Genomic DNA, 53,589 nt, shown 5'->3' with positions numbered 1-53,589 from the left:
GTGGAGACCGTGTTCGTGGGTGGGGGGACGCCGTCGTTGCTCTGTGGGGACGGGCTGGCGGGGGTGCTCGATGCGGTTCGGGAGAATTTCACCCTCGCGCCGGGGGCCGAGGTGACGACGGAGTCGAATCCGGAATCCACCTCGCCTGAGTTCTTCGAGCGGATTCGGGCGGCCGGATATACCCGGGTCTCGCTCGGCATGCAGTCGGCGGCGCAGCATGTGCTGAAGATCTTGGACCGCACCCACACTCCCGGGCGGGCTGTGGCTGCGGCTCGCGAGGCGCGGGGTGCCGGATTCGAGCATGTGAATCTCGACCTCATCTACGGCACGCCCGGTGAGACCGACGCCGATCTCGATGCCAGCCTCGATGCCGTGCTCTCCGCGGGCGTCGACCACGTCTCCGCCTACTCCCTGATCGTCGAGGACGGTACGGCGCTGGCCCGCCGGGTTCGCCGCGGCGAACTGCCCGCCCCCGACGACGACGTCCTCGCCGCCCGCTACGAACGCATCGATTCCCGCCTCGAAGCCGCGGGCCTGCACTGGTACGAGGTCTCCAACTGGGCCGCCTCCGACGCGGGCCGCTGCCGCCACAACCTCGGCTACTGGGACGGCGGCGACTGGCTCGGCGCAGGTCCCGGCGCCCACAGCCACGTCGGCGGCACCCGCTGGTGGAACGTGAAACACCCCGCGCGCTACGCGGACCGGGTCGCCACCGGCATCCTCCCCGCCGCAGGCTGGGAGTCCCTCACCGCCGAAGAGCGCTACACCGAACGAGTCATGCTCACCGTCCGCCTCCGCACCGGCCTCCCCCTCGAAGACCTCGACCCCGCCGGCCGCCGCGCCGCCGACCGCGTCATCGCCGACGGCCTCGCCGAACTCACCGACGATCGCCTCACCCTCACCGCCCGCGGCCGCCTACTCGCCGACGGCGTAGTCCGCACCCTCCTGAGCTGAGCGCGTATGGAGATTCCGAACGCGCTTTCACCGCCGAATCTCCGCGCTTCCTGAAGAATTGACCACCATGTTCCGGTTGGTGCGTGCCGCCGTCGTGGCGGTCATCCTCGCTATTGGACCGTTCTCGGCTGCCGTGCCAGCGACGGCCGCGCCGCTGCCCACAATCGTGCTGGTGCACGGCGCATTTGCCGACACCTCGAGCTGGGACGGCGTGGCCGCACGGCTGCGGGAGGACGGGTATCGGGTTGTGACGCCGGAGAATCCGTTGCGTGGGCCCGCGAACGACGCGGCCGCGGTGCAGCGGGCGATCGATGGGATTTCCGGGCCGATCGTGCTGGTCGGGCACTCGTATGGTGGCACCGTGATCAGCAACGTGCACGATGCCAAGGTTGAATCGCTGGTCTACATCGCTGCTTTCGCGCCCACGCAGGGCGAGGTCGCGCTGCTGGAACTGAATCCGCTGCAATATCCGGGTTCGCAGCTCACTCTGGCGTTGCGGCCCAAGATCGTTGACGACCCGTCGGGCATCGCCGGAAAGAATCTGGACGCCTATATCGATCCGGCGAGTTTCCGCGATGTCTTCGCCCAGGACGTCGATCCGGCCACCGCCGCGGTCATGGTCGCTCGCCAGCACTCCCTGGCGCTCACCGCCAACCTCGAGCCGTCCGGGGCTCCGGCCTGGTCCACTACCCCGAGTTGGTATCTCGTCTCCACCGCCGATCGCGTGATTCCCCCTGCTTCGCAATGGGATATGGCCAAGCGGATGGGTGCGCACGTCTCCTCGATCGACGCCTCGCACGCCGGGCTGGTCTCGCACCCGGCCGACGTCGCCGCGGTGGTGGAGGCGGCCGCCGGTCGGTGACAATGGGCGGATGGCGCTCGCATCGTTCATGGTGCCGATCGGCACGCCCGCACCGGAATTCACGTTGCCCGCGGTGGATGGCACCGAGGTTTCGCTGGACTCGTTCAAGGAGCCCGCGTTGTTGGTGGTGTTCCTGTCGAATCACTGTCCGTACGTTCGCAAGATCGAGACGGAGCTCGGGGCGGTGGCCGCGGAGCTCGCCGAGCGGGGGTTGGCGACGGTCGCGATCTGCAGCAACGACACCGACAACTATCCGGATGACGACGCCGCGCATTTGCGAGATCAAGTGCGGCGGGCCGGGTTTCGGTTTCCGTACCTGATCGACGAGTCGCAGGAGGTGGCGCGGGCGTATCAGGCGGCGTGCACGCCGGACCTGTTCTTGTACGACGGCGAGCGGCGGCTGGCCTATCGCGGGCGGTTCGACGCGGCCACGCCCGGAAACGACGAGCCCGTCGATGGCTCGTCGCTGCGGGACGCTGTCGAGCATGTACTCGCCGGGCAACCCGTCCCCGAACCGCACACTCCGAGCGTCGGATGCGGCATCAAGTGGAAGCACGGTCGCACACCGGGCGGTTGGGTGACTCCGCGCAGCTGACGGGCGGTCGCACAGCAACTTGACAAGGGGTCACTAAACTAGGGTGGGTAATCCCTGGAATTTTCGCGCGAGGAGGTGGGGCCATGTCGAGCACAGAGCAGCGCCGGCTCGAGGTCCTGCGGGCCATCGTGGCGGACTACATCGCGACCAAGGAGCCGATCGGGTCCAAGACCCTGGTCGAGCGGCACAACCTTGGCGTATCGAGTGCGACGGTCCGCAATGACATGGCCGTGCTGGAGGCCGAAGGCTATATCGCCCAGCCGCATACGTCGTCGGGTCGCATCCCGACCGACAAGGGCTACCGGCAGTTCGTCGATCACATCGCCGAGGTCAAGCCGCTGTCGAATGCCGAGCGCCGGGCCATCATGGAATTCCTGGAGAGCGGTGTCGATCTCGACGATGTGCTGCGCCGCGGCGTCCGGCTGCTGGCCCAGCTGACCCGGCAGGTCGCCATGGTCCAGTACCCGACGGTGTCGGCGTCGACCGTGCGCCACATCGAGGTCGTGGCCCTCAACCCCGCCCGACTATTGCTGGTCGTGATCACCGACACCGGCCGCGTCGATCAACGCCTGGTCGACCTCGGCAATCTGATCAGCGAGGAAGACCTGGCCGCCCTGCGCGGCATGCTCGGCAAGGCCATGGAGGGCAAGCGCCTCGCGGCCGCTTCCGCCTCGGTCGCCGAGCTCCCCGAACATTCCCCGCCGAAGCTGCGCGACGTACTCATCAGGGTCTCGACGGTCATGGTCGAGACCCTCGTCGAGCATCCCGAGGAACGTCTCGTCCTCGGCGGCACCGCCAACCTCACCCGCAATGCCTCCGACTTCGCCGGGAACGGATTCCCGGGTTCCCTGCGTTCTGTCCTCGAGGCCCTCGAGGAGCAGGTGATCGTGTTGAAGCTGCTGGCCGCGGCGCAGGTGCCGGGTACGGTGACGGTGCAGATCGGCGAGGAGACCAAGCTCGAGCAGATGCGTGGGACGGCCGTGGTGTCCACCGGTTACGGGATGCCCGGTACGGTGCTCGGAGGTATGGGGGTATTGGGGCCGACCCGCATGGACTACCCGGGAACCATCGCCTCGGTAGCGGCTGTCGCCCGATACATCGGTGAAGTGCTCGCCGAACGGTGAGCAGGCTGAAGACGAAACAGGACTAGAGAGCGCACGTGGCACGGGACTATTACGCACTGCTCGGCGTCGCACGCAACGCGACCGACCAGGAGATCAAGCGCGCCTATCGCAAGTTGGCGCGTGAACTGCATCCCGACGTGAATCCGGAGCCGGAGGCCCAGGAGAAGTTCCGCGAGGTCTCCAGCGCCTACGAGGTGCTGTCGGATCCGGAGAAGCGACGCATTGTCGACCTCGGCGGCGACCCGCTGGAATCCGGCGGCGGCATGGGCGGCGGTTTCTCGGGTGCCGGGTTCGGCGGCCTCGGTGATGTGTTCGAGGCGTTCTTCGGCGGCATGAACGCCTCCGGCGGCGGCTCCCGCAAGCCGCGCGGACGCGTGCAGCCCGGTGCGGATTCGCTGCTGCGCACGCGACTGTCGTTGCAGGAGTGCGCGGTCGGCGTCACCAAGCATCTGACCGTCGACACCGCCATCCTGTGTGATCTGTGCCAGGGCGCGGGCACCAACGGCAACTCCAAGCCGGTGCGCTGCGAAACCTGTGGCGGCGCGGGCGAAGTGCAGACCGTGCAGCGGTCCTTCCTCGGCCAGGTCATGACCTCCCGGCCGTGCCCCACCTGCCGTGGTGCGGGCGAGACGATTCCCGATCCCTGCCGCAAGTGTGGCGGCGACGGCCGCGTGCGCTCGCGCCGTGAGATCGCCGCGCCGATTCCGGCCGGTGTCGCGAACGGCATGCGCGTGCGTCTCGCCGCCCAGGGTGAGGTCGGCCCGGGTGGCGGTCCCGCCGGTGACCTCTATGTCGAGATCGTCGAGCAGCCGCACGACACCTTCGTGCGCGACGGCGACGACCTGCACTGCACTATTCGCGTTCCCATGGTCGACGCCGCGCTCGGCACCACCGTGGTCATCGACACCATCCTCGACGGCCCCGTCGAGCTGACCATCCCCGCCGGCACCCAGCCCGGCGAGGCGTCGGTGCTGCGCGGCCACGGCATGCCCAAGCTGCGCGCCAGCTCCCGCGGCGACCTGATCGCGCACCTCGACATCGTGGTGCCGACCAAGCTCGACGCCAAGCAGTCCGACCTGCTGCGCAAGTACAAGGGCCTGCGCGCGGGCGAGCACACCGAGGTGATGACCGCCCAATCCGAGCACAACTCGGGCCTGTTCGCGCGCCTGCGCGCATCCTTCAGCGGACGCTGATCCCTTGGCCGCCACCGTCTTCTACCTCGACGACATCCCCGACCCGGGTGCGACCGCGGTCCTGGACGGCCCCGAGGGCCGCCACGCCGCCACCGTCCGCCGCACCCGGGTAGGAGAGGCCATCACCCTCTCCGACGGCCACGGCACCCTCGCCGACTCGGAAGTGGTTGCGGCCCACAAGGACCGCCTCGAACTGAAGGTCCTGAACAAACGTCTGGCGGAGCCCTGGACCCCGCAGGTAACCGTGGTCCAGGCCCTCCCCAAATCCGACCGCTCCGAACTAGCGGTCGAACTCATGACCGAGGCCGGTGCCGACGCGATCGTCCCCTGGCAGGCCCTCCGCTGCGTCTCCAACTGGGAATCCAAGGCCCGCAAGGGCGTCGAAAAATGGCGCGCCGCCGCCAAACAAGCCGCCCGCCAATCCCGCCGCGCCTACATCCCGGATGTGGCGGACTTGCACACCACTCGCGAGCTTCTCGAATTGGTCCGCACCGCAAAGTCTTCCGGCGCCCTCGTAGCCGCCCTCCACGAGTCCGGCGAATCCCGCCTCACCGACCTGTCTTTCACCGACGTCCCCGAAATCATCCTCATCGTCGGCCCCGAAGGCGGCCTCGACGACTCCGAACTGAAGTCCCTCGCCGAGGCCGGCGCCGACATCGTCCTGCTCGGCCCCACCGTCCTGCGCACCTCCACCGCCGCCGCGGTCGCCCTCGGCGCGCTGGGCGCGCTCACCCCGCGCTGGTAGATCGGGCGGCCTCCGATATCGCCTGGTTGCGGCACGGAATGGAGTCGGGGGTGCGGCGGTTGCGTGACGGTGGGTTGTTTCGCCTGTTGGTAGCGGCTTATTCACTGGGCCGTGTCGGTGGGCGGCGGTAAACTTCTGTCAACGAATACGGGATCGAGACCGGGAAGCAGGCTATAGCCACTTTTGAGAAACCCAGGCGAAATCGGCGATCAGAGCACTCCCATTGCCGGCATCGGGGCCAGCGTCAACGGGTCCGGGCCGGCGGGGCGGACCGTTCGTTCCAGCATCGAATTGGCACCGGAGTCGGTGTTCGGTTTCCTGGGTTCGGCTGATGAGAACCTGCGGGAACTCGAGCGGCTGCTGGTCGCCGACATTCATGTGCGCGGGAATTCGGTCACGTTGACCGGCAAACCCGCGGATGTCGCGCTCGCGGAGCGGGTCGTCGCCCAGCTGGTCGCGCTCACCGCGCGCAATCGGGTGGTCACGCCCGAGGCGGTGCGGCACACCTACTCGATGCTCACCGAGGGTTCCTCGGATTCCCCGGCGGAGGTGCTGAGCCTGGACATCCTGTCCCGGCGCGGCAAGACCATCCGCCCCAAGACGCTGAACCAGAAGCGCTATGTCGACGCCATCGACGCGCACACCATCGTCTTCGGTGTGGGCCCGGCCGGTACCGGCAAGACGTATCTGGCCATGGCCAAGGCCGTGCAGGCGTTGCAGACCAAGCAGGTCAATCGCATCATCCTGACCCGGCCGGCGGTCGAGGCGGGTGAGCGGCTGGGCTTCCTGCCGGGCACGCTGAACGACAAGATCGACCCGTACCTACGTCCGCTCTACGACGCCCTGCACGACATGATGGATCCCGAGGCGATCCCGAAGCTCATGCAGGCCGGTGTCATCGAGGTCGCGCCGCTGGCCTACATGCGCGGTCGCACGCTGAACGATTCGTTCATCATTCTGGACGAGGCGCAGAACACCACGGCCGAGCAGATGAAGATGTTCCTCACCCGCCTGGGCTTCGGCTCCAAGATCGTGGTGACCGGTGACATCACCCAGGTCGACCTGCCGAACAACTCGCGTTCGGGTCTGCGGGCGGCGACGGAGATCCTGCACGGCATCGATGACATCCACATCGCGGAGCTCACCAGCGCCGATGTGGTCCGGCACCGGCTGGTCGGGGCGATCGTCGATGCCTATGACCGCTACGAGTCGGAGACCCGGCCTCCGGCCGCGGTCCACTACCCGGGCAATCGGGCGCAGCGACGTGCCGCGAGCCGGGGAGAGCGACACTGACCTCGCCATCTAGGCTGTTCGGGTGAGCATCGAGATCGCCAACGAATCGGGTATCGAGGTATCCGAAGAAGAACTGGTCAGCGTCGCGCGCTTCGTGATCGGGCAGATGGACGTCCATCCGGCGGCCGAACTGTCGATGGTGCTGGTCGATCTCGACACCATGGCGGATCTGCACATGCGCTGGATGGACCTGCCGGGTCCGACCGACGTCATGAGCTTCCCCATGGACGAGCTGGAGCCGGGCGGGCGGCCCGATGCCGCCGAACCCGGCCCCTCCATGCTCGGCGATATCGTGCTCTGCCCCGAGTTCGCGGCCCAGCAGGCCGAGAAGGCCGGGCATTCCATGGATCACGAGCTCGCGCTGCTGACCGTGCACGGCGTCCTGCACCTCCTCGGCTACGACCATGCCGAGCCGGAGGAGGAGAAGGAGATGTTCGCGCTACAGGCCTCCCTGCTGGAGGGCTGGTACGAGCATGTCCGCCAGGAGATGCGCCGCGCCGAACTGGCCGACCGCGATCAGCGGCTGCTGGGCAAGACCGGATTCACCGACACCACCGGTGATCCGCTGGGCCCGGCGTGAATTCATTCGTTCTGCTCCTGCTGGCGATCGTGCTGGTCCCGGCGGGTGGTGTCTTCGCGGCGCTGGATTCGGCGCTGAACACCATTTCCCCCGCGCGCGTGGAGGATCTGGTGCGCGCCGATCGCACCGGCGCCGCGCGGCTGGCCCGCATCATCGCGGACCGGCCGCGGTACGTGAATCTCATGGTGCTGCTGCGCCTCACGTGCGAGATCACCGCGACCGTGCTGCTGGCCGCGGCGCTCATGGACTGGCTGGGCGAGGCCAGCGCGCTGCTGATCACCGCGGCGGTCATGGTGCTGGTCGACTATCTGGTGATCGGTGTCGGCCCGCGCACCCTCGGCCGCCAGCACGCGTATTCGCTGGCGCTGGGCGCGTCGCTGCCGCTGCAGGCCATAGGCTCGCTGCTGGGCCCGATCAGCCGCCTGCTGATCCTGATCGGTAATGCGATCACCCCCGGTAAGGGATTCCGCAACGGCCCCTTCGCTTCCGAGATCGAGCTGCGCGAGGTGGTGGATCTGGCCGGCGAGCGCGGTGTCGTGGACGCCGACGAGCGCCGCATGATCCAGTCGGTGTTCGAACTCGACACCACCCCCGCGCGCGAGGTGATGGTGCCGCGCACCGAGATGGTGTGGATCGAGGCGGACAAGACCGCGGCGCAGGCGATGTCGCTGGCCGTGCGGTCCGGGCATTCCCGGGTGCCGGTGATCGGCGAGAACGTCGACGACATTCTCGGCGTCGTCTATCTCAAAGACCTTGTCCCGTACGCGGATCGGAGCCGCAAGGTGAAGGTGCGGCAGGTCATGCGGCCCGCCGTGTTCATGCCCGACTCCAAGCCGCTGGACGCCCTGCTCGACGAGATGCAGCGCCGCCGCAACCATATGGCGCTGCTGGTCGACGAGTACGGCGGCATCGCCGGGCTGGTCACCATCGAGGACATCCTCGAGGAGATCGTGGGCGAGATCGCCGACGAATACGACAAGGACGAGATCGCGCCGATCGAGCAGATCGGCCACGGCCGCTACCGGGTCTCGGCCCGGCTGCCGGTCGACGACCTGGGCGAGCTGTTCGGCATGCAGATCGAGGAGGAGGACGTCGACACCGTCGGCGGTCTGCTCGCGCACGCGCTGGGCCGGGTGCCGCTGCCCGGTTCCAAGGCCGTCGTGCACGGCCTGCAATTGAAGGGGGAGGGCGGGGCCGACGCGCGGGGCCGCATGCGCATCCACACGGTGGTGGTGCGCAAGGCCCCCGAGAAGACGAAAAGCGAACCCGCCGACGGTGTTTTTCGAGAGAGCGAGCCGGGCGGCGGCGCACACGAGGACGGAGAGGCCGATGATTGAACTGGACGCCGAGGACAACAAGCTGGCGGTCCTCGCCCGCGGCGCCATGGGGCGGACCGGCGGCACCGGCGGTGCGGCCGTGCGCGATACCGACGGACGCACCTACGCGGCCGGGACCGTGGAGCTGTCGACGCTGCGGCTGACGGCTCTGCAGGCGGCGGTGGCGGCCGCGATCTCCAGTGGCGCCGAGGGTTTCGAGGCGGCCGTGGTGGTCGCGGGTAAGTTCTCCGATCTCGGCGTGTCCGCGGTGCGTGAGGTATCGCCTTCCGCGCGAATCATTTTCGGCGATGCCAAGGGCGCGGTGTTCGACGTGCTGGACGCGAACGACGCCTACGGCGTCGAGAACCCCATTTCCGCGCAGCGGCCCGAGGCGGGCGAAGTGCCGGCGGCGCTCGATATCGACACCGAATCGGAGGTCTTCGAATGAGCGGCAAGAACAAGGACGAATTCCGTTCCGGCTTCGTCTGTTTCGTCGGACGCCCGAACACCGGCAAGTCCACGCTGACCAATGCCATGGTGGGGCAGAAGATCGCCATCACCTCCTCGCGGCCGCAGACCACCCGGCACACGATTCGCGGCATCGTGCACCGCGAGCACGCGCAGCTGATCCTGGTCGACACCCCCGGCCTGCACCGCCCGCGCACGCTGCTCGGCCAGCGGCTCAACGACCTGGTGCGCGACACCTATTCGGAAGTCGACGTGATCGCGGTCTGCATCCCGGCCGACGAGAAGATCGGCCCCGGCGACCGCTGGATCGTCGAGCAGATCAAGACCATGGCGCCCAAGACCACCCTGCTCGGCGTGGTCACCAAGATCGACAAGGTGAGCCGGGACCAGGTCGCCCATCAGCTCATGGCCGTCTCCCAGTTGCTGGGCCCCGAGGCCGAGGTGGTTCCGGTCTCCGCGGTCAAGGGTGAGCAGGTCGAGGTGCTCATCGACGTCATCGCCTCCCAGATGCCCGAAGGCCCCGCCTTCTACCCCGACGGCGAGCTCACCGACGAGCCCGAGGAAGTCCTGATGGCCGAGCTCATTCGCGAGGCGGCCCTGGAGGGTGTGCGCGACGAGCTCCCGCACTCGCTGGCCGTGGTGATCGAGGAGGTCCTCGAACGCGACGAGAACGACGATCCCGAGACCGAGGGCCGCCGCTCCCACGAGGGCATGCTCGACGTCCACGCCCTGCTGTACGTGGAACGCCCCAGCCAGAAGGCCATCATCATAGGCAAGGGCGGCGCGCGCTTGAAAGAGGTGGGCACCAACGCCCGCAAGCAGATCGAGCACATCCTCGGCACCCGCATCTACCTGCACCTGCACGTGAAGGTCGCCAAGGACTGGCAGCGCGACCCGAAGCAGCTCGGCAAACTCGGCTTCTAGCCGGGGGATTCAGCGTTTCAGGGCTGGGGCCACCACGCGGCGGGCCGGGTCTTCTGCCACTGGAGTTCCGACTCGAGCTGGGCGGCAACCGAAACCAGCAGGGGTTCGGAATTGGCCGGGCCCATCAGCTGGGCGCCGACCGGCAGCCCGGTGGCGGTGAAGCCCGACGGGACGTTGACGGCGGGCCAGCCCAGGACGTTCCACGGCCAGGTGTAAGGGCAAGCGGCGGTGATGAGTTCGTCGGTCGCCCAGTTGCTGATGCCGTCGATCTCATGGACACCCGGCGGCGGGGTCGCCGTGGTCGGGGCCAGGATCAGGTCGAAGTCGTTGAACATGCGGCCGATTCGCATGCGCAGCAATGGTTCCGCCTGCCGCGCCGCGAACAGCAGCGGGGACAGCAGGCGTCCGACGAGGGCGTTGTGGGTGGTGCGGGGGTCCACCTGCGCCTTGGGGAGTCGCTCGAGGGCCTGGTTGACGCCGGTCAGCGAGCGGGGCAGGAAGGTCGCGCCCATCAGCACGCCGTAGTGGATATCGGCGATGGTGACCTGGTGGCCGAGGCGGCGCAGCGTGTTCGCGGTGGCGTGCACCCGTGCCTCCACCTCGCGATCGAGCGCGGTCCTGGTGGCGGTGAACGGGATTCGCAGCGACAGCGCGATGCGCAGGCGGCCCGGATCGCGGCCGACGGCATCGGAGACGCGCAGCGCGGGCGGGGTGTGCAGGTCGCCCGGATGGGGTCCGGCGGCGGCATCCAGCAAGAGCGCGGCATCGGCGACGGTCCGGGCGAGCGGCCCGTTCACGGTGAGCCCGTAGAACGCCTCCGGCAGCGGCCAGGTCGAGATGCGCCCGCGCTGCGGCTTGATCCCGACCAGGTTGTTCCAGGCGGCCGGAATGCGCACCGAGCCCGCCCCGTCGGAACCCAGTGCGGCGGGCACCAATCCGGCCGCCACGGCCGCACCGGACCCGCCCGAGGACCCGCCGGGCGTATGCTCGGCGCTCCACGGATTCCTGGTGTGCCCGAAGGCATCTCCGCTCGTGAACGGCAACTGCCCGAGCTCGCAGGTATTGGTCTTGCCGACGATCACCGCACCGGCCGCACGCAGCCGCCGAACCGCCTCCGCGTCTTCGGTTTTCGCCGGGAAGTCACCGCCGCAGCCGAAAGCCGTTGGGGTACCGGCCAGATCGGTGTCGTCCTTGATGGCCACCGGCACCCCGAGCAGCGGGGCCCGTTCCCCCGCGGCGAGCTTGCGATCGGCCGCCGCGGCCTCGGCCAGCGCCTCGGCCCGGCGCACGATCCGGAAGGCATTGAGCGCACCCTGACTCGCGTCGATCCGATCCAGAACGGCGGTGGTCGCCGCCACCGAGGTGAGCGTCCCGTCCGCCAGTGCCGCCGCGAGTTCGACCAGTCCGAGCTCGCCAACCGACGCCAGTGTCATGTGAATCCCGTCTCTTCCGTACCCGTGGGTAACGTAGCGCGATTCTGGTCACACGTCCAATGTTGGTGCGCGGCAAGATCGGCCCGAATTGCGCGGGAGGTTCGGACCGATCCCACCTCCTCGGCGGCGCTGAGGTGAAGGCGCTCCGCCGATGTCTCGAGGCCACCGCGAGGGGCGGCCGCCTAGCGATCCCGCCGCCGGTCCTCGTGCGAACCGTCGTCCGGCCCACCCCGCCGGGGCCGGACGACAGTGCACACGACGGGCCCCTCGGCACGCAGGGACCGCGGAGCGGAGGCTCTGTGGAAGCGCACTGCGGGTGTCTTTCGCATGGTCCGAGCATCGGGGCTCCCGCCAATCGCCCACCAACGAACCACTAATCGGCACACGCCCGCCCACTCGTCGCCATCCGGTCGGTCCCGCGTGCAAGACTGTTGCGGTGCGGTTGTATCGGGATCATGCGGTGGTGCTGCGCCAGCACAAGCTGGGCGAGGCGGATCGCATTGTCACGTTGCTGACGCGGCAGCACGGGCTGGTTCGGGCGGTGGCCAAGGGGGTGCGGCGGACTCGGTCGAAGTTCGGGGCTCGGTTGGAGCCGTTCGCGTATGTGGATGTGCAGTTGCATCCGGGGCGGAATCTGGACACCGTCACCCAGGTGCATACCGTCGAGACCTTCGCGGCGGATATCGTCGCCGATTACGGCCGGTACACCACCGCGTGCGCGGTGCTCGAGACCGCGGAGCGGCTGGCGGGTGAGGAGGGGGCGCCGGCCCCGCGCCTGCACACGCTCACCGCGGGTGCGCTGCGGGCCATCGCGCAGGGGCACCGGCCCCACGAACTGATCCTCGACGCGTTCCTGTTGCGCGCCATGGGTTTCGCCGGATGGGCCCCGGCCCTCGACGATTGCGCCCGCTGCGCCACCCCCGGCCCGCACCGCGCCTTCCACGTGGCGGCCGGCGGCGCGGTCTGCGTGCACTGCCGCCCGCCGGGCGCGGCCACCCCGATGCTCGGCGTCCTCGACCTCATGAGCGCCCTCAATCGCGGCGACTGGTCCGGCGTCAACGCCATCCCCGACACCATGCGCCGCCAGGCCAGCGGCCTCATCGCCGCGCACCTGCAATGGCATCTCGAACGCCAGTTGCGCACCCTGCCGCTGATCGAGCGCACCCGCCCGCACGAGGCCGTGGAGCGCGCGGGGGCCGCGATCGGCTGATCCTGGGAGTCCCGGTGAGCGGGACTCGAACCGTGGTCAGGATCAGTGAGATTCGATACGGGGGCAGCTGAAGGTTAGGGAGCCTAAAGTTCTCGGCGTGTTCCTCGCCTCCTCTCGAAAATTCGCCCGCGCGTCCGTGGCGCTGACCGCCGCCGTCCTCGCTGTCTCCGGCTCCGCCACCGCGGCCGCCGAGCCGGTGACGCCGAGCTCGCCGTTCGGCGGGTTCGCGTACACGGTGAAGGTCGAAAAGCCCGGGGAGGCAGACGGATTCATCTACTACACCAGCGGCGTGAGCGCGGCCGCGCTGGTGCCGGGGCTGGGGACCGTGGCGCAGGTGCTGCCCGGCGGGCGGCCCGCGAACATCGTCGCCGACCGCTCCGGCAAGGAGATCAAGCGGTTCGAACCGCCTGCGGGACAGGATGTCTCGAACTTCCGGACCCAGACCTATCAGGGGCGCACCGTGCTCACCTGGTGGCAGGGCAGCACGGTGGCCGGGCACGGCTCGGGCGTGGGAATCATCGCCGACGAGAACTTCAACGTGCTGGCGACCGTGGACCCGGGCGGCGCGGGCGCGGATGTGCACGAATTCCGGCTCACCCCGGACGGTCGCGCGCTGCTCACCTCGTATCCGCAGGTGGATGCCGATCTCACCGCCATCGGCGGCCCGGCGAACGGGAAGATGTTCGACACCGTCGCCGTCGTCATCGATGTGGCATCGGGCAGACAGCTGTTCCGCTGGAGCGCGGCCGAGCATGTCCCGCTCAGCGATTCGGAGACCTCCGGCAAGCTCACCGGGGACGTCTACGACCCGTACCACATGAACTCGATCAGCTTGGATCCGTCCGGGAATCTGGTTGTGTCCCTGCGCAATACGGCGGCTGTATACGACATCGACCCCAATACCGGCGAGATCCTGTGGCAGCTGGGCGGCAAGAATCCGACGCTGACCGCTGATCCCGGCGTCGAATTCGCCTTCCAGCACGATGCCGAATTCACCGACTCCTCGACGCTGCGGCTGTTCAACAACAACTCGTCAGGCCTGGAATCCCGGGGCAGGTCGAGCGTCGAGTGGATCCACATCGACCTGGCCGCCAAGCGCGCCACCCTGATCCGCAACCAGCAGCACCCCGACGGCATCGTCACCCCCGCCATGGGCAATGCGGAATCGCTACCCAACGGCAACACCCTGGTCAGCTGGGGCATGACCCCGCGCATCTCCGAGTTCACCCCGGGCGGCGAGCTCGTCTACGACGCCGTCCTGCCGTTCGGCACCTACCGCGCTTACCTCGCCCCGCGCTGATTCGCCGGTGGCGGACGCTGACCGGTCGGTGGAGGAAATGTAGGGGTTCCGGGGCAATCGTGTGGGTCCCGTTCGGCCGTCGGGGCCGTCGGGCAGGATGGTGGGCGTGATCGGTACTCGGAAATCATCGAACGAGCAGCGTGTCGTGCGGCCGCCGTCGCCGCATCCGTCGGGAGCGAAGCCGCCCGCCATTCCGGCGGAGTTCGTGCCCAGGCATGTGGCGCTGGTGATGGACGGGAACGGCCGCTGGGCGCAGGACCGCGGGCTGCCGCGCACCGCCGGGCACGAGCGCGGCGAGGCGGTGCTCATGGACACCGTCGAGGGCTGCATCGAGATCGGCGTGAAGTGGCTGTCGGCGTATGCCTTCTCCACCGAGAACTGGAAGCGCAGCCCGGACGAGGTCCGCTTCCTGATGGGCTTCAACCGCGATGTGATCCGCCGCCGCCGCGACGAGATGCACGAGATGGGTGTGCGCGTCCGCTGGGCCGGTCGCCGACCGCGCCTGTGGCGCAGCGTGATCAAGGAATTGGAGATCGCCGAGGAGCTGACGCAGGACAATACGGTGATGACCCTCACCATGTGCGTCAACTACGGCGGCCGCGCCGAGATCGCCGACGCCGCACGGGAAATCGCGCGCCGGGTGGCGGCGGGGGAGATCGATCCGGAGAAGATCACCGAGGCCACCGTCGCCCGCTACCTCGACGAACCCGATATGCCGGACGTGGACCTGTTCCTGCGTCCCTCGGGCGAGCTGCGCAGCTCCAACTTCCTGATCTGGCAGGCCGCCTACGCCGAATTCGTCTTCCAGGAAACGCTTTTCCCCGATTTCGACCGCCGCAACCTGTGGGACGCCTGCCTCGAATACGCCAAGCGCGACCGCCGCTTCGGAGGAGTGAAATGACCGATCAGCTGACTCCCGCCGAGGAACTGCAGCTGCGCGCCAAGGCCGTGCTGATGCGCTTCGGCGTGGACGTGCACGATCAGGAGGGGGGCCTCGGCTTCGAATACGAGGGCGCGCTCTGCTCGCTGCGCGGGGTGAACCTGTCGCCGGGCCTGGATGTGCTGGCGCTCATGTGCATTCTGGCCTGGGACCGCCCGGTCAAACCGCAGCTGCACAAGCGGGTCGCCGAGCGCAATGCCGGGCTGCAGTTCGGCACGCTCACCGTGGTGTCCCGCGACAAGCTCGCCGACGTGATCATGCGCTACACCTTCCCCGCCGCCGGACTCGAGGACGAGCCGCTGGCCACCATCCTGCTGCTGAGCCTGTCCGGTGCGGGCCGTGCCCGGCAAGGCCTGCTGCCCTGACGGTCAGGTATGGGCGACGGCCGGGGCGCTGCTCCGCATGTTCGGCGTGAGCAGTTCGACGCCGCGGTACAGCGTCTCGGGATCCACGTCGCCCATGATCAGGTGCTGCAGGATGAAGCCGGGCAGGATGCCGAGCATGGTCTTGGCGACCGCGTCGGTATCGGAATCCGGTGGCAACCAGCCGATGTCGCGCATGCGCAGCGCGTAGTCCTGCCAGAGGCGGCGGATGCCGCCCAGCGTGGTGCGCACATAGTCGCCGATATTGGGGTCGGTGAGGGCCAGCGACCAGGCCTGGGGGATGAGGTGCACCGGGCCGCCGGGCGCGCTGAGCTGGACGATCGCCTCGGCGACGGTGCGGATCAGTTCGGCGGGGGTGGGTAGGGGATCGGAGTGCACGGCCTCGAAGAGGGTGGCGTGTAGCTCGGTGCTCGCCTCGGTGGTGAGGGCGGCGATGATGTCGTCCTTGGACTTGAAGTAGCGGTAGACCGCGCCCGCGGACAGGCCCGATTCGGCGAAGACGTCCTGCATGGTGGTGGCGTGTAGGCCCTTGCGGGCGAAGCAGGTCTGGGCGGCGTCGAGGATCTGCTGCCTGCGGCGTTCCAGGTGCTCCTCGCTGACTCTGGGCATGCGCCCAAAGTAAAACGAATATCCGTTCTTGACAAGGTGACAGCCGGATGTCAGCCTTGTCCCAACAAAAAGAACGGACCTTCGCTTTCTTTGGAAGAGTGTCATGAACACAGCGCAGCGCACACCGGAGAACACCCGGCCCGCCTCGGCAACCAACCCCCTTCCCAAGGCCTTCCGCCTCGCGCTGGCGCTGGGCCTCGCCGCGGCCGTCATCCAGGCCGTCATGCTCATCGCCTTCGCCTGGCCCGCCGCCCGGGTGGCGCCCCGCGATCTGCCCATCGCCATCACCGGACCGCAGGCCGCCGCGGTCACCCAGCAGCTCAATGCCCGCGAGCCCGGCGGCTTCGACATCCGCACCGTCGCGGACGAATCCGCGGCCCGCGACGCCATCGAGAGCCGGGATGTCTACGGCGCCATCCTGACCGACGGGCAACCCCGCGTGCTGATCGCCTCGGCCGCGAGTCCGATTGTGGCGCAACAGCTTTCCGGCTTGGCCCAGCAGCTGAACGGTATCGCCCCCGCCCCCGTGCAAGATGTGGTCGCCGCCGACCCGCACGATCCACGCGGGGCCGGTTTCGGCGCCATGGTGCTCCCGCTGGTCATGTCCGGCCTGGCCGGTGGCGTACTGATGAGCCTGCTGGTCAAGTCGGTGCCCGCCCGCGCCGTCGGTCTGCTCACCTTCGCGATCGCCGGTGGGCTGCTGAGCATGACGATCGTGCAGGGCTGGCTGCACCTGCTGCCCGGCGCGTACCTGACCATGGCCGCGATCGCCGGACTGGTGTCCTTCGCCGTCGCCGGAACGGTAGCCGGTCTGGCTTCCGTCATCGGCCCCGCGGGCATCGGCATCGCCGCCCTCACCATGCTGCTGATCGGAAACCCGTTCTCCGGAGCCACTTCCGCGCCGGAGCTGCTGCCCAAGCCGTGGGGCACCATCGGCCAGCTGCTCCCGCCCGGCGCCGCCGCCACGCTGCTCCGCTCGGCCGCCTTCTTCGGTGACGCCTCCATCGCGGGTCCGCTGACGGTTCTGTTGTGCTGGGCCGCAGCCGCTCTGGTCCTGCTGGGCATCGGCGTCCTGCGCACCCCGGCTGCCGAGCCGGTCGCCGAGCCGGTTCCCGCCGTCTGAGCCGTACCCGACGAAAAACAGCGCGCCCCTGCGTATTACGCAGGGGCGCGCTTGCTTTTGTGGCGGTTGCCGTGCTGTCAGCCCTTGGCCTCGGCGCAGTCCTTGCAGGTGCCGAAGATCTCCATGGTGTGCGAGATATCGGTGAACCCGTGTTCGGCCGCGATGGAATCGGCCCAGGCCTCGACGGTCGGTCCCTCGACCTCAACGGTGCTGCCGCACTGGCGGCAGACCAGGTGATGGTGATGCCCGGTGGAGCACTGCCGGTACACCGATTCCCCGGTGTCGGTGCGCAACACATCGACCATCCCGGCGTCGGCCAGCGACTGCAGGGTCCGGTAGACGGTGGTCAGCCCGATGCCCTCACCGCGCTTGCGGAGTTCATCGTGCAGCTCCTGCGCGGAGCGGAATTCGTCGATATCGGCGAGCAGGGCGGCGATGGCGCTGCGCTGCCGGGTGCTGCGGACCCCGACGGTCTTCTCGGTCGTTCCCACGGCTCACCCTTCCTCGGCGTGCGCGACCGCGTCGATCACGATGTGCGCGAGATGTTCGTCGACCAGTTCGTAGATGACCTCGCGCCCGGTGCGCTCACCGCGCACCACGCCCGCGGACTTGAGGATCCGCAGGTGCTGGCTGATCAGCGGCTGGGTCACCCCGAGGGTGTCGACCAGTTCGTGCACGCAGCGCGGCGATTCGCGCAGCTGCAGCACGATGGCGATGCGCACCGGCGCGGCCAGGGCGCGTAGCAGTTCGCCCGCAGAGTCGAGAATGGTGCGCGACGGTACCGCCGGTGGCTGTGGCGACCGGTACGGGTACGGGTCGTGCGGGATCGCGGCCGGAGCCTCGGTCGCGACGTGCGAGCGCCGGATGGGCGCGCCGCTGTCGGTGGTCATCGAACCAACTCCTTATTGGAAACCGATGCCATTCTTATATGCAAGGTTGCGCATGTCAAACACGACACGGTGTTAAACCCGTAGCACGCGGCAGATAGTCTTGACTCAATCCTTTGCAATCTTCCGGACACGGATGGAGAAACGTTCAAGTGGCACCCAAGTCGAAGGTGGACACCGTCGCCAATCTCGCCAAGCGTCGGGGTCTCGTGTACCCGAGCGGTGAGATTTACGGCGGAACGAGGTCGGCCTGGGATTACGGTCCGCTGGGCGTGGAGCTCAAGGAGAACATCAAGCGGCAGTGGTGGCGGTCCATGGTGACCAGCCGCGACGACGTGGTCGGCCTCGACTCGTCGATCATCCTGCCGCGTCAGGTGTGGGTGGCCTCGGGCCACGTCGCGGTGTTCAATGACCCGCTGGTGGAATGCCTCAACTGCCACAAGCGGCACCGGCAGGACCACCTGCAGGAGGCGTACGCCGAGAAGAACAAGATCGACGACCCGGATTCGGTCCCGATGGACAAGATCGTGTGCCCGGACTGCGGCACCGTCGGCCAGTGGACCGAGCCCAAGGACTTCAACATGATGCTGAAGACCTATCTGGGCCCGGTCGAGTCCGAAGAGGGCATGCACTACCTGCGCCCGGAGACCGCGCAGGGCATCTTCGTCAACTACAAGAACATCGAGACCACCGCGCGCAAGAAGCCGCCCTTCGGCATCGCGCAGATCGGCAAGTCGTTCCGCAACGAGATCACGCCGGGCAACTTCATCTTCCGCACCCGTGAGTTCGAGCAGATGGAGATGGAGTTCTTCGTCAAGCCGGGCGAGGACGAGCAGTGGCACCAGTACTGGATCGACACCCGGCTGGCCTGGTACACCGATCTGGGCATCGATCCGGAGAACCTGCGGCTCTACGAGCACCCGAAGGAGAAGCTCTCGCACTACTCCACCCGCACGGTGGACATCGAGTACCGCTTCCGCTTCCAGGGCAGCGAGTGGGGTGAGCTCGAGGGCGTGGCCAACCGCACCGACTTCGACCTGAAGACCCACTCCGAGCATTCCGGCACGGATCTGGTGCACATCGACCAGAACTCGGGCGAGCGCTACACCCCGTACGTGATCGAGCCGGCGGCCGGTCTGACCCGTTCGCTGATGGCCTTCCTGGTGGACGCGTACCACGAGGAGGAGGTGCCGACGGCCAAGGGCACCATGGAGACTCGCACCACCTTGCGCCTGGATCCCCGGCTCGCCCCCGTCAAGGCGGCTGTCCTGCCGTTGTCGCGCAATGCGGACCTCTCGCCCAAGGCGAAGGACCTCGCGGCGAAGCTGCGCAAGAACTGGAACGTGGACTTCGACGACGCCGGGGCGATCGGCCGCCGCTACCGTCGCCAGGACGAGATCGGCACCCCGTTCTGCATCACCGTCGACTTCGACACGCTGGAGGACCAGGCGGTCACCGTGCGCGAACGGGACTCGATGGCCCAGGAGCGGGTGGCGCTGGATCAGGTCGAGGGCTACCTGGCGGCGCGGCTCATCGGAGCCTGATACATAGCTCGTAGGAAAGACCGGTCAATGCCTGACCGGTCTTTTCTTTTATTCCATTGCCCCCGAAATTCGGGGCGGCGTAGACAAATTGGGTACGGCACTACTCGTGTTAACGGCCCATGACCGGCGCACTATTTAGGGTGTATGGATATCGGCACCCTCTTGTGCCGTATCTCGATCATCCGAGGTGAGTCATGAGCGAGCGTGTTATCGGCCCCCGCTCGGGGCTGCAATGGGTTCCTTTGGGGGACACCGTTTTGGGGGAGACCGGATCATCGTGCCCAGCCGCCAAGTCCACGGTGGCGGCTTTTCGATCTTGGGCTGATTCCTTTCTGACCCAACCCAGTGACGAGCTGGGCAGGGACGGACCGGTATGCCCGTACGTGAAGCCGTCGATGCGGCGGGACCTGCTCTGGATGGCCCAGGTCCCGGCCGAGCGGCCGCGGCCGATGTGGGTACGGGCCATCATCCGGGACGCAATGGAGCTTTATCCCGAACTGCCTACGGGGAACGGCAGTTCCAGCTCCGTGTTGCGTTCGATGATCACCGTATTTCCGAATATGACGGATTATACGCTGATCGATGAAATCCACTCCGAATTCAAGAGCAAGTTCGTCGAGCGCGGGACGATGCTCGGGCAGTTTTATCCGGGCTGTGACCAACCGGGCTTGTGGAACAAGGATTTTCGGCCATTGGACGCGCCGCTGCCGATGCTGGTGGTGCGGTCCATGATGACGACCGATTTCCCATTCCTGCTCGACAAACCGGAATGGGCGGACGCATATGTGCGCAAGTTCGCACCGACGCTGCCCGCGCATGTGCGGTCGGTCATGGTGGGACGCTTGACATCTCGCCCCTCGTCGTGGGTTCCGGCCTACGAGGAGCGGCCGGAGGAGGAATCCTGCGCGACCAGCGGTTAGGTCCGGCGTGACGACGGTGATCAGGGTCGGGGTGTCCCATCACCGCACAAACGCCAGAACACACCGCGGCGTCGGTTTATACGCAATCGGGTAACGATCACCACGAGGACCCGAAGCGCGCGAGAGACCCGGGTACAGAATCGGAGAAGTCCGAGGACGGTCTACACCGGGGGCGGATCATGAGCGAGAACCTGCCGCGACGGGGGTTCCTGAAGGGGGCCCTGGCCCTGCTGGGCCTGGGGGTCGCCGCGACCGCACATGCCGATCCGTCCCCGGTGCCGCCGCCACCGCTGCCGATGCCACGGCTGCCGTCCATGCCGCTGACTCCGCTGAACTACCACTCACCGCCGTTGCAGCCCTTCGTCGATGAGCTGCCTATACCTGAAACGGTCCCGGCGGCAGGGGAATTGGCGGCGAGCTCCGCGATCCACCGCTATCACCGGGATCTGCCGGAGACCCGCAGCTGGGGCTACTCCCGGCCGATCCTGGGTCCGTGCCTGGAGGCGCGCCGGGATCGCCAGGCGCACATCGTCTTCCGCAACGACCTCGGCACGCACGTGATGGCCGAGCACGTCGATCTGACCATGCACGGCGTGACCGAGCAGGACCGCACCGATCCGCGCTTCACCGTCCACCTGCACGGCGGGGTGAACTCCCCGGACTCGGACGGGCATCCGCTGATCGGCTGGCGCAATGGCGGGCGGCCCAGCTACACGTACTCGAATCGGCAAGAGGCGACGGCACTCTGGTACCACGACCACGCGATGGGCATCACCCGCCTCAATATTCAGGCCGGGCTGGCCGGAATGTATTACATCCGGGACGAATTCGACACCGGCGAGGCCGACAACCCGCTCGGCCTGCCCAGCGGTGAGTTCGAGATCCCGCTGATCGTGCAGGACCGCACCTTCAATGCCGACGGCACGGTGCAGCCCATGGTCGGGCTCTATCTTCCGCAGGGCTACAACCAGTCCGGGCAGCTGGGCGACGTGGCCTGCGTCAACGGGGTGGTGTGGCCGCGCCTCGAGGTGCGCCGCACGCTCTACCGCTTCCGGCTGCTCAACGGCTCCAATTCGCGGCCCTACGTGTTCACCTTCACCAACGGCATGCCGATCTGGGCGATCGGGGGCGATCTCGGGCTGCTGGACGCACCCGTTCCCACGCCGACCATCCGGGTCAGCCCCGGCGAGCGGGTGGATCTGCTGGTGGACTTCAGCGGGCTGCACGACGGGGACGTGGTGGATCTGATCAATGTCGCGCTGAACGACATCGGCAACACCTTCTTCATGGTCCCGGAGCTGCGCGACATCATGCGCTTCACGGTGGCCGGGGACGGCCCGCCCGCGGTCATCCCCACCGTGCTACGCGGCGGACCCGGGCTGCCCGAGCCGCTGGGGGAGCTGCCCGCGCCGGATTCGGTGCGCACCGTGACCCTGATGGGCTACAACGACGATGCCCGGCTGGCGGCCGTCTTCCCGGGCATGGGGGTGCTCGACAATCTGCCGTTCCTGGGCACCGACATCGATATGGCGCAGGCCGGGGCCGTCGAGCAGTGGGACATCGTCAACACCACCTCCTTCGACCATCCGATCCACATCCACCTGGCCCGGCTGCGCATCCTCGGCCGCCAGCCCATCGCGCCCTACGACTACTGGTATTCCGACCCGCCGCCGGCCTTCGGCACCCGCTGGGCCCCGCCCGTCGACAACTTCACCGCGGGTCCGCTGCAGCCGCCCCCGGATTGGGAGACGGGCTGGAAGGACACCGTCGAATGCCCGACCGAGGCCGTCACCCGGGTGCTGGTGCGCTGGCCCACGGTCGCGGAGCTCGGCTTCGATCCGGACAGCCCCGTGCGGGTGCCGCCGGGCGCCGAGGCCATGTCCCCGACCGGGGATATGGCCATGTCCGGGATGGGGGAGCACGATGCCGGTGACGAGGAGATCCGCGGCTATGTCTGGCACTGCCACAATCTCGATCACGCCGACCACGACATGATGCAGCAGATACGGGTGTTGCGTTGATCGCTCCGGGTAATGCTCGAACGGTTGCTTCTTAATGGCCTGCCCCCGAAATAGGGGGCGGTGGAGAGAAATTGGGTAGTGCACTACTCGTGTTAACGGCCCATGACCGGAGCACCATTTATCTATGTGGGCAACGGCGCCTTGTTCTGCCGTAGCTCGATCATCCGAGGTGAGTCATGAGCGAGCGTGTTATCGGCCCCCGCTCGGGGCTGCAATGGGTTCCTTTGGGGGACACCGCTTTGGGGGATTCCGCATCGTGCCCGGCCGCCCGGCCGACGGTCGCGGATTTTCGATCTTGGGCCGATTCCTTTTTGACCCGGCCCAGCGACGATCTGGGCCGCGACGGGCCGGTCTGCCCGTACGTGAAGCCGTCGCTGCGGCGCGGTCTGCTGTGGTTGGCGCAGGTCCCGGCGGTGCGGCCACGGCCGGAATGGGTGCGCGCGATCCTGTCCGACGCGTTGGAGCTCTATCCCGAACTGCCCACGGGGAATGGCAGTTCCACATCGGTACTGCGCGGATTGATCATGGTATTCCCGAATTTGAACGATTATACGCTCATCGATGAGATGCACGCGGAATTCAAGAGCAAGTTCGTCGAACGCGGCATCATGCTGGGGCAATTTTATCCGGGTTGTGACCAACCGGGATTGTGGAACAAGGATTTTCGCCCCTTGGACGCACCGCTGCCCATGCTGGTGGTGCGCTCGATGATGACGACCGATTTACCGTTCCTGCTGGATCGACCGGAATGGACCGACGCGTACGTACGCAAGTTCGCGCCGTCGGTGCCCGCACACGTGCGCGCGGTCATGGTGGGGCGCTTGACATCCGGACTTTCCGTTACCAGCAGGTAGGCATTCATGACGCGTGAACTCGCGGCGGATCGCTCCGCCACCGTCTTTCCGTTGTCCCCCGCCCAGCGGGGCATGTGGTATGCGCAGCAACTGGATCCGACGGTGCCGCTGTCGGAGGCCCAGTACATCGAGATGCGCGGACCGCTGGATCTGGACGCGCTGCGCCGGGCCTCGGTGACCGCGGCGCGCGAATTCGGTTCCGGCGTACTGCGACTCGTCGAGATCGAGGGGCAGCCGTATCAGCTGGTCGACCCGGCGATCACGCCGGAGGTGGGGTTCCTGGACTTGCGCGACCGGCCCGATCCGGTGGCCGCGGCGCTGGCCTGGATGCGGGCGGAGGTGGCCGAGCCCATCGACCTGCTCGGTGAGAATGCCGGAGTAACAACGGTGATCCGGGTCGGGGAGTCCCATCACTTGTGGTACACCAGAGCACACCACATCCTCATCGATGGATTCGGTTCGGTGACCATGCTGTATCGGGTCGCCGAGCTGTACAACGCCGCGGTGCACGGGCAAACGGCGCCTCCCGGCACCGCGGCCTCCCTTGCGGAGGTGCACGAGGCGGAGATGGCGTACCGGGAATCGACCCGGTTCGCCACCGACGCCGCGTACTGGCGCGAGGTGACCGCCGCGATGCCCGAGCGGTGCAGCCTGGTGGCCGCCACCGCGCCCGCCGCCACCCTGGCGCGCGAGGCCCGCGAGCAGCTGCCCGAGGCCACCTCGGCGCGCCTGCAGGCCGCCGCGCGCCGGTTCGACAGCAGTGCGGCCGGTGTGGTGATGGCGGCCGTCGCGTTGTACTACGGGCGGATCACCGCCACCGAGGACGTGGTGCTGAGCCTGCCGGTCTCCGGCCGGACCACGGCGGTGCTGCGGCGTTCGGGCGGCATGATCGCCAATGTGGTGCCGCTGCGGGTGCGGGTGCCGCGGGCCGGACGGGTGGGCGAGGTGCTGACGGCGCTGGGCGTCGCGGCCTCGGGTGCGTTGCGGCATCAGCGATTCCGGCACGAGGACATGCGCGAGGGCGACGGTGCGGGGCAGCCGGAGCTCAGCCGCGGGATCGTCGGGCCGGTCATCAACATCATGATGTTCTCGGCCGGAATCGATTTCGCGGGACTGGAATCCAGCCTGCACGTGCTCACCTCGGGTCCTATCGAGGACCTGTTCGTGAACTTCTACCAGCACGGTGCGGACGCGCCGATTCATGTGGATTTCGCCGCGAATCCCCGGCTCTACGAAGAGGATTCGCTGCGCACCCATCACCGGCGATTCCTCGGATTGCTCGACTCGCTGCTGGACGCGGAGGTCGACACCCCGATCGAGGCATTGAGCTACAGCACGGCCGTGGATGAGCCCGTGCTTGCCGGGGCGCACGGCGGGCCCGCGCCGGAACCGCGGCTGCTGCCGGAGATTCTGGAATCCGGGCTGCGCACCGCCGGGCCCGAGGCCGTGGCGGTCATGGCGGGGGAGCGACGGCTGACCTACGGCGAGCTGGATGGGCTCTCGAATCGGCTGGCGCGCAGGATAATCGCTGAGTCTTCCGGTGCTGTGGGTCCGGAATCCGCGGTGCTGCTGCGGCTTCCGCGCTCGATCGAGGCCATGGTGGCGTTGTGGGCGGTCGCGAAGACCGGCGCGGCGTTCGTGCCCTTGGGCACCGGGATGCCCGGAGACCGGATCGCGCGGATCGCGGCCGAATGCGATGCCGCCATCGGGCTCACGCTGTCCACGGAGTCCGGTGACCTGCCGGATTCGGTGCGGTGGATCGCCCTCGACGGCCTGGTGGACGGGGCGGGGAGCGAATCCGCGGCTCCGTTGACACCCGCCGAGCTGCCGGTCCGTCCGCGCCTGGCGAATCCGGCCTACATCGTCTTCACCTCCGGTTCGACCGGTGTGCCCAAAGGCGTGGTGGTGACCCATGCCGGGCTCGCGGGTCTGGCCGCGGCCATTGTGGATTCGTACCGGGTGACCCCCGGAGCGCGGGTGCTGCAATGCCTGAATCCGAGCTTCGACGCCGCCGTCCTCGAATGGCTGATGGCCTTCGCCTCCGGCACGACACTCGTTGTCGCCGAGCCCGATCCGGTGCTGGGTTCCGAGTTGGCCGCGCTGGTCCGGGAATACGGCATCACCCAGGTGTGCTCGACGCCCGCGGTGCTGTCGACCCTGGATCCGCACGCGCTCGACGGCGTGCGCGCGGTGTCCTCGGGCGGTGAGCCGACGCCGCCGGAGATCGTGGCGCGCTTCGGAATCGGGCGTGACCTGCTGAATTCGTACGGTCCCAGCGAGACCACCGTGGCCGTCACCTACACCAAAGGCCTGGTGCCGGGGGAGAACGCCGGTCTCGGCGATCCCATTCGCGGCGCGGGCATGCTGGTGCTGGATCGCTGGCTGCGCCCGGTGCCGATCGGTGTCGCCGGTGAGCTGTACGTGACCGGTCCCGGCGTGGCGCGCGGCTATGTCGGCCGCCCCGCGCTGACCGCTGAACGCTTCGTGCCCGCTCTTTCGGGACCGGCCGGGACCCGCATGTATCGGACCGGGGATCTGGTGCGCTGGACCCGGGTCGCGGGTGCGGAATCGTGTGTCCTCGAGTACGTCGGGCGCAGTGACTTCCAGGTGAAGCTGCGCGGGATGCGGATCGAGCTGGGCGAGATCGATGCCGCACTGAACACGCATCCGGCGGTGGAGATCGCGGTGACCGTCGCGCGGCCGACTCCCAGCGGCGGGGCCATGCTCGCGGCCTACGTGGTGCCGCGCGCCGAGACGTCGATAACCGAATCCGAACTGCTCGAGCACGCCTCGCATCGCCTGCCGCCCTACATGGTGCCCGCGACCGTCACGGTGCTCGGCGCGCTGCCGCTCACCGCCAATGGCAAGGTGGACCGGCGGGCGTTACCGGAACCGATTGTGGCGCAGCCGGTTCGCCGCGCCGTGGCCAGTGAGTCCGAGCGGCTGCTCTGCGACCTCTACGCCGAGATCCTCGCCAGCGATGCCGTCACGCCCGATACATCGTTCTTCGCGCTCGGCGGCGATTCGATCATGGCGATCACCCTGGTCTCGCGCGCCCGGGCCGCCGGGCTGGTGTTCTCCGCCGGCGAAGTGTTCGAACACCGCACCCCGGCCGCGCTGGCCGCAGTGGCGGCCCGCCTGGAGGACCGCCCGGCCCGCCTGGCCGAGCTCCCGGGCGGCGGCATCGGCCGCCTGCCGCTCACTCCGGTCGCCGCGTGGCTGCTGAACCGGCCCGGCTGGGAGCACTTCGCGCAATCCATGGTCGTGCGGCTGCCCGGCGGAATCGACCCCGAGGCCCTCACCCGCAGCGTGCAGGCCCTGCTGGACCGGCACGACATGCTGCGCACCCGGATCGTCGACTCCGACGATGGACCGCAGCTGGAGATCCCCGAGGCTACCGACGCGAACGGCCTGCTGACCCGAATCGAGTGCACCGCAGCCGATATCGATGACGCGGCCGTCACCCGGGAGCTCACCGCGGCGGTCGACCGGCTGGATCCTCGCGCGGGGGTCATGCTCGCGTTCACCTGGCTGGATGCCGGGCCGACGGACTCCGGGCGGCTGCTGATCGCGGTGCACCACCTCGCCTGCGATGCGGTCTCGTGGCGAATCCTGTTGCCCGATCTGCTGTCTGCCTGGACGCAGGTCTCGGCCGGGACGACGCCGGAACTCCAGGAGACCGGCACCTCCATGCGCACCTGGGCGCACGCGCTGACCTCGCTCGCCGAATCGGACGGGTGGCCGTCGGATGAATTGGATTACTGGCGAACGACTCTGGCTCCGGATGCGGTGCTCGGCACACGCCGGCTCGATCCGGCGGTGGATACGCACGGGACGGCCGGGCGGCTCGAGGTCGAGGTGCCCGGCGAGGCCTCGGCCACGCTGATCGGCCGGATCACCTCGGCCTATCACTGCGGTGTCGAAGACGCGCTGCTGGCCGCGCTGGCCCTGGCCATGGCCCGATGGCGCAGCGGGCGTGGGGAATCGGCGAGCGCCACCGTCGTGGGCGTCGAACGGCACGGGCGCGAGGAAGCGGTGGTGCCGGGCGCGGATCTGTCCCGCACCGTCGGATGGTTCACGGCGCAGGTCCCGGTACGGGTCGGACCTGTTGAGCCGGAGTCTGTTTCGGCCGCCATCAAGACTGTCAAGGAGCAACTGCGCGCGGTGCCGCGGGGCGGCATGGGTTTCGGCCTGCTGCGCTATTCGAATCCCGCCACGGCACGTGAGCTGGCCGAGCTGCCCGAACCGCAAGTCGGGTTCAACTACCTCGGGCAGATTCCTGACGGCGTCGGCGAAGGCGATTGGCTACCGGTGTCCATGGTGGACCGTATGGGCGGCCACGCCGATCCGAACATGCCGCTGGCCGCCGTGCTCGCCGTAGACGCGGTGACGCTGGAATCGTCCGACAGTCAACGGATCCGGGCCATCTGGCAGTACGCGTCCGGCGCGATCGACGCCGCCGACGTGGAAGCGCTGGCACGGGAGTGGGTTTCGGCGGTGACCGAAGTCGCGACGCTGGTCGGCGATCCGGAGTCCGGCGGATTCACCCCGAGCGACCTGGACCTGCTGTCGGTGACGCAGGCCGATATCGATGCCTGGGAACAGCATTACGGCCGCCTCGACGATGTCTGGCCGTTGACCCCGCTGCAGCGCGGCCTGCTCTTCCAGTCCCAGCTGGCCGAGGGCGGCCCGGACGGGTACTCGGTGCAGGCCGTCATCGATGTGGAGGCCGACCTCGACTTCGGCCGTCTGACCTCCGCCGCCGAGGCGCTGGTCCGGCGGCACGATGTGCTGCGCGCGGGCTTCGTGCAAACCGGTGACGGTGCCGTGCAGGTGATCTCTGCCCACGTCGAGGTGCCGTGCGAGTATCGCGAGGCATTGAACGCGACCCCCGCCGAGCTCGACGAGCTGGCCGCGGAGCAACTGCGCATCCCCTTCTCCGTCGATACACCTCCGCTGCTCCGCTTCCTGTGTATCGCATTGGGGGAGCGGCGATTCCGGCTCGTCATCACCAATCACCACCTGATCCTCGACGGCTGGTCCATGCCGCTGCTGTTCGCGGAACTGATCGCCCTGTACGAAAACTCCGGGGACACAGGCGGATTCGAGCCCGCGGTGCCGTTCCGCCGCTACCTGGAGTGGATCGCCGACCGTGACGCCGAGCGAGCCCGCACCGCCTGGTCGGAGGCGCTGGCCGGACTCGACGGCCCGACCCTGGTGGCCCCCGGCGCGCCCCGCGCCGACGCCGCCACCGGCCCCGTCGCCCACGATGTCCCGCTGCCCGAGGGCCTGATCGACCGCCTGCGGGCCACCGCCGCGGACTGCCAGGTCACCGTGAACACCCTGGTCCAGGCCGCCTGGGCGCTGACCCTGGCCGGGCTCACCGGCTCCGCCGATATCGTCTTCGGCGCGACCGTCTCGGGCCGCCCGCCCGAACTCGCCGACGCCGAACGCATGGTCGGCATGCTGGTGAACACCGTCCCGGTCCGCATCCGCCTGAACCCCGCCGAACCGGTCGCCGACCTCCTGTCCCGGGTCCAACACGAGCAGGCCGCCCTGGCCGAACACCAATTCCTGGGCCTGGACGAAATCCACGCCCGCACCGGCCTCGGCCCCCTCTTCGACACCGCCACCGTCTTCGAGTCCTACCCCGTAGACGCCGCCTCCCTCACCGCCGCCACCCGCCAGGCCCAACTGTCGGTCACCGGCATCGAAGGCCACGACGGCACCCACTACCCCCTGTCCCTCGCCGCCTACGCCGACACCGGCCTCCGGCTGGAACTGACCCGCTCACCCCGCTACTTCGACGCCCCCCAAGCGGATTCGATCGCCCGCTCCCTGGCACGCCTGCTCGCCGAGATCGCCGCTGACCCGCACCGTCGCACCGCGGCCCTGTCCGATGCGGACCCGCTGGACACGCCCGCCATCCAGCACGGCGGCCCGGCGCATCCGGTCCGATTGCTGCCGGAGTTGTTGACCGGCACCGGATTCCCGCAGGACGTCGCTGTTCGCGCGGTTGCAACCCCCGAAACGATGGCGGCAGCGGCGCCCGCCCGCTACCCCTTCCACGCCACCGACCTCACCTACGACGAACTTGACGCGCTCTCGAATCGGCTGGCGCGCCTGCTGATCGACGCGGGCGCGGGGCCGGAGCGGGCCGTGCTGGTGGTCCTGCCACGGTCGGTCGAAGCCATGGTGGCGATCTGGGCGGTCGCCAAGACCGGCGCGGCGTTCGTCCCGGTCGACAGCACACAACCCGCCGCACGCACCGCCGCCACGGCGGTGGAATGTGGTGCCACACTGGGGATTACCAGTACCTCGCCCGACATCGACCTGCCGTCCGAACTGAGGTGGTTGGCGCTGGACGACCTGGAGGTCGAGGACGAGCTGGAGGTCGAAGAGGCTGGCGGACAGGTAGACGGAACTTCCGACCGACGTCCGGCCGCGACCTCGTCGTCGGCCCCGGTCACCGACGCCGATCGCCCTGCGCCGCTGCGCCCCGAGCACGCCGCGTACGTGGTCTTCACCTCGGGCTCGACCGGCACCCCCAAGGGTGTCGTGGTCACCCATGCCGGTCTGGCGAGCATGGCTGCCGCCACGATCGAGCGGGCCGGGATCGATCGCGATTCCCGCGTGATGCACTGTCTGCATCCGGCTTTCGATGCCGCGATTCTGGTGTGGCTGTCGACCTTTACGGCCGGTGGCACCCTGGTGCTGGCCCCGCCGCAGGCCAATGCCGGAGCTGAGCTGGCCGCCGCCATCACCGAAAGTGCTGCGACGCATCTGATCTGCACGCCGTCGGTGCTCGGCACGCTCGAGACCGAGGATCTGCGATCGGTGCGCGCCATCGTCACCGGTGGTGAGGCCTGCCCACCTGCCCTGGTGACGCGGGTGGGTGCGGATCGGCTGCTGGTGAATTCCTACGGTCCGGCCGAGGCCACCATCGCGATCAGTTATGGCGATGCGATGACCCCGGATACCGCGTCGGTGATCGGCAGTCCGGTGCCCGGTGCGACCATGCTGGTGCTGGATCAGTGGTTGCGTCCGGTCCCGCTGGGCGCGGTCGGTGAGCTGTACCTCCGGGGTCCTGCCCTGGCGCGCGGATATGCCGCGCGCACAGCGGCTTCCGCGACGCGGTTCGTGGCCGATCCCTACACCGCCGGTGCTCGCATGTACCGCACCGGCGACCTGATGCGGTGCACGCCTGCCGGTTTCGTCTATGTCGGGCGCACGGACTTCCAGGTGAAGATCCGCGGGATTCGTGTCGAACCCGGTGAGGCGGATGCCGCCCTGCTGACCCATCCGATGGTGGCGGCGGCGATCACGGTCGCCCATCGCACACAGAGCGGCGCGATGACGCTGGCTTCCTACGTCGCACTCGAACCCGGCTCCGCGCTGGATGTAGCCGACCTGTCGGCCTGGCTGGGCGGGCGTCTGCCGCGCTACCTGGTGCCGTCGAGCATTCAGGTGCTGCCGGAGTTGCCGCGCACGGTCGGCGGCAAGGTCGATCTGCGGGCGCTGCCAGAACCGCAAGTGGCGCAGGCGGAGTACGTGGAGCCGGTGGGTGAGGAGAAGGTTGTCGCCGAGGTCTTCGCCGATGTCCTGGGGCTAACCCGCATCGGCGCGCGCGATGACTTCTTCGTGCTCGGCGGGGATTCGCTCATCGCCACCCGGGCGGTGGCCCGGCTGAGCGAGGCACTGGACGTCACGGTTCCGGTGCGCATGCTCTTCGAGGCCCCGGTCGTCGCCGATCTGGCCCGGCGCGTGCGCGCGGCGGAATCGGCGGATGGGGGTCCGGTGCTGGTGCGGGGGCCGCGACCGGAGGCGGTGCCGCTGTCGCCCGCTCAGCAGCGCATGTGGTTCGTCAACCGCTTCGATCCCGGCTCTCCGGCCTACAACGTGCCGGTGGCACTGCGGCTTTCGGGCCATCTGGATATGTCCGCGCTGCGGGCCGCGGTCTACGACGTGCTCGACCGTCACGAGACCCTGCGCACGGACTACCCGGATGTCGACGGCGTCGGCGTCCAGCGGATTCACCTCGCGCACGAGGTCTCCCTCGAGCTCGAACCGGTGGAAGTCCCTGCCGATCAACTGCTCGAGATGGTGATCCGAACTGTCACAGAGGGATTCGACGTCACCGCCGGTGTCCCGTTGCGGCTGCGCGTATTCCGGATCGCCGCCGAGGAGCACATGGTCGTGCTCGTCGCCCACCACATCGCCACCGACGGCTTCTCCATGGCCCCGCTGACCCGGGATCTGGCCGCCGCGTACGCGACCCGCGCCGTCGGGCAGACACCGGCGTGGGAGCCGCTGCCGGTGCAGTACGCGGATTATGCCCTGTGGCAGCGAGATCGGCTCGGAGGCGAAGACGATCCGGAGTCACTGCTGGCCCGTCAGGTTCAGTACTGGACGCAAACCCTGGCCGACCTGCCCGATCACCTGGAATTGCCGACCGACCGGCCGCGTCCGGCGCGCGCCTCGCATCGCGCGGCGGAATGGACCGTGCGGATGGACGGCGAACTGACCACCGCCATCGAGCGTTTCGCTCGCGCCCGTCACGCCACCCCGTTCATGGTGGTGCACGCCGCACTGGCCGTACTGCTGGCGCGTTCGGCCGACAGCCAGGACGTGGCGGTCGGCACCCCGGTCGCGGGCCGTGGCCGTCGCGAACTCGACGACCTGGTCGGCATGTTCGTCAATACGCTGGTGCTGCGCACCGGGATCCGCCCGGGCGAGAGCTTCGACGATCTGCTGGCCCGCGTCCGCGAGACCGATCTCGCCGCCTTCGAGCACGCCGACATGCCCTTCGAACGCCTGGTGGATGTGCTGGCCCCGGCGCGCTCCGAGTCCCGCCATCCCATCGTCCAGGTGCTGCTGGTCTACCAGAACCTGGTGATCCCGGAGCTCCGGCTGCCCGAGCTCACCGTCGTCCCGCTCGATATGCCGCAGACCACCAGCAGATTCGACCTGATGCTGACCATGCGCGAGGACGGCGACGACGGCATGGCCGCCGTATTCACCTACGCGCGCGATCTTTTCGACGAGTCGACGGTCGCGGTCTTCGCGCATCGCTTCCTGCGGCTGCTGGAGACGATCATCGCCGAGCCCGCGCTGCCGGTCGGCGATCTGGAACTGCTGGATCGCGTCGAACGCGCGGACCTGCTGGCTCGCACCGGCGGTCCGGCGGTGCCGCCGTCCACTCTGCCGCGGCTGCTGGCCGCGGCGGTCGCCGTGAATCCGAACGGCCCGGCCGTCACCTGCGCCGGTCGCACCCTGCGCTACGCCGAACTGGACGCCGCCTCGACGCGGCTGGCGCGCGAACTCATCGCCCGGGGCGCGGGCCCGGATGTCCGGGTGGCCATGGCCGTTCCGCGCTCGATCGATTCGGTGGTGGCCATGTGGGCGATCACCAAGTCCGGTGCGGCCCTGGTCCCCATCGACCCGAACTACCCGGCCGACCGCATCGAGCACATGGTCACCGACTCGGGCGCGCGGTTCGGCGTGGCCATGAGTGCCGCCCTCCCGGCGCTGCCCGCACTGCCCGGGCCGTGGCTCGCATTGGACGACCCGGCCTTGGTTGCGGCCATCGAAAAGCACTCGGCCACACCGATATCGGATACCGATCGCCGAGCTCCGCTGCGGCCGGGCAATATCGCCTACATCACCTACACCTCCGGTTCCACCGGTGTGCCCAAGGGCGTGCTGGTCACCCACGCCGGTCTGGCCAATTACAGCCGCGCGCAGCGTGATCACCTGCGGGTCGATTCCACCTCGCGCACCTTGCATTTCGCCTCGCCGAGCTTCGACGGCGCGATGCTGGAGCTGCTGCTGGCCGTCGGCCCGGCCGCCACCATGGTCGTCGTCCCGCCCGGAATCCTCGGCGGCGAGGAACTGGCGGAGGCCATTCGCGGCGGGCGGGTCACGCACGCGTTCATCACCACCGCCGCGGCCGCCACCCTGGACCCGAGCGGACTGGACAGCCTGCGGGTGCTGGCCGCCGGTGGCGAGGCCATGCCCGCGGACATGGTGGCCAAGTGGACGGCCCCCGCGGCCGACGGCTCGCGACGAGCCCTGGTCAATGTGTACGGCCCGACCGAGACCACCATCGTCACGAACATGAGTCACCCGCTGGCGGTGGGTGATCCGCTGGTGATCGGCGCACCCCTGCACGGTGTGCGGGCACTCGTCCTCGACCAGCGGCTGCGGCCGGTCCCCGACGGCGTCACGGGTGAGCTGTACCTGTCCGGCATCCAGCTCGCGCGTGGATATCACGCCCGGCCCGGCCTGACCGCCGAGCGCTTCATCGCCAACCCCTACGAGCCCGGTTCGCCAGGGGAGCGCATGTACCGCACCGGCGACCTGGTGCGCTGGCGGAATGACGCCACCGGGCAACCGGCCATCGAATACGTGGGTCGCAACGACTTCCAGGTCAAGGTGCGCGGCTTCCGCATCGAACTCGGCGAGATCGACGCCGCCCTGGTCGCCCACGAGACCGTCGATTTCGCGGTCACCATCGGGCACCGGCGCACCGACGCCGCCGGGTCCACCATCGTGGCCTCCTACGTGCTCGCGGCCCCGGGCCACACCATCGACACCGCGGCGCTCACCGCGTATCTCGCCGAGCGGCTGCCGGAATACATGGTGCCCATGGTCATTACGGTGCTCGACGAGCTGCCGCTGACCCCGGTCGGCAAGCTGGACCGCCGCGCCCTGCCCGAACCCGTATTCGGCACCCGCGAATTCCGGGCGCCCGAAGGCGAATTCGAGACCCTCGTCGCCCAGGTGTTCGCCGACGTCCTGGGTGAGGAGCGGGTCGGCGCGGACGACCACTTCTTCACCCTCGGCGGCAACTCGCTGCTCGCCACCCAGGTGACCGCACGTCTCGGCGCGGCCCTCGACACCCGGGTTCCGGTGCGGACGCTGTTCGACGCCCCGACGGTGTCGGCACTCGCCACCGCACTGCGTACCGGCGAACGCGCCGCGCGCCCCGCACTCACGGCCCGCCCACGGCCCGAACGCATTCCGCTGTCCGCCGCCCAACTGCGCATGTGGTTCCTCAACCGCCTGGAACCGGAATCCCCGGCCTACAACATCCCGGGCGCGTTCGATATCGAAGGCGCACTGGACATCACGGCCCTGCGCGCCGCCGTCGACGATGTCGTCGCCCGGCACGAGAGCCTGCGGACCATCTACCCGGTCGACCCGGACGGGCAGCCGTATCAGCGAATCCTGGCCGCCACCAGCGGCTCCACGCCGATCGTCGAGGTCACCGCGACAGCGGGCGAGGTCGAGTCCGTGCTGGCATCCGAACTGGCCCGCGGTTTCGACGTCACCCGCGAGACACCGCTGCGCGTCTGCGTGGTGCACATCGCACCCGAGCACACCGTGCTGGCCTGGGCCGTGCACCACATCGCGGCCGACGGCTGGTCCATGGCCCCGCTGGCCCGAGACATCGTGGGCGCGTACCTGTCTCGCGCGGCGGGCACCGCACCGCAGTGGAACCCGCTGCCGCTGCAGTACGCGGATTACGCGCTGTGGCAGCGGGACCTGCTCGGCTCCGACGACGACCCGGACGCCCTCGCCCACCGCCAACTCGAGTTCTGGCGCACCGCCCTCGCCGGTCTGCCGGACGTGCACGGCCTGCCCACCGATCGGCCCCGCCCGCCCCGGCCCTCCGGTCGCGGCGCGGATGTCGAATTCACCATTCCCGCCGAGATCCACGACCGGCTGCAGACCCTCGGCCGGGAACACGGTGCGAGCCCGTTCATGGTGGTGCACACCGCGCTGTCGATCCTGCTGGCCCGCCTCTCCGGCGAGCACGACATCGCGCTGGGCTCGGTCGTCGCCGGACGCGGCGAGGGCGAACTCGACGATCTGGTCGGCATGTTCGTCAACACCGTGGTGCTGCGCACCCAGCTGGATCCCGACGCCGCGTTCGCGACCACCCTCGATGCCGTCCGGCAGTCGGACCTGGCCGTCTACGAGCACATGGAGCTGCCGTTCGAACGCCTCGTGGACGCGCTGGCCCCCGAACGCTCCACCGCCCACCATCCGCTGTTCCAGGTGCTGATCGCCTTCCAGAACCTGCGGGCGCCGCGAACCACGCTGCCCGGCTTGACGATCAGCCCGGTGGAAGCACCCGCACCGGCGTCCAAGTTCGATCTCGAATGGGTCTTCAGCGAGGAGTTCGGTCCCGGCGGTGAACCGGCGGGGATCAACGGCCGGCTCGTCTACGCCACCGATCTGTTCGATCGCGATACCGTGGCGACTCTGACCGAACGATTCGTCCGAGTGCTGGCCGCGGGCACCGCAGATCCGGCTATCCGCGTCTCGGACATCGATCTTCTCGACGCCGCCGAGCGTGCAGCGCTGGTGCCGTCGCACGGTCCACGCGATACCGGTACGACGGTCACTCTGGCGCAGATACTCACCGCCACGGCCGCCGCGTACCCCGATCGACCGGCCGTCGTCGCCGCGGGCCGCACCCTCACCTACCGCGAAATCGACCGTGCCTCCGACGCCCTGGCTGGCCGACTGTCGGCTGCCGGGGCGAGAGCCGAAACCGTTGTGGCCCTGGCACTGTCGCGCGGTGCGGAACTGCTCACCGCCGTTTGGGCCGTCGCCAAGACCGGCGCCGCGTTCCTGCCCGTGGACCCGCGCAATCCGCTCGACCGCATCGAGCACATGCTCTCCGATTCCGGTGCGGTCCTCGGCCTCACCACCGAGGCGTATCGGCCGCAGCTGCCGGACACCGTCGGCTGGATGTTGCTGGGCGCGGACACATTCGAGGACCAGACCGCACCGCCGCCGCTCGCCGACGTCCACCCGGACAATACGGCCTGGCTGATCTACACCTCCGGATCGACCGGAACCCCCAAGGGCGTAGCGGTTTCGCATCGCGGGCTCGCGAACTTCCTGGCGGCGATCCGCGACAACTTCCAGGTCGACGAGACCTCCCGCGTATTGCTGGTCGCCTCACCGAGTTTCGACGCGTCCATGCACGAGGCCCTGATGGCCTTCGGCTTCGGTGGCGCGGCGGTGGTCGCGCCACCCGACGTCTTCGGTGGCGATGCCCTGCAGAATCTGGTTGCCGCCGAACAGGTCACGCACCTGGCCATGACACCCTCGGTGCTCGCGACCATGGATCCCGCCGCGGTACCGAGCGTGCGGGTGGCGGGCGTGGGCGGCGAGGCCATCGGATCCGAACTGGCCGAGCGCTGGGCGGCCGACCGCACGCTGCTCAACGTCTACGGACCGACCGAATTCACGGTTTGGGCAACGACTTCGGACGCCTTGCGTCCCGATCAGCCGATCACCATCGGCGGCCCGATCAATGGCGCGACCGCCCTGGTCCTCGACGCCCGGCTGCGACCGGTTCCGATCGGCGCGGCCGGAGAGCTGTACCTCGCCGGACCAGCCCTGGCCCGCGGCTACCACGCGCGGCCCGGACTGACCGCGACCCGCTTCGTCACCGACCCCTACGGCGCACCCGGCGACCGCATGTACCGCACCGGCGACCTGGTCCGCTGGACCGGCAGCCCCGCCGCGCCACGGCTGGAATACCTGGGCCGCACCGACTTCCAGGTCAAGATCCGCGGCCAGCGCATCGAACTCGGCGAGATCGACGCGGTGCTGGCGCGCGCCGAGGGCGTCGAATCGGCCGTCACCCTGGGCGTGCGGACACCGGGCGGGGCCATGGCCTTGGCCGCGTACGTGGTCCCGGAACCCGGGACCGAACTGGATCTCGCCGCCCTGCGCGACCACGCCGCCGGTGCGCTGCCCGGCTACATGGTGCCGTCGGCATTCGTGGTGATCGATGCCATGCCGCTCAACGCGGTCGGCAAACTCGATCGAAAGGCCCTGCCAGAACCTGTCTTCGAGGCCGAAGCCGAATATCGCGCGCCCACCACGCCCACCGAACTCGCCCTGACCGAGATCGTGGCCGAACTGCTCGGCCGCGACCGCGTCGGCGCGGAGGATTCGTTCTTCGCGCTCGGCGGCGACAGCATTCTCGCCATCCAACTGGTCTCGCGGGCGCGGCTGCGCGGCATCGAACTGTCCCCGATGCAGGTGTTCGAGCATCGCACCGTGGCCGCGCTGGCGGCGCTCGCCGACGCGGCGGGGGAGGCCGTGGTCCTCGAGGAGCTCGAGGGCGGCGGCGTCGGCGAAATGCCGCTCACCCCGGTCGTGCGCTGGATGACCGAGCGCGGCGGCGATTTCGGGCGCTTCGCCCAGTCGGCCGTGCTGGAACTGCCCGCCGGAATCAGTCGCGAGCAGATCGTCGCCACCGTCGGCGCGGTGGTGACGCGGCACGACATGCTGCGTGCGCGGCTGGCCCGGGACGCGGGCGAGTGGCGACTCAGCACGGGGGAGCCGGGCGACATTGACGTGGACGCGCTGCTGCGCCGGGTCGCGTTCACCGCCTCCGATGTCACCGCGCAACGTGAACTCGCCGCGGCTGAACTGGATTCGGCGCTCGACCGGCTGGATCCGGCCGACGGCACAGTCCTGCAACTGATCTGGCTCGATCCCGAGGATTCCGCGGCCCGCCGCAATGGCCTGCTGCTCCTGGTGGCGCACCACCTCGTGATCGACGGCGTCTCCTGGCGCATCCTGATCCCGGACCTGATCTCGGCCTGGGCGCAGCTCGCCGAGGGCGCGACCCCGATGCTGCCCGAGACCGGAACATCCATGCGCCGCTGGGCACATGCCCTGCGCGAGGAAGCACACCGCGCGACCCGGGTGGCCGAACTCGACTACTGGCGTGGCATCGCCGACGTTCCGGACCCGCTCATCGGCCCCCGCGAACTCGACCCCGTCGTCGACAGCACGGCCACCGCGCGCGCCATCGATGTCGCCGCTTCGCCCGAGGTCACCACAGCACTGCTCACCACACTGCCCGCGCTGTTCGACGGGTCGGTGGAAGACGCCCTGCTGGCCGGACTCGCACTGGCCGTATTGCGCTGGCGGGCAAAGCATTCAGCTGAGAACTCGTCGGTCCTGATCCGCATGGAAGGCCACGGGCGCCAGCAGGAGATCATCCCCGGCGCGGACCTGTCCCGCACCATCGGCTGGTTCACCAGCATGTACCCGATGCGAATGGACCTCTCCGGCATCGACGTCGACGACGCCCTCGCGGGCGGACCCGCCATGGGCGCGGCCATCCGCGCCGCCAAACAGCAGCGACTCGCGCTGCCGGACAAGGGCATCGGATTCAGCCTGCTGCGCTACCTCAACGAGGACACCGCCCGGCAGCTCCCGGCCCGCGTGCCCGGCCGCATCGGGTTCAACTACCTGGGCCGCTACGCCGACGCCGACCTGCCCGCCGGGCTGGAGGGCCTGGGCTGGCTGCCGGCCGAGGACTTCGGCGAACTGCCCGCCCCCGAGAACCCGAACGTGCCGATCGCCGCGGAAATCGAGATCAACGCGGTGGTCGTCGGCGGACAGCTGCGCGCGAACATCAGCTACCCGAGCAGGCTGCTGATCCGCGACCACGTCGAGGGCCTGGCCCGGCTGTGGATCGAAGCCCTCACCGCGGCAGCCGATTTCGCCGAGACACCCGCCGCCCGCGCCGCGGCCGAGGAGGAATCGCGGCTGCGGGCGCAACAGGCGGAGGCCGCCGCCCTGGCGGCCGACCTCGCGGCCCGGCCCACCGGATTCGGCCTGGACGTCGTGTTCCCCATCCGCACCGAGGGCGACGGCCCGGCCCTGTTCTGCATCCACCCGGCCTCGGGCATCGCCTGGAGCTACCTGGGTTTGGGCGAAATGCTCGCACCCGGCAGGCCCATCTACGGCCTGCAGGCCCCCGACCTGTCCGGCGAATCGCAGGTGCGCAGCATCGACGACTTCGTCGAGCGGTATCTACGCGAAATCCGCCGCCTGCGACCGGAAGGCCCGTATCACCTGCTCGGCTGGTCGTTCGGCGGACTCATCGCCCACGCCATCGCGGCCAGACTCCAGGCGGAGGGCGAACAGATCGGAACCCTCGCCCTGCTGGATGCCGACAGCGGCGACACCGACGCCGACAGCCACGAACAGGTCACCGCCGTCTCCCTGGTCGAGGCCTTCGGCCCGATGCTCGGTATCTCCGACATCCCGCCCGAGGCCACCGCCGAGGACGTGGTCGACCTGGTCCGCACCCGCATGGGCGGCGTCTCCCTGATCGACGCCGCCACGCTGGAACGCATGGCCGCCTCCTACAACGCCTCCGGCCGCGCCCGCACCGGCTATCAGCGGCCGGTATTCCACGGCGACGCACTGTATTTCAGCGCCACCGTGGACAGCTCCGAGGTCTTCGGCCCGGAAGGCTGGCGGCCGTACATCACCGGCGACATCACCAATCACGACATCGAGGTCAACCACAACGAGATGACTTCGCCGCACGCACTCGCCATCGTCGCCCGCGTCCTGGATGAACGACTGGCAACTATCCCCGGCGAACACCCGCCGGCGCCCCGCTGAATCCGCGCGGCCCGATGCCCGGTGGCCACCCGCTCGACTGGGGAAGAATGGTCGCTGGAAACCCGGACGGCTACGGAAGGTTCGAGCAGGTGTCGGTTAACGGGCGGGTGTCGGTGGAGAAGAAGAAGCGGCTGCTGGGGGCGGCGGCCGTCGGGCTGGGTGCGCTCGGCGCGGGCGAATTGATCGCCGCTGCGCGGGGCGGATCCCTGCTCGACGGTATCGGGCGGCTGGCCGCCGACTACGCGCCCGTCCAGGTGGTCGAGACCATGGTGGCCCAGGCGGGGGAGCACGACAAGGAGATGACGCGCCTCGGTGTCGCGCTCTGGGGCGTCGCGGCGGCAGCCGGAATGGCCGCGCTGCCACGCCGATTGCGCACACCCGCCGCCGCGGCCTTCGGCGCCGGGACGGCGGCAGCGGCGCTCCGAAGTGCCAACCGGTCGGTCCCGGGAGCGCTGGGTGGTGTGGCCGCCGCGGCCGTCCTCCGCTCCGGCCTGAAACGCCAACCCGCCGACCTCGGCGGCGAATTCCTCTGGGCCACAGCCGGAATCGGCATGCTCGGCGCCGCCGAGACCCTGCTGCGCCGCGAGGATCAGCGCCACAGCGAGCGGGTCCGCCGCATCGGCCCGATGGGTTCGCACGCTCCGGTCCCCGAGGACGGCATCGGCACCGAGCCGGGCCTGTCACCGCTGATCACCCCGACCAGCAAATTCTATGTGGCGGACGTGAATTCGCGTCCGCCGCGCATCGACCCGGCCCAGTGGCGGCTGTCCATCGACGGCCTGGTCGCCCATCGCCTGCGCCTGTCGCTGGCCGATCTGGCCGAGCAGGCGGTCGAATTCGACGCCGTCATGGTGTGCGTGCACAACACCGTCGGCTCCGGCCGCTGCGGCAATGCCCGCTGGTTCGGTGTCCCGCTCACCGCGCTGCTCGAGCACGCCGTCCCCGAATCCGGGGCCACCCGCCTGGTCACCCGCGCCGTCGACGGCTACACCATCTCCCTGCCGCTGGAGCCCCTGCGCACCGGCGAATGGCCCGGCTACCTGGTCATCGGCATGAACGGCGCACCGCTGCCGCCCGAACACGGCTTCCCCGCACGGGTTTTCGTGCCCGGCATCTACGGCCAGTACTCCGGCGCGAAGTGGACCACGCAGCTCGAACTCGCCGACGACACCCACGTCGACTACTGGTGGAAGCGCGGCTGGCCCGCCGAGCCGCTGTGGGTGCGCCCCCAGGCCCGCATCGACGTGGCCAGCGGCGGCTCGTCCGGGTCCGGCAAGTTCACCGTCGCGGGCGTGGCCTGGGCGCCACCGCACGGCGTCGCGGGCGTGGAGATCCGCATCGACGAAACCGACTGGATCCCGGTCGAACTCGGCTCCGAACTGGCACCCGCCGCCTGGCGGCGCTGGCGCACCATCGTGGACCTCCCGCCCGGCACCCACACCATCCAGGCCCGCGTCACCAGCCGCTCCGGCACGGTCCAGGATCCCGACGACCGCCCACCGTTCCCGCTCGGCCCCGGCGGCCTGCACACGGTCACCGTGACGGCCTGAGTCGAATTCATGACCTGCGGGTCATGACATCCGTCATGCGGACGGCGCCGGACGGGCGGGTAGCGTCCGGTGCTGTGGACGAGGAGGACGAGGGCGTCAGGCGGCGGCGACGATTGGGGGCGCTGTTCTCGGCGGCGTGGTTGATCTATCTGATCGACCCGCTGCACAAGGCATGGACGCTGGAGAGTCCGGTGGCGCGGGCGTACACGATCGTCGTGATTCTGGCCTTCGGGGTGGTGTACGTCGCGTCGTACTGGATCCTGGTGGCGTGGGGTTCGGTGCGCCGACCCTGGCCGCCGAACCCGCACCTGTGGACGGTGCTGTTCCCCTTGGGACTCCAGGCCGCGCTGATGGCCGCGGCCACGGTGACCCTGCATACCGAGGTGCTGGGGATGGGGGTCTTCCTGGCCTCCTTCATCGGTTTCACCCTCCCGCCCCGCTGGGCGATCCCGCTGATCCTCGGACTGCTGCTCGCGACGACCGTGCTGCCGCAGGTCGCCACCGGGGAGCGGCCGAACTACTCGCTCATGCAGGCGATCGCGTTGGCGGGCTTCGCGGTCGGCGTCCTGCGGGTGATCCTCACCCGCAACCACCAGCTGTATCTGGCCCGCAAGCAGCTGGCCGACCTCGCGGTGGCGGAGGAGCGACTGCGGGTCGGGCGGGACGTGCACGACATTCTCGGGCACTCGCTCACCGTCATCACCGTGAAAACCGAGCTGGCGCAACGACTCATCGATCTGGATCCGGAGCGGGCCCGCACCGAGCTGGCCGATATCGAGAAGCTGGCGCGCGAGGCGCTGGCCGGGGTGCGCACGACAGTCGGTGGCCTGCGCGAGGTTTCGCTGGCGGGCGAGATCGCCAATGCCCGCACCGCGCTCAGCGCCGCCGAAATCGAGGCCGTGCTACCGGATTCCGATGAACTGCCGGTCCGCAACAGCGTCGTCTTCGGCTGGGTGCTGCGCGAGGCCGTCACCAATGTGGTCCGCCACAGCGGCGCGAAACACTGCTGGGTGCGGGTCACCCCCGCCAGCATCGAGGTGTCCGACGACGGTGTGGGACTGCGCGGGCGCGACACCGCGCGCCTCGGGTCGGGCCTGTCCGGTCTGCGGGAACGCATCGAGTCCACCGGCGGCACCCTGACCTTCACCACTCGCCCCGAAGGCGGATTCCGCGTGCTGGCAAGCTTTCCGGCGAGCAAGGAGCCGAAATGATCAAACTGTTGCTGGCCGACGACCAGGCCCTGGTCCGGGGTGCGCTCGCGGCGCTGTTGAGCCTGGAACCGGACCTGGACGTGGTCGCCGAGGTGGGCCGCGGTGACGAGGTGCTCGCCGCCGTCGAACGCACGTCTCCCGACGTGGCCCTGCTGGACGTGGAAATGCCCGGCCTGGACGGCATTTCGGCCGCCGCCCAGCTGCATGCCGCGCATCCGGAAGTCCGCATCCTGATGGTCACCACCTTCGGCCGCCCCGGCTACCTGCGCCGCGCCATCGACGCCGGGGCCAGCGGTTTCGTCGTCAAGGACACCCCGGCACGGGAGCTGGCGGACGCGGTCCGCCGCGTCCACATGGGCCTGCGAGTGGTCGATCCGGCCCTCGCCACCGAAACCCTCACCGCGGGCACCTCGCCCCTGACCGCCCGCGAACGCGAGGTGCTGGCCGCCGCGGCCGACGGCGCGACCGCGGGCGCCATCGCCAAGCAACTCCACCTCTCCGAGGGCACCGTCCGCAATCACCTCTCCTCGGCCATCGGCAAGACCGCCACCCGCACCCGTGCCGAGGCCGTCCGCGCCGCCGAACGCCTGGGCTGGCTGTAGCGAAGATCGTTGAACCTGGTCGAACCGCGCCCCGTATCGCCGTATCGCAATACAATTCGAATACTTCTCATTTCGTTCGAACGCGGGGATTCGACACTCTCCACAGAGGTGATATCCGAAATGATCATTGCGAGAATCGCGGCCGTCCTGACCGCCGTGGTCGCGCTCACCGGGGCGCTGCTCACCGCCGGTTCGGGGACCGCCCAGGCCCTCGGCCCCTTCTGCGCGCCGGGCGATCCGAACCAGACCACCGCCGAACTGTTCGCCACCACCAACACCGCCACCATCACCGATCCCGCCGACCCGCGCCTGTCCGACCAGCTCCCGCTGTTCGACACCGAGGTGCGGCTCAACGCGCTCATGGAGCTGGGGACGGTGAACGGGTCCGAACCCGTCGACGGCGTCTTCTGGTCGGACCAGAACCAGCAGATCACCTACGAGACCTCCCGCCGCTTCGATCTGGCCTGCACCGGCAGCGAGAACCTCTGCTGGATCGCCGATGACCTGCGGCTGCGCCACAATCAGGAAGCCGTACTGGGTATCGCCTATCTGCCGCCCGACAACGAACGCTCCGACGGCTTCCTGGTCCGCGTCCCCGGCGTCGACGTCACCCGCCTGCATGACGCACTCCTCGCCGATCCCGTCGCGCGCGATCGGTTGGTAGGCGGCTCGGTCACCAAGGACGGCACCCTCATCCTCGTCGCCGACCGAGCCGACCTCGACGTGACCAAGACCTTCGTCGAAGGTCTCGGCGCGCAATGGGATCCGTCCGCCGTGCGCTACGGCGACCGGGAACTGGTCACCGACACCTGCATCCAGGGCGTGCTGTTCTGAACCCTCAGTGGCAGTGGGGTTCCGGGGACTCGTCGTACATATCGTGGTGAACGGCCTCGCCGACATGACCCTGACGCCCCAGCGGCGTCAGGTCCAGATAGTTGTGGGTATTGATCAGGATGTCGCCACCGCGTGAGTACGACGAGTACGTGTGGAACACGCGATTGTCGTCATCGCGCCAGAAGACGCTGGTGCCGGGCTGCTCGCCCTCGGTGAACCAGGGCTCGCCCTTGGCGATGAGCTCGGCCTTGGTGCGGTAGTTGTACTCGACCGGCGCGACCGATTCGTCCATGGTGACGTGGAAGTCGTAGTTGAAGTCGCTGCCGTACGACGAGTACATCGGGAAGGTCCAGCCCATCCGGGCGCGGTACTTGGCGAGGTTGTCCCACGGGCCCCGGGACACCGCCACGAAGCTGGTGTCCTTGTGCCGCAAATGCTCGATGTGAGCGACATTGTCGAGCAGCAGGGCGCAGCTCGGGCAGCCCGCGTCCAGGTCCCAGCGCCACATCATGTGATACAGGATGAGCTGCCGGCGGCCGTCGAAAAGGTCTGCGAGCGTGGCCTTTCCGTGCTCGCCCTCGAACACGTACGCCTTGTCGACCGGCACCATCGGCAGTTCGCGCCGCTTGGCGGCCAATGCGTCGAGCCGGTGGGTGAGCTCCTTCTCCTCAGCCAGCAATGCCTTGCGGGCGGCCAGCCAGTCGCTCCGGGATGCCACGGTGGGACGGGTCATGATCTGCTCCTTGCTCGAAGGACGGATGTCTCCGAGTAGGTAGACCGGTCCGGGGCACGGAAATTGTCGGACGGCACCGGAATTGGCCCAAATTAGATGGTCGAGCCTCAGAACCGCCCGCCACGGCTGATCCGCCGGGAACCATCGGAACCACCGAACGAGCCGGGCCCGTACCCGCCGCCGCCACCGAAACCGCCCCCGCCGCCACGGTATCCACCACCCATCCCGCGCAACATCCCGTCGATCAGAATCCCGCCCAGAATCGCGCCCGACTGCGACCGCGAGCCGGAGGCCAGCCGCTGCTGCTGGGCCTGCCAATCGTTGACCGCCGCCTGCGCGGTGTGCAACGCACGCGAGCCGAGTTCGGCCGCGCGCTGGGCGGATTGCAGGGCCCGGCCGGGATCGGAGCCCGAAAGCTGTTCGGCCTCCTGCAGACTGCGCTGCGCCTCGGCCAGCCGGGTGCGCGGCTCGGCATCCACGCCACCGCGCCGGGTGCTGATGAAATCGGCGGCCGCGTTGATCTGACTGCGGGCCGCGGTCAGCGTCTGATCGAGGCGGCGTCGAAGCTCCTCGGCGGCCCGCTTGCGATCGGTGGCGGCGGCAATGGCCTGATCGAGCGCGGTGTCCGCGGCCACGGCCTGCCGGAAGACCCCCAGCGGATTGGTGGTCGCGCCGGCGGTCGCCTGATCCAGCGCCGTGCGCGCGGCCGCTGCGGCACTGGGCAATTCGGTACCGCCATGTTCGGACAGCTCCCCGGCCGCAGCCAGGTCACGGCGCAATTCCTCGATGATGCCCGGCAACCCGGCGCGCGCCTGATCGATATCGACGGCCGCGCTGTCCACGGCATCGAGCAAGGTCCGCGCCGCATCCACCGCCGATTCCGCGGCCCGGATATCGGCCACCGCCGCGCCCTGCTGGCCGACGGGCTTGGCCACCGCGTCCCGCCCCTCCTCGATGGCCTTCTCCGCGAATCCGATTCGCTCCTTGGCCATGCTCACGTTGTCGCGGATCGGCGCCAGCACCGAGGCCGGATGCGCGGCCACCAGCCGGGTCAGCGTCGCCTCCGAACCCGGCATGCGGGCGGTCAGCGCCACCAGATCCCGGGTCAGCGCGTCGAGCCGGTCCCCGGCATTGATGAGCAGGTTCCGCATGGCGTCGAATTCGCTGACCTTGGCATCCAGATCCCGGTCCGCGCTGCCGCAGCTGCTGATCAGATCGATCAGCATGCGCTGCTGCTGATCCGGCGTCTCGGGAATGTCGTCGTCGAGCTGCTGCCGGATCGAGAACGCCTTGGCCAGCGCCTTTTTCGCGGCCTCCAGCGCGGCGGTGAACGGCGCGGTGGCCGTCGCCCCGAATTCGTCGGTGGCCAGCCGCAATTCCTCGGTGCTGGTGCGAATCGCGTTGTCGGTGTCGACCAGGGTCTCCTTGGACAGGACGTCGAGGACCACCAGCGGCAGCGCCTCCAGCGCGGCGGTATCGGTCGGGTCGGTCTTGCGCGCCGATTCCAGCACCGCCCGCTCGCGCCGCGCCTTGCGCCGCCGCGACCACAGCCAGACCGCGAGCACCGCCAGCACCACGACCAGCGCGATCAGCAGCAGTTTCCCCAGGCCGATCCCGCCCGAATCACTCATGGCCTGCGATAACCCGTTCGCCGCGGCCAATCCGGCCCCGGCCCAGTCCCCGGCCCGCAGCTTCGGCTCGACCTGGTCGACCAGCATCCGGTCGAGATCCTTGTCGCTGACCGATTTCGGCACGGTCCCGGTGAAGGCGTAAGCGCGGTCGTCGACCGCGACCGACAGCAGCACGTCCCGATCCCCGAATCCGGACAATCGGGCGGTCTGCTCGCCCCACGAATTCGAGTCCATCCCATTGAAGTTCCGCACGTATACGACCCACAGCCGCTCGTGGTCGCGCGAATACAGCGAGTCGACGGCCTGCTGCAGCTGGGCGGTCTGCCCGCGATCGAGGGCGCCCGCGTTGTCGGTGACATAGCTCGGCAGCCGCAGCGGCTCGTCGGCGTGCGCCGGTGCGGCGCGCCCGCCGACCAGGGCCAGGGCCAGGAGCATTCCGGTCACGACGAGGCACAGCTGCTTCGGTAGCCGCATCCTCTGAATCTAGCCGCGGAACGGGGAGGGTCGGTTTCTTCCGCACATTGTGTCGGCGTCGATGACTACCATCGGGGACGTGATCACGATCGATTCTCCCTACACGGGACACGTCAGCCCCGGCTCCAACCCGCAGCAGCGCGAGGTCCCGGGCGCGCGCATCGTGAAGATGTCCGTCGGCGGCATGGACAACAACACCTATCTGGTGCAGTGCACGGCCACGGGCGCGGCGCTGTTCATCGACGCCGCCAACGAGGCGGACCGGATTCTCGAGCTCCTCGGCCAGGAGGCCCCCGGCCGGGTCGAGCTCATCGTCACCACCCACCAGCATCGCGATCACTGGATGGCGCTGCGGGATGTGGTGTCGGCGACCGAGATTCCCACCGCCGCCCACCTCCTCGACGCCGAGCCACTACCCGTGAAGCCGGACCGCCTACTCGCGGACGGCGAGAAGATCCGGGTCGGCGAGCTCGAGTTCGAGGCCATCCACCTGGCCGGGCACACCCCGGGCTCGGTCGCGCTCGCGTTCACCGACGGCGCGGGCCGCACCCATCTGTTCACCGGCGACTCGCTGTTCCCGGGCGGCGTCGGCCGGACAATGAATCCGGAGCAGTTCACCTCGCTGCTCGGCGATGTGGAGACCAAGCTGTTCGACCGCTACCCGGACGACACCGCGGTGTACCCGGGCCACGGCGACGACACCACCCTCGGTGCCGAGCGTCCGCAGTTGCCCGAGTGGCGGCGACGCGGTTGGTAAAACTCCGGAACCGTCCCGTCGAGCCGGATTGGCTGGTTCGAGACATGACCGACCCCACATCCGAGCAGGGCGGGTGCGTCAGTGGCGTCTGGCGCTGGACCAAGCGCCTGCTGGCCGGCGCGCTCGTCATGGGCGTGCTGGTGGTCGGCGGCACGGCCGTCCGGGTCTGGCAGGTGGCCCGCATCGACGACTACAGCACGGCCGACGCCATCGTCGTCCTCGGCGCGGCCCAGTACGACGGCACCCCGTCCTCGGTGTTCCAGGCGCGGCTGGATCAGGCGCACAAGCTGTACACCAAGCAGATCGCGCCGATGATCGTCACCGTCGGCGGCAAGCAGGTCGGCGACAATTACACCGAGGCGGCCTCGGGCAAGATCTACCTGGAAAACCGTGGCGTGCCGGGGGATCGGATCCTGGCCGTCGAAACCGGTTCCGACACGCTACAGAGCGTGGAGGCGGTGTCCAAGGCCCTGCTGGCGCGCGGCAAGACCTCGGTGGTGCTGGTCAGCGACCCCTGGCATTCGCTACGCACCCGGACCATGGCGCGCGATGCCGGGCTGAAGGCGTGGACCGCGCCGACCCGCACCGGGCCCGCGGTCTACACGCGGGAATCGCAGGCGCACGGCATTTTCCGGGAGACCTTCGCGCTGCTGTGGTATCAGCTGACCCACTTCTCGGCGGACTTCAAATACACGGCGGACCAGTGAGTTATGAACGCGCGCATCGACTATGACCGGGTGTACTCGGAGGCCGATCGGGAACGCATGGTGCCCGAGACCGATCGGACCGCGGGGCTGAGCTGGTCGCCGTGCCCGGCGCGGCGCAGCGAGTTCGCCCGGGATCGCGCGCGGGTCCTGCATTCGGCGGCCTTGCGGCGGTTGGCGGACAAGACGCAGGTCATGGGTCCGCGCGACGGTGACACCCCGCGCACCCGGCTGACGCATTCGCTCGAGGTCGCGCAGATCGGCCGCAGCATCGCCGACAGTCTGGGCTGCGATCCGGATCTGGTGGATCTGGCCGGGCTCGCGCACGATATCGGGCACCCGCCCTACGGCCACAATGGCGAGAAGGCCCTCGACCAATTCGCCGACAAGCACGGCGGTTTCGAGGGCAATGCGCAGAACCTGCGCATCCTCACCCGGCTGGAGCCGAAGGTGATCGACGAAAACGGCAACAGCTTCGGCCTCAACCCGACCCGGGCCGCGCTGGACGCCGTCATCAAATACCCCTGGGGCAGAACCGGTCCCGGCTCCAAGTTCGGCGCGTACGACGTGGACATGGATCGGCTGGACTGGGTCCGCAAGGGCGCGCCGGACCGCCGCCAATGCCTGGAATCGCAGATCATGGACTGGGCCGACGACGTCGCGTACTCGGTGCACGACGTCGAGGACGGCGTGATCGTCGGCCGCATCGATCTGCGGGCACTGGCCGATCCGGTCGAGCAGGCGGCCCTGGCCGAACTCGGTGCGCGCCAGCATCCCTCGCTGACCACCGACGAACTGGTGGCCGCCGCGCAACGGCTCTCGGAGATGCCGGTGGTGTCCGCGGCCGCCGAGTACGACGGCTCGCTGCGCGCCTCCGTGGCCTTGAAGAGCCTGACCAGCGATCTGGTGGGCCGCTTCGCCACCGCCGCCGTCGAGGCCACCCGCGCCGGCTGGGGCGGTCGCCAATTGTCGCGCTACGCCGCCGATCTGGAGGTGCCGCGGGTGGTGGCGGCCGAGGTCGCGGTGCTCAAGACCATGGCCTTGCGCTACGTGCTCTCCGATCCCATCCACCAGGTGCGCCAGGCCGGGCAGCGTGAACGCATCCTGCTGGTGGCGAATACGCTGCTCGCCGTCGCCCCGCGCGGGCTGGACCGGCTGCTGCTGCCCTGGTGGGAGACCGCCGAGGACGACACCGCCCGGGTCCGCGTGATCGTCGACCAGATCGCGTCCTACACCGAGAGCCGCCTGGAACGAGTCGCCGCCGCGATACCCTGAATCCGGCGAATTCAGCGGCAGGGGGCGCGATGACACGCGAGGTGGACGGCATTGTCGACCTGGACAGATATCCGCTGGACCGGCGGTCCGTCGCGCGCCTGCGCGAGGTGATCGAGCGGTCCCAGGCGGATTTTCTGGTCAGCGGTGTCACCGTGCTGCCCGAATTCCTGCGGCCCGCAATGGTGACCGAGATGGCCGCGGACGTATTGTCGGACGGTCTGGGCGACGCCATGCGGTTCGAATACACCGTGGCCTACGACCGGATCCCGGATTCCTCGCCGTTGAAGGCGCTGTACAACTGGGAACCGTTGCGGGAGTTCGTATCCCAGCTGGTGGGGGAGCAGGCGCATCGGTCCGCCGACGAGCTGGGCGCGATGACGGTGCAGATCCACGAGAACGGGGACGTGCAGGACTGGCATTACGACATGTCGGATTACACGGTGATGCTGCACATCGTCGCGCCCGAGCGGGGCGGCGGGCTCGAATACATTCCGCTGCCCGGGGCTTTCATCGAACGCGGGGGCGGGCTGCCGATGCGGCACCGGCACATGGTGAAGATGCTGCCGACCGTGCCGGGCACGCTGGTGCTGCATGCCGGGCGGCGGTCACGGCATCGGGTGACGCCGGTGCAGGGGGAGATTCCGCGGGTGAGCGTGCATATGGCATTCAACGCGCGGCCGGGGCAGAAGCTGAACGCGCATGTGCGGCGGCATTTGTTCGGGCGAGTGGAGTGACGTCAGCCGGCGTGCATGGCCAGGTAGGCGGCGATGCTGTCGGCCGGTGAGCCGTCGGCGACCAGTCGTCCCTCGTCGAACACCAGCACCCGATCGAAATCCGCCAGCAGCTCCAGATCGTGCGACACCACGATCAACTGCTGCGGAAGTTCGTGCAGCAGACGGGAAATGCGGCGCTTGTTGCGCAGGTCCAGCAGCGTGGTCGGCTCGTCGAAGACCACGTACTTCGGCCGCACCGACAGCACCGCGGCGATCGCCAGCAGCTGCTTCTGCCCGCCGCTGAGCAAATGCGCCGGGTGGTCGTGGAATTCGGCCAGGCCGTACTCGGCGAGGGTTTCCCGCACCCGCTCCGGGATCTCCGATTTCGCGACACCGTGATGCTTGAGCCCAAAGGCGAGATCCTCGGCGACCGTCGGCATGACGATCTGCACATCCGGATCCTGGAAGACGAAGCCGACCAGCTTGCGAACGGCCTTGCCCTGCTTGCGGGTATCGAGGCCGTCGACCCGGACCTGGCCGTCACTGGGCACCTGTAAGCCGTTGAGCAGCCGCGCGAAGGTCGATTTCCCCGAGCCGTTGGAGCCGATGACGGCGATCCGCTTCTCGCTCAGGTTCAGCGAGAGACCGCTCAGCACCTCGCGCTCCCCGAACCGATGCGAGACGCCCTCGAGCTCGATCATGCCCGCGCCGGAATCATCGGATACGCCTTGCGGACCGCCACCGCGGCGAGCGAGCCGATCACGGTCTTCACGATATCGCCCGGGATGAACGCCACCGACGTGGTGAACGCCTTCACCAGCGAAATGTGCGCCGCCGCGGCCATCCACGGAATCCCGATGGCGTACAGCACGATCGCGCCGCCCAGGAAGTTGATCAGCAGCGCGATCGGCAGGTTGTAATGCCGCCACACCCGCTCGGTGAGCAAGCCGATCACCAATGCTCCGATCGGATAGGCGATCACGAACCCGCCCGTCGGCCCCATGATCACCGACAGCCCGCCGCGCCCGCCCGGCAGCACCGGCAGGCCGACGAACACCATCGCGTCGAACAGCAGGATCGCCAGCGCACCGCGCTTCGCGCCCAGAATCGACCCGGCCAGGATGACGCCCAGGGTTTGCGAGGTGAACGGCGCGAACGCACCCGGCAACTGGATCAGCGGGAAGAAGCCCAGAACCACCATGATTGCCGCGAACAGCGCGATCTGCGCCAAATCCCTACTACGCACCGAGGCATCCTAAATGGCCGCGCTCCGGCCCCTTCAGTCCAGGCCGCGGGCGTCCAGCGCCTCGCCGACACCGTCGGCCATGCGCAGTGTGCGGATCAGTAGCGGGACCAGGAAGACGGTGGATCGCTCGATGCCGCGGGCGCGCTGGGCGGAGCGGACCAGTTCGGCCTGCTCACGGATGACCGGGATGAATCGGATGGTCATGGCGATCAGCAGTCCGACGCGATCGGGGCGGACACCCAGCGGCTTCAGAGGCTGAAGTATCCGCTCGATGGTCTCGACCATGGCCGAGGTGCGTGTGGTCAGCGTCACCAGATTGGCCAGCAGGACCAGGGTGAGCAGGCGTTCGCCGACCAGGATCGCGCTCTGCCGGCCGGTGAAGATCAACTGCGCGACCATGATCAACGCGAGGAACGGCGCGAGCCCGAGCACCTGCCGCCCGGTGGTCCGCCACGGAATGCGAGCCACCCCATACAAACCCAGCACCACCGCGAGAGCGACCGCCAGCCACAAGATCGACGGCACGAAGAACAACGCCGTCCCCGTCGCCGCCAGTACCAGCAGCTTCGCCCCGGCGGGCACGGTATGCACCGGCGTCCGGGCGTCGTGGTACAGGCTGAGCACCGATAGATCCTGGCATGCGCCGGAAAGGGCATTCGGTCCGGCGTCCAGCCGTGCGTCCCGGTCGAGTGTGTCGGTGGGGCGCGGCTAGACTCGCTGCCGTGGCAGGCCGTATTCCGGACCGCGATATCGCGGCGATTCGTGAACGTGTTCGGATCGAGGATGTCGTGGGGGAGTACGTCGCTCTCAAACGTGCCGGTGCCGACTCGATGAAGGGCCTGTGCCCCTTCCACGACGAGAGGTCCCCGTCCTTCCACGTCCGCCCGAATCACGGCGTGTACCACTGCTTCGGCTGCGGTGAGGGCGGCGACGCCTTCGCGTTCCTGCAGAAGATCGAGCACGTCGGCTTCGTCGAGGCCGTCGAGCAGCTGGCCGACAAGATCGGCTACAAGATCACTTACGAGGGTGGCGGCACCTCCGTCCAGCGCGACCGCGGCACCCGTGCCCGCCTGGTCGCCGCCAATGCCGCCGCGCACGAGTTCTACATGGCGCAGCTCGGCGAGCATCAGGCCGAGGCGGCCCGCAAGTACCTCACCGACCGCAACTTCGACCACAACGCCGCCCGCCAATTCGGCTGCGGCTACGCCCCCAGCGGTTGGGACACCCTCACAAAACACCTGCTGCGCAAGGGTTTCGACTTCAAGGAGCTGGAGGCCGCGGGCCTGTCCAAGCAGGGCCAGCGCGGCCCCATGGACCGCTTCCACCGCCGCCTGCTGTGGCCCATCCGCAATCTCGGCGGCGAGGTCATCGGCTTCGGCGCCCGCCGGCTGTACGACGACGACACCATGACCGCCAAGTACATCAACACCTCGGAAACGTTGCTGTACAAGAAGTCTCAGGTGCTCTTCGGCCTCGACCTGGCCAAGCGCGAGATCGCCAAGGGTCATCAGGCGGTGGTCGTCGAGGGCTACACCGACGTCATGGCCATGCACCTGGCCGGCGTCAAGACCGCCGTCGCCTCCTGCGGCACCGCCTTCGGCGACGAGCACCTCGCGATCCTGCGCCGCCTGCTGATGGACGACAACTTCTGGCGCGGCGAGATCATCTACACCTTCGACGGCGACGCCGCCGGCCAGGCCGCCGCCCTCAAGGCCTTCTCCGGTGATCAGAAACTGGCGGGCCAGACCTACATCGCCGTGGCCCCCGACGGCCTCGACCCGTGCGAGCTCCGCCAGCGCAACGGCGACGGCGCGGTCCGCGACCTGGTCGCCCGTCGAGTCCCGTTGTACGAGTTCGTCATCCGCGGCCTGCTCGCCGAACACAACCTGGATTCCCCCGAGGGCCAGGTCGAGGCGCTGCGCCGCGCGGTCCCCGTCGTCGCCCAGATCAAGGACTTCGCCCTCCGCAAGGCCTACGCCACCAAGCTCGCCGGCTGGGTCGGCTGGGACGACATCCAGCAGGTCGTCCGCCGCGTCGGCGACGAGGCCCGCAAGGGCGCCCGCGGCGGCAACGCCAAACCCGGCATCCCCGAACGCCAGGCGCGCTCGGAAGTCGCCGAG

The 53,589-nt window shown here is 69.0% G+C and carries 39 protein-coding genes; 30 read left to right on the top strand and 9 right to left on the bottom strand.

What is annotated here, in order from left to right; genetic code table 11:
* The 11 genes from hemW to era form a co-directional block, all read left to right on the top strand.
* On the top strand, nt 1-954 hold a 954-nt coding region (gene hemW, locus ACAM49_RS11715; RefSeq protein WP_369635490.1), incomplete at its 5' end, for a radical SAM family heme chaperone HemW.
* Between the two features lie 67 nt (nt 955-1,021).
* Entirely contained in the window at nt 1,022-1,816 is a 795-nt protein-coding gene (locus tag ACAM49_RS11710) for an alpha/beta fold hydrolase (protein ID WP_369635489.1), read from the top strand.
* Nucleotides 1,817-1,826: 10 nt separating this feature from the next.
* Nucleotides 1,827-2,411 carry a thioredoxin family protein gene (locus ACAM49_RS11705; protein WP_369635488.1) on the top strand — a complete coding sequence of 195 codons (585 nt, stop codon included), beginning with the start codon at nt 1,827-1,829 and terminating at the stop codon, nt 2,409-2,411.
* A gap of 83 nt (nt 2,412-2,494) precedes the next feature.
* The gene (gene hrcA / locus ACAM49_RS11700) at nt 2,495-3,535 is read left to right on the top strand and encodes a heat-inducible transcriptional repressor HrcA (RefSeq protein WP_369635487.1); all 1,041 of its coding nucleotides are present in this window, start codon (nt 2,495-2,497) and stop codon (nt 3,533-3,535) included.
* Between the two features lie 35 nt (nt 3,536-3,570).
* Nucleotides 3,571-4,728: a molecular chaperone DnaJ gene (gene dnaJ, locus ACAM49_RS11695; RefSeq protein WP_369635486.1), complete on the top strand. Its 1,158-nt coding sequence runs from the start codon at nt 3,571-3,573 to the stop codon at nt 4,726-4,728.
* 4 nt (nt 4,729-4,732) lie between these two features.
* Entirely contained in the window at nt 4,733-5,473 is a 741-nt protein-coding gene (locus tag ACAM49_RS11690; protein ID WP_369635485.1) for a 16S rRNA (uracil(1498)-N(3))-methyltransferase, read from the top strand.
* Nucleotides 5,474-5,695: 222 nt separating this feature from the next.
* Nucleotides 5,696-6,766, top strand: a complete 1,071-nt coding sequence (locus ACAM49_RS11685; RefSeq protein WP_369635492.1) for a PhoH family protein — start codon at nt 5,696-5,698, stop codon at nt 6,764-6,766.
* Nucleotides 6,767-6,788: 22 nt separating this feature from the next.
* Entirely contained in the window at nt 6,789-7,346 is a 558-nt protein-coding gene (gene ybeY, locus ACAM49_RS11680; protein ID WP_040806460.1) for an rRNA maturation RNase YbeY, read from the top strand.
* The gene (locus tag ACAM49_RS11675; RefSeq protein ID WP_369635484.1) at nt 7,343-8,683 is read left to right on the top strand and encodes a hemolysin family protein; all 1,341 of its coding nucleotides are present in this window, start codon (nt 7,343-7,345) and stop codon (nt 8,681-8,683) included. Before ybeY ends, ACAM49_RS11675 begins: the two co-directional genes overlap by 4 nt.
* Complete coding sequence (locus ACAM49_RS11670; protein ID WP_369635483.1) at nt 8,676-9,110, top strand: cytidine deaminase; 435 nt, start codon at nt 8,676-8,678, stop codon at nt 9,108-9,110. Before ACAM49_RS11675 ends, ACAM49_RS11670 begins: the two co-directional genes overlap by 8 nt.
* Nucleotides 9,107-10,054: a GTPase Era gene (era, locus tag ACAM49_RS11665; protein ID WP_369635482.1), complete on the top strand. Its 948-nt coding sequence runs from the start codon at nt 9,107-9,109 to the stop codon at nt 10,052-10,054. The genes ACAM49_RS11670 and era overlap by 4 nt, the downstream gene beginning before the upstream one ends.
* A gap of 17 nt (nt 10,055-10,071) precedes the next feature.
* On the opposite strand, the gene ACAM49_RS11660 is transcribed toward era, so the two are convergent.
* On the bottom strand, nt 10,072-11,487 hold the full coding sequence (locus ACAM49_RS11660) for an amidase (RefSeq protein ID WP_369635481.1): 1,416 nt from the start codon (nt 11,485-11,487) through the stop codon (nt 10,072-10,074).
* A 436-nt stretch (nt 11,488-11,923) separates the two neighbouring features.
* Between ACAM49_RS11660 and recO the strand changes: the two genes are divergently transcribed.
* From recO to ACAM49_RS11640, 4 genes are all read left to right on the top strand, one after another.
* Nucleotides 11,924-12,697: a DNA repair protein RecO gene (recO, locus tag ACAM49_RS11655; RefSeq protein ID WP_369635480.1), complete on the top strand. Its 774-nt coding sequence runs from the start codon at nt 11,924-11,926 to the stop codon at nt 12,695-12,697.
* 97 nt (nt 12,698-12,794) lie between these two features.
* Entirely contained in the window at nt 12,795-13,997 is a 1,203-nt protein-coding gene (locus ACAM49_RS11650) for an arylsulfotransferase family protein (RefSeq protein ID WP_369635479.1), read from the top strand.
* Between the two features lie 106 nt (nt 13,998-14,103).
* Nucleotides 14,104-14,898 (top strand): isoprenyl transferase, encoded by a 795-nt coding sequence (locus tag ACAM49_RS11645; RefSeq protein ID WP_245568468.1) that lies wholly within the window; start codon nt 14,104-14,106, stop codon nt 14,896-14,898.
* Nucleotides 14,899-14,951: 53 nt separating this feature from the next.
* Nucleotides 14,952-15,302, top strand: a complete 351-nt coding sequence (locus tag ACAM49_RS11640) for a hypothetical protein (protein ID WP_369635491.1) — start codon at nt 14,952-14,954, stop codon at nt 15,300-15,302.
* 3 nt (nt 15,303-15,305) lie between these two features.
* Here ACAM49_RS11640 and ACAM49_RS11635 read toward each other — a convergent pair whose 3' ends face one another.
* Nucleotides 15,306-15,929 carry a TetR/AcrR family transcriptional regulator gene (locus ACAM49_RS11635; RefSeq protein ID WP_369635478.1) on the bottom strand — a complete coding sequence of 208 codons (624 nt, stop codon included), beginning with the start codon at nt 15,927-15,929 and terminating at the stop codon, nt 15,306-15,308.
* A 103-nt stretch (nt 15,930-16,032) separates the two neighbouring features.
* Here ACAM49_RS11635 and ACAM49_RS11630 point away from each other — a divergent pair, with 103 nt between their 5' ends.
* Nucleotides 16,033-17,052, top strand: coding sequence for a hypothetical protein (locus ACAM49_RS11630; RefSeq protein WP_369635477.1), 1,020 nt, complete (start codon nt 16,033-16,035; stop codon nt 17,050-17,052).
* A gap of 77 nt (nt 17,053-17,129) precedes the next feature.
* On the opposite strand, the gene ACAM49_RS11625 is transcribed toward ACAM49_RS11630, so the two are convergent.
* Together ACAM49_RS11625 and ACAM49_RS11620 are read right to left on the bottom strand one after the other, a co-directional pair.
* Complete coding sequence (locus ACAM49_RS11625; protein WP_369635476.1) at nt 17,130-17,543, bottom strand: Fur family transcriptional regulator; 414 nt, start codon at nt 17,541-17,543, stop codon at nt 17,130-17,132.
* Nucleotides 17,544-17,546: 3 nt separating this feature from the next.
* Nucleotides 17,547-17,942, bottom strand: a complete 396-nt coding sequence (locus ACAM49_RS11620) for an ArsR/SmtB family transcription factor (protein WP_369635475.1) — start codon at nt 17,940-17,942, stop codon at nt 17,547-17,549.
* Between the two features lie 149 nt (nt 17,943-18,091).
* Here ACAM49_RS11620 and ACAM49_RS11615 point away from each other — a divergent pair, with 149 nt between their 5' ends.
* The 9 genes from ACAM49_RS11615 (at nt 18,092) to ACAM49_RS11575 (ending at nt 43,936) form a co-directional block, all read left to right on the top strand.
* Nucleotides 18,092-19,483: a glycine--tRNA ligase gene (locus tag ACAM49_RS11615; RefSeq protein WP_369635474.1), complete on the top strand. Its 1,392-nt coding sequence runs from the start codon at nt 18,092-18,094 to the stop codon at nt 19,481-19,483.
* A gap of 194 nt (nt 19,484-19,677) precedes the next feature.
* Nucleotides 19,678-20,403, top strand: coding sequence for a DUF6875 domain-containing protein (locus tag ACAM49_RS11610; protein ID WP_369635473.1), 726 nt, complete (start codon nt 19,678-19,680; stop codon nt 20,401-20,403).
* Nucleotides 20,404-20,582: 179 nt separating this feature from the next.
* Nucleotides 20,583-22,424: a multicopper oxidase family protein gene (locus tag ACAM49_RS11605; RefSeq protein WP_369635472.1), complete on the top strand. Its 1,842-nt coding sequence runs from the start codon at nt 20,583-20,585 to the stop codon at nt 22,422-22,424.
* A 176-nt stretch (nt 22,425-22,600) separates the two neighbouring features.
* Entirely contained in the window at nt 22,601-23,278 is a 678-nt protein-coding gene (locus ACAM49_RS11600; RefSeq protein WP_369635471.1) for a DUF6875 domain-containing protein, read from the top strand.
* 6 nt (nt 23,279-23,284) lie between these two features.
* Nucleotides 23,285-39,739 carry an amino acid adenylation domain-containing protein gene (locus ACAM49_RS11595; protein WP_369635470.1) on the top strand — a complete coding sequence of 5,485 codons (16,455 nt, stop codon included), beginning with the start codon at nt 23,285-23,287 and terminating at the stop codon, nt 39,737-39,739.
* A gap of 89 nt (nt 39,740-39,828) precedes the next feature.
* Nucleotides 39,829-41,289, top strand: coding sequence for a molybdopterin-dependent oxidoreductase (locus ACAM49_RS11590; RefSeq protein ID WP_369635469.1), 1,461 nt, complete (start codon nt 39,829-39,831; stop codon nt 41,287-41,289).
* 74 nt (nt 41,290-41,363) lie between these two features.
* Nucleotides 41,364-42,500: a sensor histidine kinase gene (locus ACAM49_RS11585; RefSeq protein WP_369635468.1), complete on the top strand. Its 1,137-nt coding sequence runs from the start codon at nt 41,364-41,366 to the stop codon at nt 42,498-42,500.
* Complete coding sequence (locus ACAM49_RS11580) at nt 42,497-43,102, top strand: response regulator (protein ID WP_369635467.1); 606 nt, start codon at nt 42,497-42,499, stop codon at nt 43,100-43,102. The genes ACAM49_RS11585 and ACAM49_RS11580 overlap by 4 nt, the downstream gene beginning before the upstream one ends.
* A gap of 120 nt (nt 43,103-43,222) precedes the next feature.
* Nucleotides 43,223-43,936, top strand: a complete 714-nt coding sequence (locus tag ACAM49_RS11575) for a hypothetical protein (protein WP_369635466.1) — start codon at nt 43,223-43,225, stop codon at nt 43,934-43,936.
* Nucleotides 43,937-43,940: 4 nt separating this feature from the next.
* Here ACAM49_RS11575 and ACAM49_RS11570 read toward each other — a convergent pair whose 3' ends face one another.
* On the bottom strand, nt 43,941-44,669 hold the full coding sequence (locus tag ACAM49_RS11570) for a DUF899 domain-containing protein (RefSeq protein WP_369635465.1): 729 nt from the start codon (nt 44,667-44,669) through the stop codon (nt 43,941-43,943).
* 107 nt (nt 44,670-44,776) lie between these two features.
* Complete coding sequence (locus tag ACAM49_RS11565; protein WP_369635464.1) at nt 44,777-46,774, bottom strand: TPM domain-containing protein; 1,998 nt, start codon at nt 46,772-46,774, stop codon at nt 44,777-44,779.
* 61 nt (nt 46,775-46,835) lie between these two features.
* Between ACAM49_RS11565 and ACAM49_RS11560 the strand changes: the two genes are divergently transcribed.
* Genes ACAM49_RS11560 through ACAM49_RS11545 form a run of 4 tightly spaced genes read left to right on the top strand, consistent with a single transcriptional unit; the run spans nt 46,836 to nt 50,244 of the window.
* Nucleotides 46,836-47,531, top strand: coding sequence for an MBL fold metallo-hydrolase (locus ACAM49_RS11560; RefSeq protein ID WP_369635463.1), 696 nt, complete (start codon nt 46,836-46,838; stop codon nt 47,529-47,531).
* Nucleotides 47,532-47,575: 44 nt separating this feature from the next.
* Nucleotides 47,576-48,238, top strand: coding sequence for a YdcF family protein (locus tag ACAM49_RS11555; protein WP_369635462.1), 663 nt, complete (start codon nt 47,576-47,578; stop codon nt 48,236-48,238).
* A 3-nt stretch (nt 48,239-48,241) separates the two neighbouring features.
* Complete coding sequence (locus ACAM49_RS11550) at nt 48,242-49,510, top strand: deoxyguanosinetriphosphate triphosphohydrolase (protein ID WP_369635461.1); 1,269 nt, start codon at nt 48,242-48,244, stop codon at nt 49,508-49,510.
* Between the two features lie 29 nt (nt 49,511-49,539).
* Nucleotides 49,540-50,244 carry a hypothetical protein gene (locus ACAM49_RS11545; protein ID WP_369635460.1) on the top strand — a complete coding sequence of 235 codons (705 nt, stop codon included), beginning with the start codon at nt 49,540-49,542 and terminating at the stop codon, nt 50,242-50,244.
* 2 nt (nt 50,245-50,246) lie between these two features.
* Here ACAM49_RS11545 and ACAM49_RS11540 read toward each other — a convergent pair whose 3' ends face one another.
* Genes ACAM49_RS11540 through ACAM49_RS11530 form a run of 3 tightly spaced genes read right to left on the bottom strand, consistent with a single transcriptional unit; the run spans nt 50,247 to nt 52,093 of the window.
* Nucleotides 50,247-50,924: an energy-coupling factor ABC transporter ATP-binding protein gene (locus ACAM49_RS11540; protein ID WP_369635459.1), complete on the bottom strand. Its 678-nt coding sequence runs from the start codon at nt 50,922-50,924 to the stop codon at nt 50,247-50,249.
* On the bottom strand, nt 50,921-51,469 hold the full coding sequence (locus ACAM49_RS11535) for a biotin transporter BioY (RefSeq protein WP_369635458.1): 549 nt from the start codon (nt 51,467-51,469) through the stop codon (nt 50,921-50,923). The genes ACAM49_RS11540 and ACAM49_RS11535 overlap by 4 nt, the downstream gene beginning before the upstream one ends.
* 33 nt (nt 51,470-51,502) lie before the next feature.
* Nucleotides 51,503-52,093 carry an energy-coupling factor transporter transmembrane protein EcfT gene (locus ACAM49_RS11530; protein ID WP_369635457.1) on the bottom strand — a complete coding sequence of 197 codons (591 nt, stop codon included), beginning with the start codon at nt 52,091-52,093 and terminating at the stop codon, nt 51,503-51,505.
* Between the two features lie 98 nt (nt 52,094-52,191).
* On the opposite strand from ACAM49_RS11530, the gene dnaG reads away from it, so the two are divergent.
* Nucleotides 52,192-53,589 (top strand): DNA primase (gene dnaG, locus ACAM49_RS11525; protein ID WP_369635456.1); only part of this gene is annotated, 1,398 nt, incomplete at its 3' end.

This window comes from Nocardia sp. JMUB6875 (assembly GCF_041154655.1).
Lineage (GTDB): Bacteria > Actinomycetota > Actinomycetes > Mycobacteriales > Mycobacteriaceae > Nocardia.
The sequence above is the reverse complement of the archived record's forward strand: the minus strand, read 5'-3'. Positions and strand labels throughout refer to the sequence as shown.

What these genes read in the sequence shown, in the direction of transcription:
- ACAM49_RS11710 (WP_369635489.1), top strand. Translation starts at nt 1,022, where the DNA reads ATGTTCCGGTTGGTGCGTGCCGCCGTCGTGGCGGTCATCCTCGCTATT.
- ACAM49_RS11705 (WP_369635488.1), top strand. Translation starts at nt 1,827, where the DNA reads ATGGCGCTCGCATCGTTCATGGTGCCGATCGGCACGCCCGCACCGGAA.
- hrcA (WP_369635487.1), top strand. Translation starts at nt 2,495, where the DNA reads ATGTCGAGCACAGAGCAGCGCCGGCTCGAGGTCCTGCGGGCCATCGTG.
- ACAM49_RS11670 (WP_369635483.1), top strand. Translation starts at nt 8,676, where the DNA reads ATGATTGAACTGGACGCCGAGGACAACAAGCTGGCGGTCCTCGCCCGC.
- era (WP_369635482.1), top strand. Translation starts at nt 9,107, where the DNA reads ATGAGCGGCAAGAACAAGGACGAATTCCGTTCCGGCTTCGTCTGTTTC.
- ACAM49_RS11660 (WP_369635481.1), bottom strand. Translation starts at nt 11,487, where the DNA reads ATGACACTGGCGTCGGTTGGCGAGCTCGGACTGGTCGAACTCGCGGCG.
- ACAM49_RS11640 (WP_369635491.1), top strand. Translation starts at nt 14,952, where the DNA reads ATGCGCTTCGGCGTGGACGTGCACGATCAGGAGGGGGGCCTCGGCTTC.
- ACAM49_RS11635 (WP_369635478.1), bottom strand. Translation starts at nt 15,929, where the DNA reads ATGCCCAGAGTCAGCGAGGAGCACCTGGAACGCCGCAGGCAGCAGATC.
- ACAM49_RS11630 (WP_369635477.1), top strand. Translation starts at nt 16,033, where the DNA reads ATGAACACAGCGCAGCGCACACCGGAGAACACCCGGCCCGCCTCGGCA.
- ACAM49_RS11620 (WP_369635475.1), bottom strand. Translation starts at nt 17,942, where the DNA reads ATGACCACCGACAGCGGCGCGCCCATCCGGCGCTCGCACGTCGCGACC.
- ACAM49_RS11610 (WP_369635473.1), top strand. Translation starts at nt 19,678, where the DNA reads ATGAGCGAGCGTGTTATCGGCCCCCGCTCGGGGCTGCAATGGGTTCCT.
- ACAM49_RS11605 (WP_369635472.1), top strand. Translation starts at nt 20,583, where the DNA reads ATGAGCGAGAACCTGCCGCGACGGGGGTTCCTGAAGGGGGCCCTGGCC.
- ACAM49_RS11600 (WP_369635471.1), top strand. Translation starts at nt 22,601, where the DNA reads ATGAGCGAGCGTGTTATCGGCCCCCGCTCGGGGCTGCAATGGGTTCCT.
- ACAM49_RS11595 (WP_369635470.1), top strand. Translation starts at nt 23,285, where the DNA reads ATGACGCGTGAACTCGCGGCGGATCGCTCCGCCACCGTCTTTCCGTTG.
- ACAM49_RS11580 (WP_369635467.1), top strand. Translation starts at nt 42,497, where the DNA reads ATGATCAAACTGTTGCTGGCCGACGACCAGGCCCTGGTCCGGGGTGCG.
- ACAM49_RS11575 (WP_369635466.1), top strand. Translation starts at nt 43,223, where the DNA reads ATGATCATTGCGAGAATCGCGGCCGTCCTGACCGCCGTGGTCGCGCTC.
- ACAM49_RS11570 (WP_369635465.1), bottom strand. Translation starts at nt 44,669, where the DNA reads ATGACCCGTCCCACCGTGGCATCCCGGAGCGACTGGCTGGCCGCCCGC.
- ACAM49_RS11565 (WP_369635464.1), bottom strand. Translation starts at nt 46,774, where the DNA reads ATGCGGCTACCGAAGCAGCTGTGCCTCGTCGTGACCGGAATGCTCCTG.
- ACAM49_RS11560 (WP_369635463.1), top strand. Translation starts at nt 46,836, where the DNA reads ATGACTACCATCGGGGACGTGATCACGATCGATTCTCCCTACACGGGA.
- ACAM49_RS11555 (WP_369635462.1), top strand. Translation starts at nt 47,576, where the DNA reads ATGACCGACCCCACATCCGAGCAGGGCGGGTGCGTCAGTGGCGTCTGG.
- ACAM49_RS11550 (WP_369635461.1), top strand. Translation starts at nt 48,242, where the DNA reads ATGAACGCGCGCATCGACTATGACCGGGTGTACTCGGAGGCCGATCGG.
- ACAM49_RS11545 (WP_369635460.1), top strand. Translation starts at nt 49,540, where the DNA reads ATGACACGCGAGGTGGACGGCATTGTCGACCTGGACAGATATCCGCTG.
- ACAM49_RS11540 (WP_369635459.1), bottom strand. Translation starts at nt 50,924, where the DNA reads ATGATCGAGCTCGAGGGCGTCTCGCATCGGTTCGGGGAGCGCGAGGTG.